The sequence below is a fragment of the Candidatus Methylomirabilota bacterium genome (assembly GCA_028870115.1).
In the GTDB taxonomy this organism is placed as follows: Bacteria; Methylomirabilota; Methylomirabilia; order Methylomirabilales; family Methylomirabilaceae; genus Methylomirabilis.
This window is the reverse complement of sequence record JAGWQH010000036.1, coordinates 1-57,671: the sequence shown is the minus strand read 5'-3', so window position 1 is coordinate 57,671 and position 57,671 is coordinate 1. Positions and strand designations below refer to the sequence as shown.

The window sequence follows — 57,671 nt, the reverse complement described above, 5'->3', positions numbered from 1 at the left end:
GCGAAACACCAAAATGTCCGTTGAGCAGATGCCATCTTCCCGGACGATCACTGACTTGCGCAGGTATGGACGTAACTTTCCAAACAGCACATCGCCGGATCGAAATATGGTCTTGCTGCTTTTAACTTCGGATTCGCTGCCGCGCCCGATAAGGGACGGTTGACCGGATGCTAAATGTTCGAGGCCAAGATATAGCCTCTTTCCGGTTGAAGTTGGACTTGCGGAATCTTGAACTCGCGAGCAGATGTCCTCGAACCGGGCGCTGCGCCACGCCGCACCGGCGTTTGCGGGGGTTGGCGGACCGGAATGTCGGCCCTCCGGTGTTTTGGTCCGTGCCATAGACGCGCTCATAAGATCACCGCCTTGATCCTGGTTCCGCACTTCGGACATGCAAAATGGGTTTCGTCCACCGGACAGAAGCGCAGACCGCAATCCTTCAGATCGACGCTATCTTTCGGATAGGTCACCAGCAGTCCATCGGCCGTCACATCCTCCAGCAATCCACAGTTGGGGCATGCCAGTAATTCGCGGTCGTCGGTAAAGATTCCAAGCGCCCGGGCCTGCGCTTTAACCTGTTCGAGTTGCCGGGCCAACGCAATCAGGCCGTCCATCCCACCCTGCTTCCCAGATTTGTTCGTCCGGCTCATGCCTTGCCCTCTTTCTTCCCCCTGCGGCGGGCAGCTTTGGGCGTATTGGGCGCATGGGTAGCCCGTTTTTCGGCTGGTTTGGCGGCTTTACGGCGGGTTGGTGTTGACGGCGTTTGAGCCGATTGAGCCATTTCTGAGCCAATGGCGGACGAGGTGGATGTCTTGTTTGTCTCGTTTATGTCCTGTTCCGTCGGCGGGAGGGGAGATGTCTTGTTTATCCGGTTTATGTCCGGTTTCTGCACCAACGTGTAGGTCGTGCCACGCCCTGTCTTGGACGACTGCTGAAGCACACCTTTGGCAACCAGATCCTCCAGATCGCGGGAAGCAGTCCTGGCGATGACGCCCGTAAGCTCGCGATATTCGGCATTCGTGATCCGGCGTCTGATTTTCAGGTGAGGGATGACGGCGCTCTGCCGGTCATTTAAGCCCATCCGGGCCACAACGGTCTGGGTCAGCCAATCGCGCCAGAGGGTGGAGGAGAATTCGCCGGGGCGGCTATCGAAGTCGGGCTCTGGCAGGGCGTGGGCTGCGCTTTCCCGAATCATCATGAGAGTACCCGTGCCGAATTTCTCGATGTAGCCGGCGAGATAAAGGGCTTCGCAGAGGCGGGCGTTGCGGGAAATCGACCGGTGTGGCCGGCGCAACTGCGACAAGGTGAGCGGCGGCAGGATTTCACCGGCGTTGCCGATTTCGATCCGATCTTTGAATACCGAAACCTGAATGGCGGAAGGTTGCAGGTAATCGCGGTGGACAACGGCGTTGACAATGGCTTCGCGGATGACATCCGGCGGGACCTCGTAGGCGGTAGGGACCTGCACGGATTCAGCGCGGGTGCCGACGCTGAAATCGATCTTAGAGAGAACGAAATCTACAGCGTGGTCTACCTGGGAGAACAGATTCTCTTTGAAAATCCGGTAGAAGGGCGCAGGTCGCTGGATTTCGGTGCCGTGGAAGTGCATGCACCGGATCTCGGCCGAGGGGAAGAACCGCTGGGGATCGCGGCCAAAAAGTAATAGAGCTGCCTGGGTAGGTCGCCCTTCCCGAAGAAGGTTCAAGTGGGTGAGGATGTTAGCAATCGGCGAGGATTCGGCGAGGGGAAACTGGCGTTCATGCCGCGCCCGCCGGACAAATTGGGCGATGGTCTTTGGGTCGAGATCGTCCAGGGACGCCTCGGGATGCAGGCGTTCGTCGAAGGGCAGAAACTGAAGAACCCCTGTTTCTTCGAGATGCTGCACGAGACTGACATAAACGGCGGCGATCAACTCGGCCACAGTGGTGAACCGGCGGCGAATCAACTGTGCGCCCGCTACGGCCATCAGTGCCCGCATCTTCGGGTGCTTATCCTCATCGGTGGCGCCTTTGACGAAGACAAGGCGGTGTTTGCCAAGCCGGGTCGCTTCGTCGAATTCGCGTTGCGTCGGGGATAGGCCGTCGGCGCCTTGCGCGCCGTATTCGTTGCCCAGCAAGGCCAAATAGAGGTCGCAGCGGCGGACTTCATCAAGATAGGCGGCATCGGCGCGGCGGTCGCTTGCAGGGAGGTCCTCGAACAAGAAGACATCAAAAAAGCGGCTCAGCAGAGCATCGCCAAGGAGATAGGCCTTGAGCGCCTGGCGCTCTTCAGCGAACTCCTTTTGCACGCTACTGATGAAGATCCGCTGCTTCATGGCGATGATTTACCGATTTGGGTCAGAACAGCCCTGAGCGCCTTGTCCGTCGCCCGCGCTTCGTCCTCCAGCGCGTCCAACTCCTCCACGATCTCCGCAATCGGCCGGTATTCATCCGCTTCGCCGGTGTGGATGTAGCGGCTCGGCGAGATGTTGTAGTCGTTCTTGGCGATCTCTTCATGGCTAACGATACGCGAGTATTTCTCCACTTCCTTCCATGCGATGAAGGTGTCGGCAATGCGGCGGATGGCGTCGTCGGGGATGTAGTTCTTCGGGTCTCCCTTAGTGAATTCGCGGCTGGCGTTGAGCAGGAAGAGCTTTTCCTCGCGCTCTTTCGGCTTGGCCCGGTTCAACACGAGGATGATGCCTGGGGCGGTGGTGTTGTAGAACAGATTTTCCGGCAGGTAGATGACGCCCTCGATAAGATCCTGCTCCACGAACCAGCGGCGGACCTCTTTTTCCTTATTGGTGTTGGCATTACCGGAGCCGCGCGAGGCGGCTCCGGTGTCAAGCACCACCGCGGCACGGCCCTCCGGCTTGAGGCTGGCGAGAATGTGCTGCACCCAGCCCCAGTCGGCCTTGCCGCCGGGATAGCCCGCGCCCTTTGGAAAGCGATCGAGTTCGTCGGCGTCGTAGTCCTTTTCCTTGAACTCGGTCTGGTTCCACATCGGATTAGCCACGGCGCGGTCGAAGGTCTGCAGGCGGTTGCCCTGGCGGAATTTGGGGTTGCGGAAGGTGTCGCCGATCTGAATCTCGCCCTCCATGTCGTGGATGATCATATTCATGTTCGCCATGGCCCAGGTGCCGGGCTCCAGTTCCTGGCCATAGAGCTTGAGGGGTGCATAGGTCTTCTTCCCGGCGGCCTTCATCTTCCCGTCCAGCGCCAGCTCGCACTTGATGAGCAGGCCGGCGGAGCCGCAGGTGGGATCGTACATGCCCATGCCGGGCTGCGGGTCCATAATGACCGCCATGATCTCGCCCACCTCGCCGGGGGTGTAGAACTCGCCCGCGCTCTGCCCGCCGCCCTCGGCAAACTTGCGGATGAGGTATTCGTAGCTGCGGCCGATGATGTCGCCCTCGACGTCGGTCAGCCCGAGCCGCTTGGCACTGATGGCCTCGATGAGATTGCTCAGGCGAGCATCGTCAATGTCGCGCTGGCCGTGGGTGGTGGCGTTGAAGTCGATGCGGTCGATGATGCCCTTGAGCAGCGGATTGGCGTCGGCAATAGCGCGGAGGTGGGTGGTGAGCTGCTCGCCGATCTTGTCCGAGAGCGTGCGGATGATGGACCAGACGGCATCGTCGGGGTTCTTCGGCTCCAGCGGGAGGAAAAAACGGACGAGCTTCTTGTCGTGCTTGACGAGCTTGAACCCCTTGGCGCGCGAGCCGACTTCCTGGGCGATGCGGTTGATCTCGTCATCGAAGACGTCGCACAGCCGTTTGGTAAAGATGAGCGGGAGGATGAACTCCTTGTATTTCGGGGCATCCTTGGCGCCGCGGATGGAACAGGCGGCGTCCCAGATCCAGGATTCGAGGGATTTATCGGTGAGGTCGGGCATGTTCGATTCGTTCCTTTATGGTCCTCTATTGAGTGTGCCGATCAGCGTATCCTGCCCTAGAAACCTCCAACAATTGCGGCGATTGTCCTGCCTTCCTAAGGACCTGTCAAGCTTCCACAGCACCAGCCGCAGGTGGCCGATGAAGCCTCCCCGCGGCAAGCCGCGGGGTATCGCCTTCTGTTCTGGCCCGTCATTCCGTGCGTGACACGGAATCCAGTCGGGCCCCTCTGGATACCGGCTTTCGCCGGTATGACGAACTCGCGGCACGCCGCGGGGAATGAATCCTCAGTAGATTCAAGCTAATCGACGAAGCGGCTCGAGGCGCGCGATCTTGATGGCCTCCTTTCCGCGCATCGCATGCCACAGGTCCCAATCCTGCTGCAAACCAAGCCAGAAATCGGCTGACATGCCGAGCACTCGCGCTAAGCGTAATGCCGTATCGGGGGTGATCCCTCTCTTCCCGTGGATGATTTCGTTCAGCCTCGGAAAGGACACACCCAGGCGAGTCGCAAACTCCGACTGACTAATGCCGAGCGGCCTCAGGAACTCCTCCAAGAGCATCTCTCCCGGATGGGTAGGCGCTCGATTGATCGGTAGCCGTCGAGTAATTACAGCACGCCGGCTACGACCATACGGCGCGGCAGATTCCTTGCTAGTGGTAGTCCGTAATTTCAATTTCGTAGGCATGGCCTGATCTCCAACGGAAACAGATGCGGTATCGATCGTTGATCCTGATGCTGAACTGTCCTCTGCGATCTCCCCGGAGGGCCTCCAGGTTATTCCCCGGCGGTACAGCAAGCTCCCGAAGCTCGCGTACCCGATTCAACTGGTCCAATTTCCGCCGCGCAATGGCCCACATCGCCGAGGCACATGTACGGCGCGCCGACGGCGATGCGCGTCCGTCAAATATGTCTTCCGTACCCCGGTCGTGGAATGAGCCTATCATAGGCTACATTATAATGATAGCCGTTATACAGTCAAGTAGCTTCCGAATGAACCTTTCCAGCGCCCAACGTTGTTGGCACATACTGAGCGGCATCATCTTATTCCGGCCTGGGCAAATTAGGCGGTGAACACAAGGTATCTCAGTCTGCATGCTGTGCGGGTAGGGGAAGGCGTAAATCGACGCGGGACTATGCAGTGCTCTTCCGTTATCTGGGTGAGAGCGACACACAGGCCAAGCAACGCAACGGGCACCATTTCTAGCCCAATCAGCGTCGCAGAGGCTCAGGCGCTTCAGCAGGTGGGATCAGGAGCGGTTATTGTGGTGGTGCCGGGGGCGGGAGAGGGCTTACCAGACCGTACAGTTTTCGTCTTGACTTCATCTCCCGCCGCTGATAGCGTCCCTTACTGTGGACAGGATTAGGGCAGTGCCGTGCTGGAGGCGGCCCTGCCCAGGCACCAGTGGGCCACCAGCATCTTGCAGGAGGAGATATCACATGAGAAAATCAATTGCCTCGATTGTCACAGGATTAGCGGTGGTCTTTGTCGCGGGGCTCTCTGTCGGCTGGGCGCAGCAGGCGACGGTCAAGATCTTGTCACCAACGGATGGGGAAACCATAGGGCCCAGCATTTTGGTGACGTGGGAGTTCAAGAAGGCGGGGAATGCCGATCACGTCCACCTGCACCTGGACGGGGTCAACCAGGGGCCTCAGTTCGGGACGTCGCTGGAACTCAAGGGCCTCTCGAACGGGTCGCACACAGTTCGGGTCATCGCTGCTACCAAGAGCCACCAAGAGATCGGACCCGAGGCCAGCGTGAAGGTGAACGTGAAGGAGGGCACGGCGGCGCCGGTAACGCCACCTCCAGCCCCTAAGCGGAGTTGGGGGTACTAGCCGCGGGCCTCGCCGAGGGGAGTGGTGGCTGCCAATTTCCTCTACGCGATAAACCAATTCTTCCATAATGTGCTCGTCGTCGCCTTCGTGGGAGGATCCTTATATGTGGTCCTGCTCATCCGGGAGCGCCGGAGCGGGGAAGGAAAAGACGCGGCAGATGCCGGAACGGAGGCCTTCCTCCTGAAGCAGCCCCGCAGGGAATTCTGGATCCTGGTGGCCTTGATGACGACAGGAGCCAACTTTGGAGTTCTGAGCCTTGCCTTGTACGGCAAGTTGCCTGACCTCACCCTCATCGCCTGGAGCGCCCTCGCGGGCAAGATCCTCCTCGGGCTCATCTGTCTGGGGATCCTTTGGCGTCTCTGGAAGAGAATCGTTCCCGAGTTGGCGCTGCTCTCGCAGCGCGAGGGAAGCGGAGGCCGCCTGAATCCGTCGGATCAGGGGCGCCTCGCGACCCTCCCCCAGCGGTGGGAAAGATCATGGCTCACCCTCCTGTTCCTCGGCTGGCTTATCCTTTTTTGCGCCGCCGTCCTGCGCTACACATCGTAGGGACAGAGAAACGCAGCGCAGTACCCGGTCCGCACAGCTCGTCCAGATGAAGATAGTCACAATAGGTGGCTTTCATAACCGCTACGCCGGGACGAAGTAGACATCGGTCGGTTTGAACTTGGAGAGACGCCGAAACTTTGCCCGAACCTTCATCCCGACCCAGTTCATTGAAGGGTTCAGCGGACCGACACCAAGCAGCCGCGAGAGAAACAGCGTATCGACACCAGGCCACTCCACCAGGATCAGCACAAAGGGGGTCTCCTTCAGGAACTCCTCGCTCCCGAAGTAACAGACGGTGAAGGTGTGGACCGCGCCGACCTGCGGCAGTTCGAACCAGTCGCACTCAATACCGCAATCCATACAGTGCAGCTTGGGCGTCGCATATTTGTAGCCACACTTCGTGCAGACGGTCCCTAGCAACTTCCCATTAGCCAGGCCGGCAAAGAATGGAGAGTCCTGTCCGTAGCTGTGGATGTAATCAATCTGATACGGCTGCTTGAGGATGATAGGGGCCATAGTTTTGAGCTGGGCCAAGTCCTTGGGGAACGGGACATTGAATAGGACAGTCCCGTCGTCGGTCTCCGGCAACGCGACGGGCTCCTCGTCCGTAAGCTTGCGATTAGCTCTCTCACCCTTGGCGTTCGCCATTGTGCCTCCCTCCTAAGCCTGCCTACCAAACCCCCGTTTACCCTTCGACAAGCTCTGGGTTAACGGTATAGGCATTGAAATACCGGCTTTTTCCCGTTCGTGCTGAGCTTGTCGAAGCACGACATAAGGTTTGTCAGACCTTCTCCATGATGCTCACGGTGACGTATGTCCCGGTGCCGGCGTGGCTGTGTATCGCCCCACGTCTGGCACCCTTGACCTGCAGTCGGTCGTTACCAAAATGCTTTTTGATGCTCCCTTGCAGTTGCCACAAGGCGAAGACCGCCTGCATCAGGCCGGTAGCCCCCACCGGATGGCCGCAGGCGATCAGGCCTCCCGAGGGGTTAACCGGAAGCGTCCCGGGCTTTTTGAGCGTCAGACCGTAGTCGAGGTTAGGCAGAAATGGGTTCCCCTCCTCCGTCCATCGGCCGCCCTCCCCGTACTTACAGAGGCCCATGTCCTCGTAGGTCTGAATCTCAGAGGAGGTATAGGCATCGTGCAGTTCGATGAAATCCAGCTCCTTGATCGGATGGGTGATCCCGGCCATTTCGTAGGCCAGCTTGGCAGCCATCCGGCCTGCCCGAAATGAATGGATGCCCGGGTACTTGAGACCCCGGTAGTCGCTGGCCCGCTCATGCGGGAGCAGCAGCACCTGGCGGTGAGGTCGGTCGGCCATCCGCATCGCGTCAGTCCCACGACCGATGCCAACGATCTTGGCCGGCTTGAGCCGCTTACCACTCGCCTTCTCCAGTTTGTTGACCCCCTCCTCGCTGGCGAGGATCGTGGTTGCTGCCCCATCGGACATAACGCAGATATCCAGACGGGTCAGCGGCCAGGCCACCATCGGCGCGCGACGTACATCTTCGATCGTGAGGAGCCTTCGCTTCTGGGCATAGGGGTTATGAAAGGCGTTATTGTGATTCTTGACTGAGACGTGGGCCATCTGCTCGACGGTCGTGCCGAACTCCTGCATGTGCCGGACCACCATCATCGCGTAGTAACCGCTATAGAAACCGCCCACGGGATAGTCAAAGCTCACATCGGAGGCCAGCGCGATGAATTCATTCCCTTTCCAGGTATTCACATGCGACATCGTCTCGAAGCCGTAGGCCACACAAACATCCATGAGGCCCGAGGCCACCGACTTCCATGCCTCTTGAAAGCAGAGCCCTCCCGTGGCGCCTCCGCCTTCGACCCGGTGGCTCGGCTTTGGACAGAGCCCCAGGTAGTCCTGCACCATGATGCCCGACATCAACTGTCGCTGAAAATGGTCAGAGAAGTACGATGCAACCGATCCGTCTACAATCTCGAAGAACTTCCGGTGCTCGAGCCCGAGGTCCTTGAGGGCATAGTCGTACGCCTCCTTCACCATCGGTTGGAAGGTGACGTCCGGCCGAGCCTTCGCGAACTTGCTCACGCCTCCCGAGACTATGTATACCGGCCGCATAAAGCGCTCTACCCCCTCTCCGTCATTGCGAGCAAAGCGAAGCAATCTCGCGGTTCTTACACTGCTTCACCTCCGCTCAAAAATGTCTACCTATGCCGAGGCAAACTCCCTGGCATGAAGAATCTCACCGCTCCCCATCGGGCGTATATCCGCCTCCGTCAACGTGAGGACCGCAACCGTTTTTCCTTCAGCAGTGACGAACTCAACCTCATACGCCCCCTTGTCAACGTACCGATGTACCACTGCCCCGACGTCGCCCTTCTCCAGGCCGCGCTCAGGAACATCATGGGTGAGCACGACTGTCTCCAGCTCTCGAATCATTTCATCCCCTCCCAACCATATCAGATCGGATATGCAGTTACGAAGCGTGGGGGATCCTGACCCTCTTCAATGATCCACACCGTTCGCAACCTGACCTTATCACCATACGGTGTCGCGATCGAACCATCAACGATATACTTGGTACCGTATGCTGAGGCTGCAGTCTCCACGATCTCTTCTGCGCTGGCAATTCCGATCAAGGCTTGCTGAAGGATCGCCAGGTTTGATTCATCAAACCCGACCCCCCGAAAGAACCTCGCCTTCGATCTCCCGATCGGGTGCGATTGAGATACCAGATAATGTTCCAGCTTGTCGCGATCGACTTGCGCTCTCTCAGCATGTGGCAGCCTCATCCGTTCATCTCATCATTTACAATCTTGCGTCTAGCCCAACGTCCTTGAGGGCATAGTCGTACGCCTCCTTCACCATCGGTGGAAGGTGACGTCCAGCCGAGCCTTCGTGAACTTGCTCACGCCTCCCGAGACCATGTACACCGGCCGCATCGAGACCTCCTCTTTTTGGTAGCAGGACTCACATCCAGCCTAGTTTACGCGGCTGGAATTCATCCCACAAGACCGAAAATATACTTAATGTCGAATCTAGATAATACTTCATAACTACTAGCATATTAAGATTCACTTCCTGATGCTATTTTTCACGAACTCGATCGCTTCGGTCGTAGTCGTACCTGGCGTAAAGATAGTGGCGAGCCCGGCCGCTTTGAGTTTCGGGATGTCATCGGAGGGGATTGTGCCACCACCAAAGACGACGATGTCATCGACCCCACGCTCCTTGAGCAGCTCCATGACCCTTGGGAACAGGTACATATGAGCCCCGGACAGACAGGACATGCCGATGGCATCCACGTCTTCCTGGATGGCCGCGCTCACGATCATCTCGGGGGTCTGCCGAAGCCCGGTGTAGATCACCTCCATCCCGGCGTCGCGGAAGGCTCTGGCGATAACCTTGGCGCCCCGATCGTGCCCGTCAAGGCCCGGCTTGGCGATTAACACGCGGATCTTCTTTTCTACCTTCGCTGCCATTACCAACTCCTGCCACTGTCATTGCGAGTCGCAGGCGAAGCAATCCAACCGTTCTTGCCTGAAATCCGACTCCAACTACGGTGAGATTGCCACGCTCCCTTCGGTCGCTCGCAATAACGATACAGGGGACTTCCAAATCAATAGCTAAATAATCGAGGGCTCCTTGTATTCACCCCAGACCTCGCGAAAGACGCCCATGATCTCGCCCAAGGTCGCATAGGCCCGAACCGCGTCAAGAATCCTCGGCATCAACAGATCCTTGTCCCACGGATCATTCCCGGCTGCCGCTCGACCAAGCGCCTCGAGCGACCGCATCACCACATCCTTGTCGCGCGCGCGGCGAAGCCGCTGAAGACTTTCAATCTGCCGTGCCTCGGCCTCACGGTCGATGGAGAGGGTCGGGATCGGTACTTCTTCGTCTGCCGTGAATCGATTCACGCCAACGATGATCTTCTCGCCCCGTTCGATAGCCTGCTGATATGCGTAGGCGGCATCGGCGATCTCGCGCTGGGGGAAACCCTTCTCGATCGCCCGGATCATCCCGCCCAGGTCATCGATACGCCGGAAATATTCCCAGACCCCCTCCTCCATCTGATTTGTCAACGTCTCGACATAGTAGGAGCCGGCCACCGGATCGATCGTGTTGGTGACGCCGCTCTCATGCGCGATGATCTGCTGCGTCCGCAGCGCGATGGTGGCGGCTTCTTCCGTCGGGAGCGCCAACGCCTCGTCCATGGCGTTGGTGTGCAGCGATTGCGTGCCACCCAGGACGGCCGCCAGCGCCTGGATCGCGACCCTGATGATATTGTTGCGCGGCTGCTGGGCGGTGAGGGAACACCCTGCTGTCTGGGCATGCGTCCGCAACAGCCAGGAACGGGGATCTTTCGCCCCGAACCGCTCCCGCATGATCCGAGCCCACAGCCTTCTGGCCGCCCGGAACTTGGCCACTTCCTCGAACAGGTCGTTGTGGCAATCGAAGAAAAAGGAGAGGCGTGGGGCAAACGCGTCGACCCCAAGACCCGCCTTGATGCTCTCCTCCACATAGACCATTCCATCAGCCAGCGTGAAGGCGAGTTCCTGTAATGCGGTGGCCCCCGCCTCCCGGATATGGTAGCCGCTGATACTGACGGTATTCCAGCGCGGCAGGTGCTGCGCACCGAACAGGATGGTGTCGGTCACCAGCCGGACCGACGGTTCGATCGGATAGATATACTCTTTCTGCGCGATGTACTCTTTCAGGATATCGTTTTGGACCGTACCGCCGATCTGATGGTACGGGACGCCCTGCTTCTCGCAGACGGCAATATACATCGCCCACAAGACTGCGGCGGGAGAGCTGATCGTCATGGAGGTGGTGACCTCGCCGAGCGGAATCCCCTCGAACAGCGTCTCCATATCGGCGAGCGAATCGATGGCAACACCGCACTTGCCCACCTCCCCGGCCGAAGAGGGGTGGTCCGAATCATACCCCATCAAGGTCGGCAGATCGAAGGCGGTGGACAGCCCCATCTGGCCCTGCTCGAGCAGATACTTGAACCGTCGGTTGGTTTCGTCGGCGGTCCCGTACCCGGCGAACATCCGCATGGTCCAGAGCTTGCCGCGGTACATCGTCGGCTGAACCCCGCGGGTGTAGGGGTAGTCGCCGGGAAATCCAAGCTCCCGCAGGTAATCCCATTCGGACAGGTCGGCCGGTGTGTAGAGGCGCTCGACCGGGGTCATTGACGCCGTCGTGAAGCGCTCGGCCCGTTCAGGCGTTTGAGCAAGGGCAGGCTTCAGCGTGTCGGCCTCCCACCGCGCCTTCTCTTCCTCGATCCGCTTCAGGTCGTTCTGCTCAGACATGGTAATCGGACTCTCGCGCAGTGTCTTAGAAATAACTCCACACTGAAAACCCGTTCGGGCTGAGCCTGTCGAAGCCCTGTTTACGCACCCTTCGACAAGCTCAGGGTGAACGGAAGGTATAATTCAAGAATCAGTACATTAGCGATCACAGCTCAGCTACGCCACGGATCACAAGCTAAATGCTAACCTCAGGAGGCTGCATTTATTCTACACTTTGCGCCATCAGCTCTGCCACGTCAAGCGGTCTGGTCCGCCCGATCGCATCCTTCACCTTCAGCGCATCCTCGAACATGATCAGGCAAAAGGGACAGGCGCTCGCCAGTACCTGCGGCTGAAGGGCCAGCGCCTCTTCGGTCCGCTCCCAGCTTACCCGTTTGCCGGCCTTCTTCTCAAGCCACATCAACCCGCCCCCCGCGCCGCAGCAGAAGCCGCGTTCCCGGCATCGGTCCATCTCCTTGACCGCGAGCCCTGGGATGGCGCCAAGAAGCTGTCTGGGCGGGTCGTAGACGCCGTTGTGCCGTCCGAGATAGCACGGGTCGTGAAACGACGCCACGCCATCGATCCGCTTCTCCGGCCGCAGGCGTCCCTCTTTCACCAAGTCGGCCAGCAACTGCGTGTGATGAACAACCTCGTAGCTGCCTCCCAGCTTGGGGTATTCGTTCTTAATCGTATTGAAGCCGTGCGGGCAGGTCGTGACGATCTTCTTGATGCCGTAGCGGTTCAGCGTGGCGATGTTCCCCCTGGCCATCGTCTGGAAGAGATACTCGTTTCCGATCCGTCGGGCTGGGTCCCCCGTGCATCGCTCCTCTTCGCCCAAGATCGCAAAATCGATACCGGCGCGTTGCAGGAGCTTGGCGAAGGCCGCTGCCACCTGTTGGTTTCGCTCATCAAAGGCCGCAGTGCAGCCGACCCAGTATAGTATCTCCGGCGGACCGTCCGCGGCTACGATCTTCACGTCGAGCCCCTTTGCCCAGTCGGTCCTGGAGGCACTCGCCCCACGGAACGGATGGCCCCGCTCTTCCAAGCTTCGCAAGGCCGCCTGCATCGTCTCCGGAAAGGCGGCCTCTTCCATCACCAGGTGGCGACGCATCTCGACGATCTTCGGGATCGGTTCAATGAAGATCGGGCATTCCTGATGGCAGGCCCCACAGGTGGTGCAGGCCCACAGGGCATCGTGGGAGATCACCTCACCGACCATCTTTCGGGAATCCTCTCCGTCGTACACCCGGCGCATGTGATCGCGCAGGTCGATAATCACTCCTTTTGGCGTCAGCGGCTTGCCGGTGGTCCAGGCCGGACAGGCAGCCTGGCAGCGGCCACACTCGGTGCACGCCTCGAGGTCGAGGAGATCCTTCCAGGTGAGCTGGTTGATCGCTCCGGCGCCAAATCGCTCTGCTCGGTCCAGATCGATCGGTCGCAGTACCCCTGAGCCTTCCCGGTTCTTCAGCAGGACATTGGCGGCAGCAGACGTAATGTGCATACCCACGCCATAGGGCAGAAGAGCGATGAAGGTGAAAGCCATGGTGGCATGGGACCACCAGAGGACCCGATGGAGGAAAAGCTGCTGGGCGTGATCAGTCCTACGAAACAGGCTGGATGCCAGCCAGCCGCCCGGAGACCAACGACCCCACGGATCGGCCGTGGCCGAAATCCGCAACCCCTCAATCAGAAATCCGGTCACCAGGATGATGAGAAGCAGCCCCAGCAGAATGCCGTAACTCTCGGCCAGACGAGGCGTCAGGAGCCGATCGGGTCGCAGGCCATAACGCCTGGCGAGCACAATCAGCACGCCGACAATGGCCGCCACCCCGAACAGATCGACGGTCAGCGACATAAAATAGAGGTAAAACTGTCCGCGCAGGGTGGGAATGCCGAGATAGTCCTGAAGGGCTACGAGACAGGTCGCGATAAAGAGGATGATAAACCCCCAGGAGATCAAACGGTGCAGCAGCCCCGAGAGGGGATCTTTGGCGATCCGCCGCTGCCACAAGGCATACGTGACAACGCCTTTGAACCGGTCCCATAGGCTGCCCACGACGGCAGCCGGCTCTCCCGCGAGTATCATGCGGGTATGCCGGTAGATACCGTAGGCGTAGACGACAAGGAAGGGAAAGAACAGCAGGTACAGGAACAGGTGCCCCGGGATGTTCCAGTAGATCTCGCGCATGGGGGTCATGGCAGCACTACTGTTTTATCTTTTCGTTAGTTCCCGGCAGTGTTGGGTCAGCGCAGTCGCTACGGCCTTCCAATCTTCGACGATGCCGAGTTGGGCCACCTTGAAGATCGGCGCCGCGGGATCAGTATTCACCGCCACGATACACTTCGAGCCGGAGATTCCGGCGACGTGCTGGGTCGCGCCGGAGATCCCGAAGGCAAGGTACAGTTCCGGATTGACGGTCCTACCGGTCTGGCCTATCTGCCAGGATGGCGGGACCCATCCGGCATCGGTGGCGGCCCGCGACGCGCCGACAGCGCCCCTCAGGACCTGCGCCAGCTCCTCGAGGAGTTTGAACCCGTCCGATCCGTGTATTCCCCGCCCGCCGCTCACCACGATCTTGGCATCCCCCAGATTGATGCCGGTCGCCTCCTCCTGGACCCGCTTGGTAAGGTGCGTCTTGAGCTGCGAGGCTTCTAGGACTACATCGACTCGGATCTCCTCGCCCGTGCGGCCCTCCTCTCGCACGGCCGGCTCCAGTGTCCGGAGCTTGGCCGTTGCGACGACCGAATTCATGCGAGGCTGGACGACCGCCATCGCCTTCCCCCCGTAGGCCGAGCGTGTAAACTGCAACCGACCGGATGCCTGGTCCAGGTCGAAATCGATGAACTCCCCGATAAAGGCGGCCTGAAGCCGATAGGCCAGGCGCGGGCCCAGCTCGCGTCCTGTCACATCGCCGGGCAGCAATACGACGGACGGCTGAGCGCGCTCGCAGATCTGATGCAGGGCGAGTGTATACGCATCACCTTGATACCCTTTAAGCAAGGGATGCTCAGCTCGATAGACCTGATCGGCACCGTGCGCAAACAGCAACGGAACGTATGAACCGACCTCTGTTCCCAAGATGGCTGCGGCCACCGGCTGGGCCAGCTTCTCCTTCAGCCTGCTTGCGCCTGCAAGCAGTTCCAGCGTATCTCGCGAGAGCCTACCGTCTTTCGTCGTCGCCAACACCAATATACCGGGCATCTCCCTCCTCTCATCAAATCAGCTTGAGCTCGCGCAGCCTGGCCGCCAGGTTCGCGGCCTTTTCCTCCGACGTATTCCCCTCGATCATTTCGCACTTAGACTCTTTGACCGGGATATAGACATCGGTGATCGCGACCTTGGCGGTACCCGAGCCGATTCTCTCCTGGTCGAGCCCGAGATCCGCCGCCTTCCAGACGGGAATCGTCTTCTTGGCGGCTGTCATAATATCCCTCAGCTTGGCGTAGCGGGGAGCATTCGTCTCGTCAGAGCTGATGGCTGCTAGAAGAGGGGTCTTGGCTTCGATCAGCTCATACCCATCCTCTACCACTCGACGAACGACCACCTGTCCATCCTTCACCTCGATCCGGGTGACATATCCGACATACCCGATCTCGAGCTCTTCAGCCAGAAAGGCCGGGACGGCCCGATCTGCCCAGTCCCCCGACTCGCAGCCGGTCAGAATCAGGTCATATGCGCCCGCCTTCCGGATCGTGTTCGCCAGCGCATGGGCAATCCCCCGCTGATCAGAGCCCACCAGAAGCGGCTCATTGACCAGGATCGCCTCGTGGGCGCCCATCGACAACGCGCTTCTCAGCGCGGTCATCGCGGTTGCGCCGCCGATACTGATGGCCGTCACCGTGGCGCCCTGCTTCTCCTTGAGCTGAATCGCCACCTCGAGCGCATTAGCGTCATACGGACTGATGACCAGCGGGTTGTTCCCCTGGACCTGTCGCTTGGTCCGGGGATCGATCATGAACTGGCTCATCGGAATCTCGGGATCGATAATCTGCTTGATACACACAACGATATTCAGTGGCATAGCTCCTTCCTGTCGTTGCGAGCGACCAACGGGAGCGTAGCAATCTCACCGCCGTTGTCCTGAAGGACTGTGAGATTGCTTCGGCTTCGCCTCGCAATGACACAGCCTCTTGCATATCTATTCTAATTCAGCAATTGATGCGCGATTACCAGCCGCTGAATCTCAGACGTTCCCTCGTAGATCTCAGTGATGCGGGCGTCGCGGAATAGCCGCTGGGCCGGAAAATCATAGAGATAGCCGTAGCCGCCGTGAATCTGGAGCGCCTTCGTAGCGGCCCGACTGGCGGTCTCCGACGCGAACAGCTTCGCCATCGCCGATTCCTTGGTATGCCGAAGCCCCTTATCCTTCAGCCAGGCCGCCCGATAGGTGAGCAGCCTCGCCGCTTCTATCTGCACCGCCATATCAGCGATCATCCATTGTATCGCCTGAAACGACGCAATCGGCTTGTCGAAGGCGACCCGCTCCTTGGCGTACCTGATCGAGATGTCCAGCGCCGCCTGGGCGATCCCCACCGCCTGCGCCGCGATGCCGATCCGGCCGGCATCAAGAGTAATCATGGCGATCCTGAACCCCTGCCCAAGCTCGCCCAGCAGGTTGTCGGCAGGTACGCGGCACTGTTCGAAGACGACCTGACAGCAACTGGTACCGTGGAGCCCCAATTTTTTCTCCACCTTCGAGATGGTGAAGCCCGGCGTGCCCTTCTCCACCAGGAAGGCACAGACCCCTTTGGCTCGAAGACGGCGATCGATCGTGGCAAAGACCAGCGCCAGATCAGCCTCCAAGGCATTCGTAATGAAGTTCTTCGTCCCGTTCAGGATGAATGTCTCGCCCTCCCTGACGACCATGGTCTGCTGGGCCGACGCATCCGATCCGGCGCCCGGCTCGCTGAGCGCAAAGCAGCCGAGCAGCTTACCGCCGGCCAGCGGGATCAGGTAGCGCTGCTTTTGGGCCTCCGACCCGAACTTATACAGGGCATCGGCAACCAGCGAGTTGTTAACCGACATAATGACGCTGGTTGAGGCGCAGGCTCGAGCGATCTCCTCCATACCGATAGCGTAGCACACATTGTCCGACCCGGCGCCGCCGTATTCCGTGGGGATCGCCACGCCCATCAGCCCGAGCTCTCCCATCTTCTTGACCGTCTCCTGCGGGAAGAGCCCTTCTTCGTCCACCTGCTTGGCCAGCGGCGCGACCTCTCTGGCGGCGAAGTCGCGTACCATCTCCCGAAACAGGCGCTGTTCCTCAGTCAGCTCGAACTTCATTCGGCTACTTTCCTTTGAACGTAGGCGGACGTTTCTCCAGGAAGGCGCTCACGCCCTCGGCCTTGTCCTCAGTCGCAAAGCAGAGCGCAAACAACTGAGCCTCATGGGCAAGCGCTCGCTCCAGCGCCATATCATACCCGTCCTCAATCGCCTCCTTGGCTGCTCTGACCGCCAATGGACCCTTCATGACCAGCTTGTCGGCAAGCTTTCTCACCTCGACCATCAGTTGATCGGCCGGAACGACCTTGTTCAGCAGACCGAGACCCCATGCCTCCTGAGCATCGATCATCTCGCCGGTCAGCACAAGCGCTTTCGCGCGCTGTTTGCCGATCAGCCGCGCCAACCGTTGCGTTCCTCCGGCGCCCGGGATAATCCCGAGGTTGATCTCAGGCTGGCCGATCCTGGCCGCCTCCGACGCATAGACCATGTCACAGGCCATCAACAGCTCGCACCCTCCACCCAGCGCATACCCGTTGACCGCAGCAATGACCGGCTTTGGCAACCGCTCGATCTCCAGAAAGAGCTGCTGGAGGCGCCGGACAAACATCCACGCGTCAATCGGGCTCATCGCCTTGAACTCGGTGATGTCGGCCCCGGCAGCGAACGCCTTGTCCCCTGCGCCCGTGATCACCACCACCCGGACGCCCGGGTCGTCCCGGACCTGGCGTACCGCCTGTTCCAACTCCCCGACCATCGCCAGATTGATCGCATTCAGCGCCTTTGGGCGGTTCAATGTGATGATCGCGAGGCTGCCCTCCATCTGCAATTCAAGCGTCTGGAAGTCCATGGCTCCCTCCGATTCCATTTTATCTTCGACTGCCTCGTCACTTCACGGTGAGGGTGATTTTCTGCGTCATACCGGCACCCGCCAGTGCAATATGTGCCCCGTCAGCGGCCTGTAAACACAGGGTGTGGGTACCGGATGACAAGGCCAGTTCAGCTTCCATCTGCCCCTTACCGTAGTGCAGGTGGGTGGCATCCGCCGGCACTACCTTGCCGGCGGCTACGCAGTCAGTGTCCACCATGATGTGAAGATGACCCGCTCCAGCCTTGACTTTCCCGGCGGGTTCGATGCCAAAGTTCTCTGCACCCATTGTGACCTTCACTGGACTGATAACGGTCGCACCATCGCGCGGCGAGGTAAAGAACACGCGGGCTTGGCCGGCGGCGTGCGCCGCGTAGGTCGAGGGCCCGACCACGAGCAGGAGCAGAGCCAAGGCAAATGCTGATCGAGACGTACGCTTTGAAACGTTCATGATGTACCTCCTGGATGGCTAGTGAGCCACTCCATGTGCTAGCGGATAGCTAATTGACATAGTGCGACTCTTGTCGGTGACTCAAACCAATTTCACAATGAGATACGGCGGGCCGTCTACCGCGGAGTTTCACGTAACCGCCTACACCCATGGCGGCCCACTGGTAGCTCCATCGCGAGTTCAGCACGCCCCATTCCTATTCCTCGGGTGCGGCCCATTCAATTTCATTATCAAGGTTCTCGAAGGCCTTAAATGGGTCCACCTGCGACAGTTTCAGCGTAGCCAGACAACTTTGATATGCCGAGGCCATATTCTCATTCGATTTACTTTCTAGGGACATGAAACGGTCCTTCAATTCACGCTTGACTTTAGAGTGGTAATTATCCAACCAAGAACAGACCTTCTCTCGAAAGAGTTTCTTGCCTCCCCAGAGGGTTGTTCCGAAAGTTATGATGTCGCCGTGCCTCTCCTCCTTTGCCAGGTAGCGTGTGAGCAGCGCCATTGTATAGTAAGTGAGGCTGCTCGGCTTCGGGGCCCCTGGGTTAGGCTCAAGGTCAAGGTTCTTTTTGAGCACCACACCGAGGACATTGTGAAGATTCTGAAGAAAGACACAAAACGCTATAGAACTCACGTGGGATGGCGCGAACGTCTTCGCGTACAACCTATCACTTTCGAAGATGTCATTCGGATGATGGGCTGCGTGGATCTCTCCTGCTACCGCAGCGATGGATCGGGCGAGATCCACGATCGAAACATAGGAGCCAGCCGTCTGGGCATAGATGTCTGCGAGAAGCTCCGGGTTCGTTCGCTCCAGCTGCTCAAAAGCGCCCTCCTGTCGCTGGTAGAATATATTGTGCCTACGAAAGCGTTGCTCCAGTTCGAGTTGTTCCGAGTCGTTCGCCCGGAGTGCAGCGGCGGAAATCGAGTTTTGGCGGTTGTTCGCAACGGTGACCCGCCTCACGAGTTCTTCGCTCTTTGTCGTAATCACGCGAACAGGAATGCGAACACGCTTCCAAAGATCCTCGTTGAGCTTCCCCTTGGCAGATGCGTCCGTTGCGAACATATGGGCTGTCTTTATCGTCTGACAACCATTCAAAACATACGGGTCGCGCACCCTGCAGAGCCCATTGTCGACTTCCGCCTCGCGGGCAAAGATCGTCACCCCATTGTGGTAGAATGCGAACAACTCAGGCGAATCCTCTCCTTGCGTCACAAGGCGCTTGAGTGTCTCTCGAATCTTGCCCGATGGTCCGGTCTCGACATTTGCCTTTCTGCTGATAAAGTAGCGGATGTTCTTAGAGAAAAGCTCGCTACGTCTCTCGTTGTATAACTTGACCAACTCCGCAAGGACCCCTATGCCGTAGAAAAAGGCTGCATCCTGTCCCGAATGAGTCGTCCTGCACGAGACTGCCTCTAGCGTCAAGTTTGACCAGACGGGCGGTGCCTGTACGTCCGCGACATGGAACGCGAAATCGGCGGGTCCCAGAAACGACGTTGTGACGGTGTGCTCGGAGAGGTGCTCCGATGCTGCCTCAAGCAGCATGGCGCGCGCCGGCTCCGTCTTCTTATAGATATACTCCGGATCTTCGCCGGAAAGATGGATAACGACAAAGTCGATGGCGAGCGCACTACGCTCTTCGTGTGAAAGCCGGTTTAGCGTTGCACGTAGATTCACGACCACCTTGTTCTCCAGAAGGGCGATGCTTTCCTCGCCTCGAAGGAGCCTAGCCACCAGTGGGACTCCCTTTCTTGCAACTTCCCGAAAGCTCTCGGCGATCAGGGCATGCTTGATGGTGTACTTGCTCTGGATGATCACAAGGCGATTGCGACCTTCGTTGCGGTGCAGATGAAAGGCATCGATCGCAGAGTCATGCCCCTTGGGGCCTGACTCAAGTGCGGGGTCCGAAGTTTGCGCGATGGCTACCGTCTCGGGAATCTGAAACCTGCGGGTCAGATACCACGCAGGGAAACAATCCTCGGCCTTCCCGCCATAGGCCGTCTTTACGCGAAATGCCTCTACCTGTGTTCGGACAAGGGTCGAGTCCATGTACCCTCCCTGATTGAGCATACTGATTTGTCTATCCCGATTAGGCGATTCATGTAGTTAAGGCGGATTCTATTGTGTTCTTCAGTAGTTAGCAAGGGATATCTTCACGGCCGAGATGGGACAAACACCGGTCAGTCTCGCCACCTCTTGCTTCAGAAACTCCGGGAGGGTCCCCTGGAAACAGGACAGCCCTTTGGGGCTTCCCGTATCCCAAGGGGCTGTGACAGATTCCTCCCGCTGAGCGCTGGTGCGGTTGGCTTATCGGCTCTCTCTGGCTGCTATGACCACCCCACCTCGCGGTGACACCCCTTCGGCAGGCTCAGAGCAGGCTTTTGCTCTGCTCCTCGCCTCCCGCCTGCTGGTAGGCGGGTTGGCTCGGCGCGAGGACTCTTGCTTCGCTCGCTCTGTGTCATGCCTGACACACTCGTATGCCTCGCTGGTCGTTGGCAGCCGGAGGTTGACGGCCATCCGTGTGTAGGCAATGGTTGGCCGATGTTATGCTGCAGGTATCCACTTCATTGCTAATCGACGCCGTGACGCCGCACAATCACGAAGATACATATTGATTAGCGTTTGATACGGGACGCTTACCTCTTCAGCGAGTTTTCTAAAATATTCGATGGTTGCATCGTCTACCCGGATGGTGAGCTGTCTCTTCACGCGCTTGGCGTAAGGATTCCTTGTTGCCTTTGAAAAGTCATATCCCTTTCTCATATTCTCCTCCTTCGCATATATTGTGATGTCTCTGATTTAGTGGCCTTCCAGACAGAGATTATGCGGACTGTATCCGATTCTTCTCGATAACAGTGACATACCACAAGCAGTCGGGCAATCGCGCTGAGGCCCAAAAGAAGAAATCGGTCTTCATCTTCCGAGTGGTCGGGATCATGCATGCATGAACAAGGCATTATCATCGGCGAATACTATCTGGCCTTCTTCGAATGAGACGCCATGCTTTTTCTTGTTGATGGCGTTTTTTCGTTCGTCCCAGACAAAGCAAATTGTACCCGTATGTACGACATACCGACAATGTCACTACACGTCAAGGCTTTGTTGCCTGCTTCAGATGCTCCGGGAGGGTCCCCTGGAAACAGGACAGCCCCTTGGGGCTCACCGTACCCCAAAGGGCTGTGACAGATTCCTCCCGCTGGACGCGGATCGGTTGGCTTATCGTTTTCCAGTGGCCGTTAAGCAGGTCGGCTCCGCAATCACCTGGCGCGAGAACTCTCACCTCGCTTGTTCTGTGTCATACCTGGCACACACGCAGAACTGTGACACACTGCCCGCGACCTATGTCGTCATAGAGAGAAATGTCAATGTTTGAAACTCGGTGCCTTTTTCTTAGCGCGCTCCGTGCTTCTCCAGCAGTTCAGCAACTTTCGGATGATGATTCGAAGACGCATACATCAGGGCCGTCCCGCCATTACTAGCCTTGGCGTTGACATCAGCGCCTTTATTGAGCAGCAACTCCGCAACCTCGGAATGCCCATTCCCAGACGAATATATCAAGGCCGTTAGGCGATTATTATCCCTCGCATTCACATCGGCCCCTTTATTGAGAAGCAGCTCTGCGACCCCGGAATGACCACTCAAGGCTGCACGCATCAGGGCCGTCTCGCCATCATTATCGCTTGCGTTCACATCAGCGCCTTGATTGAGCAGCAACTCCGCAACCTCGACATGACCTTTCTCAGACGCACGCATCAGGGCCGTGTCGCCACCATCATTGCTTGCGTTCACATCAGCGCCTTGATTGAGCAGCAGCCCTACAACTCCGGTTTGTCCATACCAAGACGCCCGCATCGTGGCGGTCCCGCCATCACTAGCCTTGGCATTGACATCAGCGCCTTGATTGAGCAGAAGCCCTGCGACCCCGGAATGCCCTCGCTCAGCCGCCCGCATCAGAGCGGTCCCGCCATCACTAGCCTTGGCGTTGACATCAGCGCCTTTATTGAGCAGCATCTGTGAAATCCCGGAATGCCCGTGCCAGGACGCATGCATCAGGGCAGTCCAGCCATCTTGGTCCCTCGCGTTCACATCAGCGCCTTCAGCTAACAGGCTCTTGACTTTTTCGGTGGATCCAGATTTGGACGCCTCGATGAGCTTTTCAGCAGACTTCCCACCACTCTCAAACAATGAGCCAAAGAAACCCATATAACTTCCTTTCAGATCTTACACCCCAGCCCGTCCACCTCGTCCAGCAAGTGGCTAAGGCCGATCCCCCGCCAGGACGCCACACGAACTCATCATACTGGGCCTTGTACTCCGAAGCGTGAGACGATTCCTTCCCATACTTTTTCGTAGTATGTCTCTCTTAACGTTTCGAATCGCTCAGGGGGAAGCCGTCCAAGCTCCTCGACACCAATCCGCTTCTTGGATTTTCCAAACTGCCCACCAATCATTTCGGGTGAGCCTCACTTCGTCTGTCGCGTTACAAGGCGCTGCAAAAGCTGGTGAACGTATTAGTCGGGCTGACTCCATTAACTATTTTTGTAGTTAGGGCGGATTCTATTGTGTTGTTCAGGAGTTAGCAAGAGATATCTCACGCAAGGCTACGGGAACGGGGAGAGTCTGGCGCTTGACGCCTTAGCGGGCCTGTGCTAGAAGGAACGCACCACAAGCCACGGGGCCGGGCCGGGTCTGTCACAAGTGTGTGGCTTTCTACGAAGTCACGCGAGCGAAAAGAATTACGGAGCCTCTATGGATCATCACGCATTCATCAAAGAGCTCGAAGAGTTACGCGGCTGCGAGTTTATGTATCTGCGCGAAAGCCGGAAGATTGAGGATCTGGTTCAATCGTACCTGGAATCGCCGGAACTTCACAGCCTCGATCGCAATAGGCAGCTTCTCTATCACTTGCTCAACTCTGAGTACGCTCCCCTTCAGCGATTCACACGGACTGGCTTGCAGCCGGACGGATTTTGGGTTCGTACGTTCCCGCGAGTTGGACCTTGGATCATTTACGCCGGGGTCATCACCATCTGGGTGTTGGGTATCATTTATGCGCTCTTCTCGCACGGCTTCAACCGTCAGTCTCTTGGGGCGTGGGCTTTGGTTGTTCTGATGACAGGCTACATAGCGTATTACCTGCGTGGTTGGTTACGGCTCAGAGCGATCACAGATGAAGTGCGGGGACTTTTCGATCGCGAGATCCTGCATGGTCACTTCGATCCAACGACCCTGAGTGATCGTCTTCATGTGCTGAAGCAAAAGGGATTGCGGGTTCACCCAAACGCCTTTGCGCTGCTTCAGTTACAGCAACACCTGCAAGGTCCACCGGCGAACTCCGACACTTAACGGCGTACATGAAAACGTTGGTATCGGGATTTTACCCCTCGTGAGAGGGCCGGCTTCCACAACTGGTTCGACCTGATTGATCACGGCATAGTCAATCGAGAAATTACCTCTCCATACCGAGGGAATTTCTCAATAAGACATTGGCGATTGCCGATCTCGAATAGTTCAAAACGAAACGCCGGCGCACACACGACTGATCCAAATGCATAGGGAACTCCATCGCCGATTTCAGCGGCTTGCCAACAATTCTTCGGAACCGCGATAACCGGGGATTCGCCCGCAGAAACGTCAGGGCCTAATGTGAGCGATCTGAGTCTCCCTCTCGTATCGATGGTATGAAGCGTGATCTTGCCGTAATGAATATACCAGAGCTCTTCATTGTTGAGGACACGATGGAATGCTGAAAACGTTCCCGGAAGCATCAACCAATGGCCCGAGGTGCGATATTCATCGCGATGGGTCTCGACAAATTTCAACCCCTCTGGGTGGTCATACCAATCGTAACGTTTGATGAGTTGATCGAGCATAGTTCAGAAGAAGGGTGGACCTATCAGGTAAGCTGATCAGCCTATCCTGACCAACTGTTCTTGAAGCTGGCCCAAAACTCTATAACCTTTCCAGACACTTAACAAGAAAGTTGTATGGGCCGGGATCAACCCCGTCCCTACGGTGAGAGAGAACAGTGATCTCCTGTAGCAGAGCTCAAGCGCCATATGCTATGGTAAAAGCGGTCATTGGGGGGAGCGGTGAGGCGAACCAATGACGCGGTGGAGTAAGAGATGTCGCAACGGCAGATACACAAATACACACGAAGAGCCACCCGCCTACTGCTGATTGTGGCGGCTGTCGCGATTGCTTTGATCGTCCTGATGATGTTCGCCGCAGGGCGTTGAGAACACGGATGGCGAAGGTTGTCGTATATGTGATCCAAGAATAGAGATTGATCGCGCAACCCATTCATTTGCCTGTCATTGCGAGCACCCGAAGGGTGCGCGGCAATCTCAGCGTGGAACGGTTGGATTGCTTCGCTGCGCTCGCAATGACGCATTCTAATGTTCATTCTTGGGCATGACGAAATGATTTACAAACTCGGTTTCGACCAATTATACTACGGCCGGTCGAGACGAAGCCGCTCTTTACAACGGAGGGGAGAGGTGACGTGATAGGGGTCCAGAAGCCCACACCAGCGGAACTACGCAACATTTACTACTACCTCAAGCTCACCCGCGGCCTGGAACAGCGGGTGATTACGCTCTACCGACAGGGTAAGATCGTCGGCGGCGTCTACCTCGGCACCGGCGAAGAGGCCATCGCAGTGGGTAGCGCCTCCGCACTGGAGCCAGACGATGTCATCGCCCCCACTCATCGGGACCTCGGCGCGAATCTCACGAAGGGAATCACGCCGAAGGAGTATATGGCCCAGTACCTGGCCAAGCAGACCGGACTGACCCGGGGACGGGATGGTAATGTTCATTTCGGCGATATCACACGAGGCATCATCGGATTCATCAGTCCGATGGCCGACCTGCTGCCGGTGGCGGCGGGCGTTGCCCTCACCTTCAAGCTTCGGCGCGAGCGGCGAGTAGTCGCGGCCTTCTTCGGCGATGGCGCGTCAAGTCGCGGTGATTTTCATGAGGCTTTGAACTTCGCGGCGGTGCTGAAACTGCCCGTCGTCTTCGTCTGCCACAACAATCAGTACGCCTACTCCACCCCGCTCTCCCGTCAGATGGCTGTCGAGCATATAGCCGATCGCGCCAAGGCCTATGGGATGCCGGGCATCATCGTGGATGGCAACGATGTGCTCGCTGTCCGCGACTCCGTCTCCGAGGCGGTCGCTCGCGCGAGAGCGGGCGAAGGCCCTGCGCTCGTGGAAGGCAAAACGATGCGGATGCGAGGTCATGCCGAGCATGATGACGCCCTGTATGTTCCACCTGCCCTGCTCGAAGAGTGGCGAAAGCGGGATCCCATCGATCGATTCGCAGCGTATCTGCGGGACTGCAAGCTCCTTGATGACACTTCCGCCAAGGAGATCGACGACCGCATCGCGAAGGAGATCGAGGAGGCGGTCCTATTCGCAGAATCAAGCCCGCTTCCGGATGCAAAGGAGCTTCTCGATGGAGTCTACGCCGCTTAGCTGCCGGCTAACAGCTATTCGCCATATGTGAGGAGAGGATGGAAATCACCTATCTCGAAGCGATCCGCCAAGCCCTGTGGGAAGAAATGGACCGGGACGAGCGCGTCTTCATGCTCGGAGAGGACATCGGAGTCTACGGCGGCGCCTTCAAGGTGACAAAGGGATTCCTCGATAAGTTCGGGCCGGAGCGTGTCATTGACACGCCGTTGTCCGAGTCGGCGTTCGTCGGGGCCGCGATCGGCGCGGCCCTCATGGGAATGCGGCCGGTGGTCGAAATGCAGTTTTCCGACTTCATCGCCTGTGCCTTCGACCAGATCGTCAACATGGCGGCCAAACATCACTACCGCATCGGCGAACCGGTCCCCCTGGTTATTCGGGCCCCCTACGGCGGCGGCATCCACGCGGGGCCGTTTCATTCCCAGTGCCCCGAGGCGTGGTTTTTTCATGTGGCCGGCCTGAAGCTGGTGGCCCCCTCTACTCCTGCTGATGCCAAAGGCCTCCTGAAAGCCGCCATCCGCGATCCCAACCCCGTGATCTACTTTGAGCACAAGTACCTCTATCGTCATATCAAAGGGGAGGTGCCGGAGGGAGATACGATCGTGCCGATCGGCCAGGCGGAGGTGAAAAGAGCAGGCACTACCATCAGCGTGATCACCTACGGCGCCATGCTCCAGCAGTCACTCGCAGCCGCAGAGCGGCTCATACCTGAGGGGATCGACTTAGAGGTGCTGGACCTCCGAACACTTCAGCCCATGGATATGGCCACAATCGCCGCCTCGGTCAAGAAGACCGGACGGGCAATAGTGGTACATGAGGCGTCGAAGACCGGCGGCATCGGAGGCGAGATCGCGGCCCGGATCGGAGAGGAACTCTTCCAGTATCTGGATGCTCCTATCGTCCGCGTGGCAGCCCCCCATACCCCTGTTCCCTTCAGTCCCGTACTGGAGGAGGCATATCTGCCCAATGCCGACACAATCGCCGGCAAGGCGCGAGAGCTGGCCGGCTTCTGAGCGCCGACTATGCTCACTGAAGTCGTCATGCCCCAGATGGGCGAGAGCGTCGCTGAGGGGACGGTTGTCACTTGGCTTAAAAAGGTCGGGGAACTCGTCGCCAAAGACGAGCCGCTGCTGGCCATTTCTACGGATAAGGTAGACGTCGAGATCCCCTCGCCTGCGGTCGGGATCCTCACTGAGGTCGTTGTCCAGGAAGGCAGCACGGCGCCGGTCGGCGCTGTGCTGGCCTATATCACTGAGTCGCTACCCTCCAGCATTGTCTCCTCCGACAGGCCGATTGAGCAACGAGAAGTTGCCGTTCCGGTGACAACGACCGTTACGGAGACCGTCGCTCGGCCAAAGACGTGGTACTCCCCGGCAGTCCTCGAACTGGCAAAGGAATACGGCGTGGATCTCACCCAGGTGAGAGGAACCGGCTCAGAGGGTCGCGTCACCAGGACGGATCTGCTGGATTTCATCGCGCAGCGATCACAGACGACCGCTGCCGCGCCCCAAGTATCCCCTGAACCTCCCACTCCCCTTGTCGAAGACCAGATCCTCCCGATCAGCCCTATGCGAAAGGCCATCGCTGAGCATATGATCCGGAGCCAGCGGACCGCTGCTCACGTCACGCAGATCCATGAGGTCGATATGACGGCCATCGACCGATACCGGCAGGCACACCATGACGCCTTCCTCAAGCAGACCGGAATCACGCTCACCTTTCTTCCCTTTGTAGTGAAGGCCGTCGCGGATGGTCTGCGGGCCTATCCGCTCATGAACGCCTCCTTCACCCGTGAGGGGATCATCGTCAAACACGCGATCAATATCGGGATCGCTGTGGCCCTGGAGGAAGGTCTCATTGTCCCGGTACTGCGGGAGGCAGACAAGAAGGGCTTCCTGACCCTGACAAAACAGTTGGCTGATCTGGCCGCACGGGCTCGCGACAAACGGCTCAGCCTGGAGGAGGTCCACGAAGGCACCTTCACGGTCAACAACTTCGGCGCGTTAGGAACCATGATCGGAACACCGATCATTGTTCAGCCGCAGACGGCCATCCTGGGCCTGGGCAGGGTAGTGAAGCGGCCGGTCGTGATCGACGACACCGTCGTCATCCGTTCAATGGCCTACCTCTGCCTCTCTTATGATCATCGTCTCATCGACGGCGCCTACGCCAGCGCCTTCCTTAATCATGTGCAGGGTACGCTTCAGGGGTTTGATTTCTCCGTCATCCGATAAGACTATCATCTTGGCCGACCGTAGTCTCTTTGGAGCCCGCGCCGTCCTGGGGCCCGCGACTCGGTGGCCTTACGGCCCTGACGGAGAAGTGATGGTCGGCAGACCGATGGTGACGTCATCCCAGTTCACCGGAGGGTAAGGGTCCTTGGAGGGAAACCGGAACTTCCGGTACCACTCCCTATCTACCCGCACCCACCGTTCCTCCATCTCCTGCCAGTTCAGGCCGGCCTGTTTGCCCGGTGGCGCGAATGGCGACGCACCCTGCATTTTTACCCGCACAAATCCTAAATCGCCCTCGATCCGCACCTCCACGATCTGGTAGGCCAGGACGCGGGTCACTCCCATGCTCGGAGCGAAGGTTTGCAATGAGACCGCCCGCCTGAAGGCCGGCTCGTGCGTGGTGTAGGCGGTCATCAGGTCGCCTTTGATCCTGGCGTCCCAGTACTGGCTCGCGCGTTCCCGCAACCGACCAGCCGGATCGACACTGCCTTGAGTCTGCATCACGGCGCAGCCGACAAACAGGGGCGCCAACAACAGCACCCACCAGCCTCGGGCCATCACGACCTGTCGCGTTGTCACATTGTCCTCCTGTCAAGCCCCACTGTACTGCCTGCTGGGCCGCAGGATCGCCAATATGGCGATCCTGCGGCCCTCGGTCGCCTTTCTCTCAGCCGACCCAGGCTGATACTCTACTGTACTGCCGGAAGAGCGGAGAGATCCGGGTTGTTCAGGCAAATAGGGTGCCCGAAGCCGCTAAGACTATTGGCGGCCCCGGTGACGTGACCAGGATCAGCAGGCTGGGAGGGTGCAGAAGCGAACACAATGTCCTGAACCATGTTGTCGGGGCGGGCCGCATCCCCAGAGACTGGGAACAATCCCGCCAGATGGTCCAGCCCCAATGCGTGGCGCAAGTTCCAGGCGACAACGTGGTCGGTGCAGGAGGTATCGCCGCTCACGCCAACCCCTCCGACGAGCGTGCCGTTACTGTTATATAACGCAAGGCCCCCGCCGAAGACATTGACGCCGCCAATTCTCTGACCAACCATCGGATCACCCGACAGGCCAAATGAACTCGCAGGATCTGCGTAAGCAACCGCCGCATCTACGGGATTACTTTCCTGCAACCCGAACAGGCTTCCTCCAGGCTGGACGGCAAAGTAAAGGTTGGCGGTCGCAAGCGCCAAGCCGGACAGACTGAATGCATTAGCGGTATTGGCCTTCTGGGCGGAGATGACCCGGCTGCCAGGCCACTGAGCACCTCGATTCGGACCAGTGAAGGCCACGGCACAGACAATGCCGTCTCGGTTGATCACGGTGGCCCACATGTTGAGCTGCAGACCGCTGCTGTCCGGGGCTACACTTTTAAGCGCGGCGTGCAAGGTGGCCCAATTAGGCAGGGCCGCGCAGGAGCCAACTGAGCCGCCTGCAGCAAAGGCTCCATTCACGGCAATGACAAAACCGGCAACGACACCTGCGAGCCCACACGTAAAGATTTTACGATGCCTTCTCAATCTGTCCATGCCTTCTAGCTCCTTTCACGGTTGTCACAATTGCCTTCACTCACACCGTAGGCGCCATACACGCCCAATGCGCTGTTCCACAGCCAGACCTTACTCGCATTTCCCTTGCTGTTGCGCTCCCTCCTTTCTCGGTCCGCGGTGCGCCACATTCTTGGCCCACTCGCATCCATGGACACTGTATACCTGCTACGATGAAGCGACTCTAGTCTGCGGTCGCGTTGCGGCATACTAGAAGGCATCGTCTATACCTGTCAATACGTCATTTGGCGTATTTGCGACCGCCGAAGTCGAAGCAGTTGCGTGCAAGCAGCCATCGTCATACACTAGTGTAGTGAGTCATACATACCTTTACGGGCCGTTCGCGGTGAGCTTGTCGAACCACGGATGGAACGTATTGATAATACGGCCCTTCGACTGGCTCAGGGCGAACGGTAAATATAAACAAGCGTGAGACTCACTACACTGGTATTGTTAAGGGAGTGTAGAGTGCGAATACTGATCGTTGACGATGATGCGGATATGCGGAGGCTCCTGCTGCACACCCTCCAAAAATGGGGCTACGAGGTCGCTTCTGCATCCGACGGCGCACAAGCGTGGGAGACTCTTCAGAACGAGCCGATCAGTTTTGTGATTACCGACTGGATCATGCCGAACCTGGACGGTTTAGAGCTTTGCCGCCGAATCAGAGAAGGCAGATTCGCGAGATACATCTACATCATCCTCCTGACAGCCAAACACTCAAAAGATGAACTCATCAAGGGGATGGAGGCCGGCGCCGATGATTTCCTGATCAAACCCTTCAACGCCGGGGAACTCAAGGTCCGGATCAGAGCGGGGGAACGGGTCGTCAAGCTGGAAAATGATCTGGAGGAGCAGAATAAGAAGTTGCAGGAGGCCTATTCGAGGATTCGTGAGGACCTCGATGCGGCAGTGACGATGCAGCGAGGTCTCCTGCCCAGCCGCGCACTGGTCGTCCCCGGGTTCAGGTTTGAGTGGATATTTGCTCCCTGTCATTTCGTCGCAGGCGACATCTTTAATGTCTTCCAGCTCAATGAGCACCGGGTAGGCTTTTATATTCTTGATGTTGCCGGTCACGGGATTCCTGCGGCGATGCTGTCAGTCACCCTGAGTAAGCTGCTCTCGCCCACCATCAGTCAGGGAAGTCCCTTGATGCGCTTCGTCCCGGACCCCCCCCATTACGACCTCGCCATGCCGGCGGAGGCTGTTCATACCCTTAACCAACTGTTTCAGTCCAGGGACGATGCAATGCAGTATTTCACTATGGTGTACGGCATCGTCGAGACCCGCAGCGCCCGAACACTGCTGACTCAAGCCGGTCATCCATCGCCGATCTACCAACCCAGGGAGGCGAAAGCCGAGTTGCTGGGAACGGGGGGATTTCCTGTGGGAATGTTGCCCGATGTCAAGTATGGAGAAGAAGAACTGCACCTCCATCCCGGCGATAGGCTCTTCTTCTACTCCGATGGCATTCCTGAATGTACCGCGAAGAATGGAGAGCGTTTTTCCGTAGACCGCCTCATCGCTTTCTTAGAGGCGTGGCGAGAGCGTCCGTTGCGCGACGTAATGGCGGGTGTCAAACAAGCAATAGAGCGCTGGAGGGGCAGCGATGAGTTTGAGGACGACATTACCCTGCTGGCGCTCGAAAGGGAAACGACGTAGCGCTCAGCCTTCAAGCTGATCGCCGGTCGCTTCACGTGCAGGAGGACAGCGATGCAACCGAGTTCACGCCCAGCATCGGCTATTGACGAACTCAACCGGCTGGCCGGCAGTCTGAATGAGTGTGTTGTTAGCAAGTGTCCCGCCGCGCCGCGAGTGGTTGATGAACTCAACCGGCTGGCCGGTAGTCTGCATGACACGCTCAACGCGCTTGCCGAAAGCGAGGCCAAGTTTCGCGGGCTAGTGAATGACGCGCCGGATGCCATGTTACTGGTCAACCAGGCAGGACGCATTGTGCTCGCAAACGACGAAGCAGAAAGGCTGTTCGGCTATACGCAGCAGGAGTTGCTGGGCGCACCCCTTGAGATGCTGGTACCGGAACGCCTCCGCAGCCGGCACGAAGCGGATCGCGCCACCTACCTCATCAACCCCGTGACGCGGCCCATGGGGGTGGGTCTGGAATTATACGGCGTGCGCAAGGACGGGCATGAGTTCCCTGTGGACATCAAGCTGAGCCACTATCCCACCAAGGATGGCGGCATCATCATGAGCGCGATTCGTGATATCACCGCCCGCAAACAGGCAGAGGCCCAACTGTACCTGCGCACCACCGCACTGGAGGCCGCGGCCAACGGCATCGTCATCACTAACCGGGAAGGAACCATCATCTGGGTCAATCCCGCCGTTACCTCTCTTACAGGCTACACGGCCCCGGAGCTGCTCGATCGCAACCCGCGCCTCCTCAAGTCAGGCCATCACGATACTGCGTTCTACCGGCATCTTTGGGAGACGATTCTCTCCGGGCAGGTCTGGCACGGAGAGATGATTAACCGGCGTAAGGACGGGAGCCTCTACACCGAAGAGCAGACCATCTCCCCCGTTCGAGACGGTCAAGATCAGATCACCCATTTCATCGCGGTCAAGCAGGACATCACCGCCCGCAAGCGCGCAGATGCGGACCTGACAGCCGCCCATACCGAACTGGCTCAACTGTATGAGACGACAAAGGACCTCGCCACGCGGTGGGAGGCGCTCTTCACGCTGAGCCGCCTCCTGAACCGATCGCTCGAACTCGATGAGGTCTTCGGTACCTTTGCCCAGGCGGTGGAGTCCTACGTCCCGTATGACCGCTTGGGGATGATTCTCCCGGAAGGGGATCAACTCCGCGTGGCCTACTCCGTCGCTCATCTCCCGCTTGCCTCCCACCAGGGACAGAGCTGGCCGAAGACGAACGACACGGCGGTCGAGTGGATACTGACCCACAGAGAGCCCCGGCTTGTGCGTAATCTCGTCACGGAGCTCGGGTTCCGCGATGAGACCTATCTGGCGCAGGAAGGGATCCGATCCGTTCTTGGACTTCCCCTTCTGGCTGGAGGAGAGGTGTTGGGAGTCTTCTTCCTCGACAGCCTGACGACCGGGGCGTACTCCTCACGAGACATTGAGCGCCTGCTTCCCCTGGCCGATCAGGTGGCCATTGTGATTGAGCACAGCCGGCTCTGGAGTTCCGTGCAACGTCAGGCCGAAGAGCTGAAACGAGAGGTCGAAGAACGTAAGCGGGCGGAAGCCGCAATGCAACAGGCGAAAACTATCGCAGAAACAGCCAACCGAGCCAAGAGCGACTTCCTGGCCAAGATGAGTCACGAAATCCGGACGCCGTTGAATGCCATCATCGGGATGACCGAACTTACCCTCGACACCGTACTCACAGCCGAGCAACAAGAGTTCTTGCAGGTGGTACAGTCCTCCTCGGAGGCGCTGCTGACGGTCATTAACGATATCCTTGACCTCTCCAAACTTGAGGCGGGCCAGATGACGATTGAGGACGTAGATTTTCACCTGCGGGATGTCGTTGAGGGTGTGGCCGAGATTCTGAGCATTCGGGCCCAGAAAAAGGGGCTGGAGTTGACGTGCTATGTGGATCCCGCGCTGCCCTCACGGGTTCGCGGAGACCCTACACGCCTGAGACAGGTGTTGGTCAACCTGGTGGGCAATGCGATCAAGTTCACTGAACGCGGAGAGGTGGCTGTCCAGGTTGAGCAGACAAAGGTTGATACGCCCGGGCGAGTGGGGCTCCATTTTTCGGTAGCCGATACCGGAATCGGTATCCCGAGTCATCTGCACGCCAAAATCTTTGACCCGTTTGCGCAGGCGGACGCCACCACAACGCGACGATTCGGGGGGAGCGGACTGGGCTTGAGTATCTCGAAAGCTCTCGTAGAGCTGATGGGTGGGCGGATATGGGTGGAAAGCGAGGAGGGTAAGGGTTCCACCTTCCATTGTGGTCTTACGGTCTCCGTGGCGGAGCCTGAAGCTGAGGTTGCGAGAGGAGAGGAGGAGACCTATCCCGACCTCCGCCATGTCACGGTGCTGATTGTGGATGACAATTCGACCAATCGCCTCATCCTGCGCCGAATGCTACAGACGTGGGGCATGTCCGTGAGAGAAGCCACCGGCGGGGAGGAGGCTCTGACGCTGTTGCAGGCGCCACAACCGGGCTATCAGATCGTCATCCTCGACTATCAGATGCCGGACATGGACGGAGCGTCCGTCGCGCGGGCGATTCGACAAATCCCACGACTCCAGCAAATCAAGTTAGTGATGCTCTCATCCTGGGAAGGGCTGTCTGCTGCTATGAAAGAGGAACTCGGGATTACAGTGGTCCTGACCAAGCCGGTCAAGCACTCAAAGCTCCTGGATGTATTGTTGGGGCTGCTTCGAAGGACGAAAGAAGTCGAGGTTCCGGTTGAGCCACTCACCCCTGAAGCGGAACGCCCCACCCTCCAGCAGCACATCTTACTTGTCGAGGACAATCCAGACAATCAGTATCTGGTGGAAAGAATTCTCAAGAGCGCCGGGTACTGGGTCGTGACCGCCGAGAATGGGATTGCAGCGGTGGACGCCGTACGGCAGGTCCGCTATGATCTCATCCTGATGGACGTGCAGATGCCGGAAATGGATGGGTTTGAGGCGACTCGAGCGATCAGGTCATGGGAGCGGGAGCACAACGTCGGGCGGACACCCATCATCGCGATGACGGCGTATGTGGGTGCGGAGTATCGGGAGCAGTGCCTCCAGCAGGGGATGGATGATTATCTCACGAAGCCGCTGAAGAAGGATCTCCTGCTTCAGACGATGAAGCACTATCTGGACAATTCGGAGGAAGCCGGTGAGGATGCTGTCTCGGAGGTCCCATAAGGAGGGGCGGAAGATGGGGGAACAGACGACCGTCGTCTATGTTGACGAGGATCTCGCGGATCTGATCCCGGAGTTTTTAGAGAATCGTCGCCGGGATGTCGAACAGATCAAGCGATTGGTCCAGGAAGACAAGTTCGCAGAGCTCGCGCGATTAGGCCACACTATGAAAGGGACAGGAGGCGGCTATGGGTTCACAGAGATCAGCGAAATAGGACAGGGAATCGAGGAGGCCGGCAGGCGCGGCGATCGGGAGACCATGACAAGGCTGTGCGAGCGGCTGGCAGCCTACCTTACGGCAGTAACAGTTCAGGTTCGACAATCCGAATAAGGCAAAGGAGCCCACGCGATGCAGCTTGACCAGCGGAGAGCAGGCGAGGCGCTGATTGTGACGCCACTGGAGGAGCGGCTGGATGCCAGAGTCGCAACTGATTTCAAGGAACGGATGACCGAACTGATCGCTTCAGGTAACACCAAGATTGTCCTGAATCTCTCTGGGGTAGAGTTTATCGACAGCAGTGGCTTGGGAGCGATTGTCTCCAGTCTGAAGCGAATGGGGGGACGAGGAGAGTTGGTCGTGTGCGGGTTGCAGGAAACGACCATGACCTTGTTCAAACTGACGAGGATGGACCGGGTGTTTCAGGTCTTCAGTAACGAGAAACAGGCCATGTCAGCCTTGGGCGGCGACAAAGGATAGGGCGAGTTGAGCGAACGACGGATCACACTGGCCATCACCAGCGATCTCCAGAATGTCCCGCTCATCGGTCAGGCAATACAGCGGCTCTGCTCCCTTGCCCCGCTTTCCGATGTCGAATCACATCAGATCGCGTTGTGCGTTGTCGAGGCGGTCAATAACGCCATCGTGCACGCCTACGATCGCGAGGCAGCGCATGAGATAGAAGTGATCTTTGGCCAGTATTCGGACCGGCTGATCGTTCAGATCTGTGACGCAGGACGGACCATGGACCCGAAGCACCTCGTACCTCAGACCGCTTCACCCTTTGATTTCGATCCCCACTGCCTGGAACGTCTTCCCGAGAGGGGGTTAGGACTCGCGATTATCAGGAAAACCATGGACGAGGTCACATATACGACATCCCATGGGAAAAATATTCTGACTCTGACGAGATTTCTCAAATCGTGTCAATCCAGACAAGAATCACCGAGGGAGTGACCGATGTCGACCAGCAGGCTTGAGCGGGATCCAGAACCGGAATTCGGAGCGCATCGCCATGTGGCCCTCACGGTATCTGCCTTTCAAGACGCAATCCGCTATCATGCCCGATATTCGTTAGGAAAAAAATGGGAGCGCTGTTCCAGCCGCGAGTTGTTCATGGCTGTAGCGTTCGCCGTTCGAGATGCCCTCATCGACCGGATGCTGGATACCGAGGACCGGTATCAACAGGCCGATCCTAAGCGCCTGCATTATCTCTCCATGGAGTTTCTCCTGGGCCAGTCGTTGAGAAATAACCTGAGCAATCTGGGAATGCTCGATCCTTGCCGGGAGGCGCTCCACACGATGGGGGTCGATCTCGATGATGTGCTGGAAGGCGAACCTGAAGCTGCGCTTGGCAATGGCGGCCTTGGTCGCCTGGCGGCCTGTTTTCTGGACTCGCTGGCCACCATGGGTATGCCGGGATACGGATACGGCATTAACTATGAGTACGGCCTGTTCAAGCAGGCCATTGACAGCGGGTATCAGAAAGAAAAACCGGACAACTGGTTGGCCCACGGCAACCCCTGGCAGATTGAGCGTCTCGATGAGGCTTGTATTGTGCCCGTGTACGGTCGCGTCGAACACGGCATTGATCGCGCAGGGGGGTACAACCCCATGTGGATGGATTGGAAGATCATCATCGGCGTCCCGCACGATATGCCGATTGTCGGGTACGGCGGAAACACGGTCAATGTGCTGCGATTGTACTCGGCGCGATCATCCGAAGAGTTCGACATGCAGATCTTCAATGAGGGGGACTATCTGAAGGCGGTTGAGCAACAGATCAGCACGGAGACTATCTCCAAAGTTCTCTACCCTGCCGACTCAATTAAAGCAGGCCGGGAGCTGCGACTGCTTCAAGAGTACCTCCTCGTAGCATGCGCCCTCCGAGACATTGTCCGCCGGTACAGCAGGAGCCATACTGACTTTGACCAGTTCGCCTCCAAGGCCGCCATTCAACTCAACGACACCCATCCGGCCCTGGCCGTTGCAGAATTGATGCGGATGCTGGTTGATGAACTTGCCCAACCATGGGAAACCGCCTGGGAGATTACGCAGGCCACACTGTCGTATACCAATCATACCCTGATGCCGGAAGCGCTGGAAAAATGGTCGGTCTCGCTGCTCGAGGCCGTCCTGCCGCGACACCTGCAGATCATCTACGAGATCAATCGCCGGTTCCTGGCACAGGTGGCCACTATGTGGCCACGCGACCACGAGCGATTGCAACGTATGTCCCTGATTGAGGAGGGGGAGCAGAAGCAGGTACGCATGGTCAACCTCGCACTGGTTGGCAGCCATGCCGTGAACGGAGTCTCGACGCTCCACACCCAACTGGTGAGAACCTCTTTGGCGCCTGATTTCTCTCAACTCTGGCCGGACAAATTCAGCACTAAGACGAATGGCGTGACGCCGCGACGCTGGCTGCTTCAAGCGAATCCGCTGTTGGCCGATCTCATTACCGACACGATTGGGAGCGGTTGGATTACCGACCTTGGGAAGCTGGGGGCCTTGGAACCTCACATTGAGAATGCGAATTTCCGGCAGGCATTTATGGCCATGAAGCGGGTCAACAAAGTGCGATTGGCGCGACTCATCTACGACGTCAGCCGGATAGTTGTCAGTCCGGACGCGTTGTTTGATGTGCACGTCAAACGGATTCACGAGTACAAACGGCAACTGCTCAACATCATGCAGATCGTCCACCAGTATCTATGCATGGTCCAAGATGGGCACGAGCCGCCTGCGCCTCGTGTTTACATCTTTGCGGGTAAGGCGGCGCCGGGGTATTGGACGGCGAAACAGATCATCAAATTGATTACCAGCGTGGGTCAGATCATCAACAACGATCCGCGGGTAAAGGGGCTGATCAAGGTAGTCTTCATCCCCGACTACCGCGTCTCCCTGGCGGAACAGATCATTCCCGCCGCGGATGTCAATCAGCAGATCTCAATGGCCGGCACAGAGGCCTCAGGGACGGGAAGCATGAAGTTCGCGATGAATGGAGCCCTCATCGTCGGCACGTATGATGGAGCCAATATCGAGATCATGCAAGAGGTGGGCGAGGAGAACGTCTTTCTCTTCGGATTACAGGTTGAAGCGATCCGGCAGATGCGGGAGCGAGGCTCGTATCATCCTCGAGAGTATTATCACCGCAACCCCTATATACGACGGGTCATGGAGACATTCGCGTCCAATCTGTTCTGTCCGAACCAGCCTGGTCTATTCCGCTGGATTAGTGAATCGGTTCTGGACCGCGGAGATCCATACTTCCATCTGGCCGATCTGGAGTCGTATATCGAGACCCAGGAACGGGTTGCCCAGGCGTTTACAGACCGACCGGCCTGGTCTCGTAAGGCCATCTTAAACGTTGCCCGCACAGGAACATTCTCGAGCGACCGCGCCATCGCGGAGTACGCCCGGGAGATCTGGAACATTCAGCCCGTCGTCTAGCTATGATGTAAGCTGACCCTGAGGCGTCAAGTGAAAACAGTGGAGTGTGCACTATAGTGATCATAGATGGGCAATACATCCCCCCCTCATTTAATGATCAGCCCGGCATAGCCGACCACGCTGGAATCGTCCTTGGTGACATCGGCAGACGTGGCGTAGCTGATCAGCTCCGCCGAGGTGGCCCCAAGCTCCCGGGCGGCGATCAGCAGTGCGGTCGTTGGATGAAATCCGCACATGGTAATCCTCTCCCGTCCCACGACTCGATGCAATCGTTGAGGGTCGCACGCCAAGATGGCATCGATCGCCAGGTGATCCTTTGCCTTGGCCTGTTCCTGACTCACGTAATGACTCATGTCGGTACTGGCCACCATCAGCACCGATCGATGTGACGCCGCAATGGCCCGAGCCACCGCCAACCCGACATCCTGACAAACTGCATATTCACTGCTGAAGAGGCAGATCGGCACAAAGGAGAAAGGACGATCACGCGCCTGGAGCAGAGGGAGTTGCACCTCGATAGAGTGCTCGCGCTGGTGTCCGAGATCATCCTCCTCGATGGTCTGCGAATTCCGCAGGATGGCCTTGGCCAGATCTGTATCGATAGCTACCTGACCAAGGGGTGTCCCCCATTTCCCATAGGTCATGATCGCGACCCCTGCCCCTAAGCCGGTGTGATTTGGTCCCAGGATTACAAACACATCGGGAAAGGCAAGCCGGGCATACACTGCTCCGGCGACTCTCCCGGAGTAGATATAGCCGGCGTGGGGGACGACAGCCCCGATAGCGCGCACCTTCGGGAGATCTTCTGTGATCATCAGATCGACTGCCTGTGCCCGCAACCGCTCCGGGGTACCCGGATAAAACGAGCCGGCTACGACTGCCTGTCGAATCATCGTCGGTTTCTCACGCCCCTCTTGACATTATAAACCCCACGGACCTGGTTACGAGAAATCGCGGCCTGTTCGACATGCTGGGCCTGTGGCCAACAGAGCGGAGGCGGTTTCCACCACCTGTTCGATCGAGATCGAGCGCATACACAAGCGATCCGCTTCGATCTGACACCGCCGCTTTGAGCAGGGACTGCAAGGAAGAGGGACACGGAGCACAACCCCATCACCCCCGTAGGGACCGATAAGACGCGGATCAGTTGGACCAAAGAGCGCGACGAGAGGGGTTCCCAGCGCAGCCGCCAGGTGCATGGGACCGGAATCCACCGTCACCAGGAGGTCGATCCGCCGGAGGAGCGCGATCAGGACCTTCAGGTCTATCCGGCCGGCCGCCACGAACGGCGCCGGATTCATGCAGCGTGCCAGGCGCCTGGCCAGTGGAAGGTCCGAGGAGGAACCGATCACAAGAATCCTGGCATCATGGCGGCGTGCCACCGCCTCCCCCACGCGTGCGAACTGCTCCTCCCCCCAGAGTTTCGTCGGCCAACGCGCCTGCGGATTGAGGGCGATTACCAACGTATTCGGCCTCACCCCTGCCTCAACCAGGAGCGCTTCAGCCCTCGCCCCGTCGTCGGGCCGGGAAGGAAACACGAACGCTTTCGATAGCGTGTCTGCTCCCAGGAATCTGGCGGCCTCCAAGTACCGGTCCACGGCATGCAGCGGCCCGGGTGGAAGCGGCACCACGTGAGTCAATGCGCGCCCGCTCCCCTCGCGGCCACCCGCCAGACCGACTCGAAATCGCGCGCCGGCGCAGATCACCATGAGAGCGCTCTTCAGCAGTCCCTGCAGATCGACAACAAGGTCATACCGACCCTGGCGGAGTTCGGCGATCAGCGAAGCGGCCTCTCGCAGCGCCGCCGGCCCACGGAAGGGGGTCCGCATTGCTCGTCCCCATCGTCTGCGGCCTGACACGATGACCCGATCCAGCAAGGGATGACCGAGCAGCAACTCCGCCGCCTCCTCCTCCACCAGCCATGCGATGTACCGATCCGGGTACCGCCGCCTGAGCGAGCTGAGGAACGGAAGGGCATTCACCACGTCACCGATCGAACTCGGCTTAATAATGAGAATTCGATGCACCTGTTCCATCGGCACAGGATCATCCCAGGACGGAGCGGTCATGCCAGCCTGCGCTTTTGTACAATCCACTCGGCCGCGGCCAGCAGGTCTCTAGCCGTGTGGGCGGGTATCGGACCCCCCGTCGCATGAAGGCGTTCCAACGACTCGCGCCCATAGCCTGTCAGTACCAGCACCGAAGGGAGACCCATCCGATCTGCCAGCAGCATGTCGCTCACCTTATCCCCTACGACGTAGGATCGCTCCATGTCCACATGCTGCTCATAAGCCGCCTGCTGAATCAGCCCTGGGGCAGGCTTGCGACACAGGCAGTCCCGCCTGTATGGAAAGCGTCCTTCCCGAGGGTGGTGAGGACAGTAGTAGAAGGCATCCGCTCCTCCTCCCTCAGCCTGGAGCAGTTGCAGAAGCCGCTGATGAGTCGCTTCAACCAGCTCTTCGGTTGCGTCCCCTCGGGCCACTCGCGCTTGATTGCTGACCACGATCCGCAGATACCCCGCCTCGCCAAGGCGCTTCAACGCTTCTGCCGCATCCGGGATCGGTCTCATCAGCTCCGGGCGCTGGATCGGCCCCGTCTCCTCATTGATGGTGCCGTCCCGATCCAGAAAGACCGCGGGTGCCCGCCGGACGTTCTCCTCGGCGGTAGAGGTTGGTCGGGTGAAAAGGACCTCCGCCGCGGCCACCACCCTCTCCACATCCAACCCCTGCATGCATCGATGGTCGATAGGGCAGTCGCGGTAGCGACAAGGACTGCAAGGCGGTGGATCGTGAAGAAGCTGATGGCCGGAGCCGAGAGGACCTGTGCGATGGGGATCCGTCGGGCCGAACAAAGCGACGCACGGGATCCCTAAGGCAGACGCCAGATGCATCGCCCCCGTATCGTTCGTGAGCAGCAGCGCGCAGCGACTGAGTAGGCTGGCTAATTCCGGCAGAGTCGTCCGACCACCGAAGTCAACGGCAGCCCCGCGCATCCGCGAGCGGATGGCCCGTGTTAATGATGCTTCCCTCGACGAACCGAACAAAAGGGCGACCGTGCCGAAGCGATCCGCCAGACGATCAGCGACTTCTGCAAATCGTTCGGCCGGCCAGCGCTTTGCCGTCCCGTAGCTCGCCCCAGGAGTAACGCCGATAACCGGTACGTGTGAGGGAAGGCCCGACTCAGTGAGCAGCTTCTCCGCTTCCGCGTCGCTCCCCGGCGGAAGCAGACATCCGGTCGGACGCAACCATGCATCCCACTTCAGCGCTCGGAGCAGGCCAAGGTAGGCGTCCGCCTGATGTCGGGACGTCCCGCTCGAGGAGCTAACCCCTACTGTCAAAAGAGAGCCCCGCCCATCAGCCACATACCCGACCCGGTGCGGAATCCCTGCCAATCGACTGACCAACGCAATCCGGAAGCTGTTCGGCAAAAGCAGAGCCAACTCAAAGTGTCGTTGCCGCAGCACGGTCACGGCCCATGTCAACTCACCCCTGCCTGGCAACTCAATGAGTTCGTCGATAAACGGTAAGGACCGAAAGAGCTGGCTGAGCCACGGGCGCACGAGGAGTGAGATTCTTGCATCAGGAAAGGAGCGGCGAAGGTTGGCGAGCGCGGGAAGCGCGAGAACTGCGTCACCCAACCAATTAGGGCTTGCGACCAGAATCGATCGAAGCTGATCGGGTTCGAACGTCTTCCGAACATGAAGTGTCGCGCGGCTCATAATTCCGGGCTCTGGATTCCGACCTGGAAATCTGACACTTGGCGCTCGGCACGCGGTTGCGTTTTCCATCTGCGGTGAACCCACAGCCACTGGGCCGGCTCCCTCCGGATCAACGCCTCGATGGCCCTGGTGAAGGAGGCGGTATTGGCAACGACGTCCGCCCTCAAACGCCCGGTCCTGATTAATGGGATCTCTTGCTCCACAAGGATGGTGTGGTGGTCCCGCCCGCACCGCACGATGGCGGCAGGAAGGACCGATGCGTCGGTTCTGAGGGCCAGCAGCGCAGGCGCGAAAGCCGTACAGGCCGGCATACCAAAGAAATCGACAAAGACTCCCTCTTTCCAGGTAATGTTTTGATCCATGAGAATCCCCACACTCTCCCCGCGAAGCAGCGCCTGCACCAGCCCCGGCATCACCAGCTTTTTCGCTAGCACCCTCGTTCCCCAGGCGGTCCGCAGCCGGGTGATGACTCTATCGAGATAGGGATTATCCAAGGGGCGCGTCACAATAGACAGCGGTTCCCCCATAAGAGCGGACGCGAGTGGAAGCAGTTCCCACGAACCCAAGTGCGCGGTGATATAAATGATCCCTTTGCCCCGACGTTTAGCCTGTTGGAAGTGCTCATAGCCTTCGATTCGGATAAATTCCCGGAAGTTCTCACGATCGATCTTGAGAATCCGGCAGGTCTCAACAACCGTTCGGCCGAGATTGATGAAGGTCAAGCGCGTAAGCTTGGCGATCTCCCGGGAGGACAGCTCACCATTGAAGGCCCGGCGCAGGTTCTCCTGGGCAATCAATCGATGTTTGTGGTCAACACGGTAGAGGACCGAGCCCAGCCCCTCACCGATAGAGTAGGCCAGCGACGATGGCAGATGAAACAATCCCTTCGCAAGCCCTACCACAAGGAGGTATTCCAGATAGGCGACAACCCCGCCCTGGCTCTTGGGCTTCACGATGCGCTCGGTTTTACCAGGCGACTCAACATACCGTCTAACACCTCCGCCCCTTCTATTAATTCAAGTGAGATCGACAGAGCGTATAGTGGCGCGCCCACTTGAGCACAGTCTAAACCAACTAATTTTACCATATCCTTTTCCGTGGTAACCACCATGGAAGCGCCGATATTCTTGGCAGCTCTGTTGATGATCTCCAGATCAGCGGGTACATAGCGGTGGTGATCGGGGAAAACATGGTGAGCCGCAACAACGGCGCCAAGCCGAACAAGCGTCATTTCAAATCGGCTTGGATTGGCAATCCCGGAGACTGCCAACAGCCGCTGGCCGGTGAGGCGCTCAAGCCCCACGCGTTCTTCGCTTCCGACGTCGATGAGGCTGACAGGCCGGTGGACAGCTCGGGCAATCGGGGCAATAGGCGCGTATTGTCGGATCGCCCGGATGGCCAGGTCTACGTCGCGTCGTGCGTCGGCGTTCGTAACAACCACGATGTCGGCCCGTTCGAGCGCCTCCGGCGGCTCCCGCAACAACCCCGAGGGCAACAGCCGACCGTATCCGAGCGGATTGACCGCGTCAACCAGCACGATGTCCAGATCGCGGTGGAGTCTGAGATGCTGAAACCCGTCATCCAGAATAATGACGCCGCAATCGACCCGCTCAAGAGCAACCTTACCGACTCGGTATCGGTCGGCTCCGGTCAAGACAGCGACGCCCGGCAGATGCCTGGCCAGCAGATAGGCCTCGTCTGCCGCTATCGTCGGCTCACACTTCAGCCCTATGCCATCGCTGACGATGGTTGGCGTCTTCAAACCACCTCGGTACCCTCGTAAAATGATGACCACTCGCTGGCCTCGCTCGCGCAGCCGACCAGCCAGCATCTCAACAAACGGGGTCTTCCCGCTTCCACCGACAGTCAAATTCCCAACGCTCAGGACCGGGACCGGAAGTCGGCGCGTCCTGGCGAGGCCATACGTAAAGAGCGCGGTCCTCAGCGAGATGGCTGTTCCATACGCACGCGAAACCGGACGCAAGCACGTCAGCCAGGCTTGAGCGGTCCATTGCTCCGGAGCAGCCGCCATGCAGTGCAACGTCCAGGTTGAGAGCGCCTCTATGCCTTTCACAGCAGAAACCGCTCCAGGAGGGTTACGGTCCGCTCGCACGCGCCCTGATGGGCCGTCAAAGCCGCCATTGCCGCCTGACCCATCCTCTCTCTGGCGGCGGGATCACGCAGGAGTCGGGCAAGCTGCCGAGTGAGATCCGCTGCATCGCTCACCTGGATAGCTGCCCCCTGTTCGACAAAGTACGTGCTCGCCTCAATGAAATTCTCCATGTGGGGACCGAACAGGACCGGCCGGCCGTGCAGAGCCGGCTCAAGCAGGTTATGGCCGCCTCTGGGTATGAGGCTCCCTCCGACAAAGCTGATACCTCCCACCGCGTACAGCGTCGACAACTCACCGACGGTATCCACGAGAATCACCTCTTTTGCCCCATTTCTTCCTTGAGGCAAGGCGCTCCGCCTCACTACGGCCAGGCCACCGGCGGCGACCGCCGTTTCCACCTGGGCTACCCGCTCCGGATGACGCGGCGCCAGGATCAGCAACAGGTCCGGGAACTCGCCGCGCAGGCCGCGAAAGACCTGGAGCAACATCTCCTCCTCGCCCGCATGAGTGCTTCCCGCCACCAGGACCTGTCGCTGAGCCTCGATCCGAAGCTCCCGACGCCACTGTTCGGCAAGCAAAGAGGTATCGGCGTGGAGGGCTGCATCGAATTTGAGATTACCCACCACATGCACCCGCTCAGGACTGGCGCCCAATGCAAGAATCCGCTTCGCGTCTGCACCGGTTTGCATACAGAACAGATCAACGCACTGAAGGACCCGACGCATAAAGGGTCTGACGAGGCGGTAGCGTGAAAATGAGCGCTCCGACAGCCGACCATTGATGATGGCGACCGGAACCTTCGAGGCCGCACATTTACGGAGAAAATTCGGCCAGATTTCCGTCTCTGTGAGAAGGACGAGGCGAGGTCTCACCGTAGCCAGGGCTCGATGCACGACCATCGGAAGATCGATCGGGAAGTACACCACCGCCGCCGCCTGAGGCAGCGAACGTCTGGCGACCTGTCGTCCGGTTTCAGTAACCGTCGAGACAACGAGCGGAAGCGTCGGCCGGCGAACCGTCCAGAGATTCGCCAGAATGGACGCGGCGCTGACCTCTCCTACCGAGACGGCATGTATCCAGACGGGCTGAACCGCTTGTCGCTGCGAGCGCAGCGCCTCGGGGTAACGACCCAAACGCTCCCGCCACCCTTCCCGGTAGTAGGAGCGTCGAATGATCCTCAAAAGGACGAAAGGTGACCAGGCAATTAGAACGAGAGTCAGCAGGAGGGAGTAGGCAGAATACATCCTGACCTACCGGTCGTCACAGATCCGTCCTGAAGTAATTATCGGCCTTCATCGTGAGCAGATCGAGACGCTCTTCGAGGGCTTCCTGATGCTTTACCACTTCATCTTTGGTCGCCGTCCGAGGCACATACATCGGTTCCCCCCAGACGTATACGGCGCGGGAGAACGGGACCGGGAGAAGGAAGGCATCCCAGCTTTTCAGGAACCGGCGTCGCGACGTGCTGAAGCTTACCGGCACAATAGGGGCCCCCGTCAGTCTTGCCACCTCGATGACACCGGACTTGACCTTTGCTCGCGGTCCCTTTGGGCCATCCGGCGTGATCACCAGATTCAGCCTTCCTTTGATGGCGCGAATCATCTGCTTGAAGGCGCGCATCCCGCCCCGTGTTGCCGAGCCCCGAATTACCTCGAAGCCAAGCAGTGTTGCGATTCGGCTGATATACTCGCCATCCCGATGCTGGCTGATGAGAATCGCTCCGGGTTTCCCAGGATAGACAAACGGCATCATCAGAAGCCGGCCGTGCCAGAAGGCCACAATGATCCGTTCCCCCCTTGCCCAGCAGCGTTCCGGGTACGCGCGGCCCACATGAACAACCCGAAGCAGCCGAAACAGCCACTGCATCAACCTCGCAGCAAGCCATGGGACAACACGCAGAACACGGCGATCTTCCCTGAGCGCTACGACCGCTCGGGACAAGGGTGACTTCCCCATTACCCTCTCTGGACCGCCATCTCCTCCAGGGCGCCGGACTGCAAGCACTCAAGGATCGCATCTACCGTTCGGCCCAGCGCTCCCGGCGGCCCCAATCGATCACGCATGTGCTGGAGATCCTGCCGCGTTTGACGACGTTGCTCCGCCGACAGGAGCAGCCGGCGCGCTTCGTCAGTGATCCGCTCCGGCGTCGCGTGAAATTGAATCAGCTCAGGCGCAACTTGTCGTCCCGCCACCAGATTCACCATGCCGATGTACGGAACCCTGATCAACAAGCGGCCCAGCAGCCATGAGAGAAACGCAAGGCGATACACGATCACCATGGGGGTACCGATAATTGCTGCCTCCAGGGTGGCGGTACCTGAAGCCACAAGGACCAGGTCCGAGGCAGCCATGACCTCATACGTTCGCCCCTGTACAACTCTTGCGGAAACACCCTCTCGATTCAAGTAGGACCCGATGAGGTCGAGGGGAAGCCCGTCAGCCGCGGCGATAATCACGCGCAGATCCGACCGCTCCGTCATCAGTTGCTTAGCCGATCTCAGTAAGAGAGGGAGATGCCGCGTAATCTCACTCACGCGACTGCCCGGCAGAAGCCCCAATACCGGAGCCGCCCCCTCCAGATCCAGACGGCGACGCGCCTCATCCATTGATGGTGGAGACGTTAGTCGATCCAGGAGTGGATGACCGACATACAAGGCCTCGACCCCTCTCTCACGATAGAAACCTTCCTCGAAGGGAAAGATAACCAGAAGCCGTCGGACATACTTCGCGATCGACCGTATCCGGCCCGCACGCCAAGCCCACACCTGCGGACTGATAAAGTAGACCACTGGGATGCCAAGTCGGAATGCCCGGCGGGCCAACCTCAGGTTAAAGTCCGGAAAATCCACAAGGATCACCAGATCCGGGCGCCGATCGCGTAAGCATCGGATCATGTTCCGGTACGCCTGCCAGATGGCGGGAAGCCTGGCGGCTACCTCGACGAGGCCGACTACAGCCAGGTCGCCCGCATGCGCGTGGAGGCGGACACCCGCCTGGCGCATCCGATCTCCTCCAATTCCTTCTATAGTCAGGTACGGGGCGCGCCGTCGCAACTCGGCAACGACACCGGCGGCATGCAGATCTCCTGAGGACTCCCCCGCGACGATCAGGATTCGGCCGTCCCGCATCTGGCCTACAATCGCTCCATAATCTGAGAGGCCACTTTCAGGGCGTCCCGGCCCTCCTCCCCTGATACCAGAGGTCGTTTTCTGGCCCGGACGCACTCGATAAAGCTTTCGATCTCGACGCGAAGCGGCTCCGCCTTATCAATGGGGATCTCTTCCTTCACGATCGTTGGGGTGGCTTCCATAGCCGTCTCGCTCGTCCCCGGGATACGATGGTAGACTGTAATCTCTTGCTGGGAGTAGTCAAGGGAGATGAAGGTGTCACGCTGAAAGATCCGTATCCGCCGGACCCGCTCGATGCTTACCCGGCTGGCAGTCAGATTCGCGACACACCCAGACTCAAACTGGAGCCGAGCATTGGCAATGTCCACCTGATCTGAGATCACCGGAACACCAACAGCCGTTACTGCGGTGACAGGCGACTTGATCAGGTTCAGCACAATGTCAATATCATGGATCATCAGATCGAGAACGACATCAACATCCGTGTTGCGATGGGCGAAGGGGCCAAGACGGTGGCACTCGATGAAGCCGGGACTCCTCACAACGGCCTCGAGTGCCTTGACCGCGCCGTTGAATCGCTCGATATGACCGACCTGGAAGATTCGATCGTCAACCTTCGCAATCTCAACCAGTTCGTCGGCTTGAGCGAGGGACTGCGCAATCGGTTTCTCCACCAGAACGTCCACTCCGCGTTCCAGACATTCCTTCGCGATCTGGTAGTGCAGCAGAGTCGGCACTGCCACGCTGACAGCATCTACTTTTCCCAGAATCTCGCGGTAATCGCGACACAATGCGATCCCGTGTCGCGTCCCCAACTCTTGCAGACGAGTCTCGTCGATATCGACCACGCCGACCAGCTCAACGCCCGGCAGTTCCGAATAGATCCTGGCGTGGTGCTGTCCCACATAGCCGACACCCACCACGCCTACGCGAACCGGCTTTCCGTTATTCATATCTGATCTGTCCCACCTTTAGGGTCAGCAAAACGGCTGTCAGCGGTCTGCAGCCAGAGATGCAGGGACGCCGCTTGCTGCGCCCTATTCGGGCAGGACAAGCCATGCCCCTACGCTGGCAGCTAACGGCCGACCGCCGTCCAGCCGCTAGTCCGCTACAATCGCCAACCCAAGCCGGTCGGCCGTCGCCACCACTTTTTCCCGATCGAGCATCAAGGTATGATCGGCATCAAGGGCGAGCGCCGTCGCACCCGCATCTTCGAGGGCCACCATAGTCTCCGGCCCGATGACCGGAAGATCGAAACGCATATCCTGTTCGGGACGCCCCACCTTGACGACCACTACCTTTCCCTTCCCGAGTTGGCCGCCGCGGCGAATGGCGGCATCGGTTCCTTCAATCGCCTCCACGGCGAGGACAGTTCGGCGTTTGACTACAACTGTTTGACCGATCCGCAACTGCGCCATGGATCGAGCAAGTTCCCTTCCAAAGCTGATATCCTGCTGCTCCGAGGAACTTGGAGCCCTGGCCGTCAGCAGCCCTTTCCGTAAGACGATCGAAGAAAGGAATCGTCGACAATCATGCAGGGTAATCCCTTCCTTTGCCAACAGGTCGCCAACGCTGGCGAGGATCGTATCGCCGCGCCGGTCTTTGAGCTTCATATAGAACAGCAGGCCAGCGAGATCGATCTTCACGCGCGAGAAGAGAAGATCCAGCGGGATCTTCCCGAGCATCACAACGTCCGTCACATTTTCACGCTTCAGCGCCGCAAGCAACCGCCCAAGCTGTCCGGCTCCCACCCAACAGATCGCATCCACTTCACCCGCCAGATCGGCAGAGGCCGCCTCTTCGACGGCTACCGCCACGACATTGAACCCCTGCATGCGCGCATCCCGCGCGGCCACGACCGGAAGCGGGCCGCCGCCGGCTATGATCCCGAGGCGCTCCACTATCAACCTCGCACTCCAAATTCCCCCTGAACCCCTCTTTTGAAAAGGGGGGACGAGGCGGATTTTAACGGGCGATCCCTCTCGCCGATAACTTGATAAAGTGAATCAGGTGATCGATCTCCGGACAGGAATTCACCTCCGATGCAATCCTCTCCAAAGCCTGGGACGTATTAAGGTGGGCAAGGAAGAGTAATCGATAGGCTTGTTTCAGGCGAAGAATCGCGTCCTCGGCGATGCCATGGCGGCGAAGACCTACCGTATTCAAACCGTAGCACTTGGCCCGATTCCCCTGCGCCTTCACGAAGGGCGGGATATCCTGCAGCACCGCGGAGCAGGCGCCGACCATGGCGTATTGTCCGATACGGGCGAACTGATGGATTCCTGCTTGCCCGCCGATCACCGCGCGGTCTTCGACCTCGACGTGGCCGGCCAGTCCGGCTTGACTGGCGACTACTACGTCATCGTGTAAGATACAATCATGTGCGATGTGGGCATAGGCCATGATGTAGTTCCGGCATCCCAGTACCGTGACGCCTCTGCCTTTTGCGGAGCCGCGATGAACCGATGCAAACTCCCGAATTACCGTCTCATCACTGATCACCAGCCTGGTCCGCTCGCTCCTGTCCTGGAAGATCTGGGGCGCGGCGCCGAGAACGACGTGAGAGAAGATCTGGCACCGTTCACCGATCTCTGTGATCCCCTCGATGAGGACATGCGAGCCGATGACGGTCCCGGATCCCACAGTGACATCAGGACCGATAACTGAAAAGGCGCCGATGCTACAGTCCGGCGCCAGCTCGGCCTCCGGCGCCACGACCGCCGACGGATGAATCTGTGTCATTGTTCTCCCATCACCACCGGAACGCCAGGGGGAAGATCCGGCGATTCTCGGTCAACGACAATACACGACAACTCAGCCTCCGCAGCCAACTTGTCCTGCACAAAGGCCATGGCATGCATTCGACAGTTCCGGCTTCTGAGTTGGAGCAGTTCGATCTCGAATCTCACCTGATCTCCCGGCAGCACGGGCCTGCGAAACCTGGCCCGGTCGATGCCGGTAAAATACAGGAGCTTCTTTTCGGCGCTCACGTTCAGCGTCCGCATCAGCAGGACGCCTCCGATCTGCGCCATCGCCTCGATCACCAGCACTCCGGGCATGATCGGCTGCCCAGGAAAGTGACCCTGAAAGAATGCCTCATTGATAGTCACGTTCTTGAGCCCCACTACCCTCTTTCCAGGCTCGATCTCGAGAATCCTATCGACCAGGAGGAAAGGATAACGGTGGGGAAGCATCTCCTGAATCTGCCGAATGTCCATCAATGGGGTCCCCTCTCGGACGTCAACTGAGAAGGCTGCGCCTCTCCCTCCCTCTCTCCAACGGTGCTCTCTAACGATGCCAGACGCGCCTCAATGCGTTTGATGGCTATCAGGAGTTGGGGGATCCGATGCACCGCAGCGGCGCTACGCTTGAATGTGAGATGCGGTACGGCGGGATAGCCCAGGAACACGCCTCCAGGCGGGATACGCTTCGTGACCCCGGATTTCGCTCCCACAATGACATCGTCGCCGATCTCGGCGTGATCGGCGATCCCGACCTGGCCGGCCAGCGTCACCCGATCTCCGATCTTCGCGCTGCCGGAGATACCGCTTAGGGCCGCAATCACCGTATCTGCTCCGACGACAACGTTATGCGCGATCTGGACCAGATTGTCGATCTTGGTCCCACGCTTGATCCGCGTCGTTCCCATAGTCGCCCGGTCGATCGTGACGTTGGCGCCGATCTCCACGTCGTCCTCCAGAATCACCCGTCCCACCTGTGGGATCTTGATACGGACCCCCTGTCCGTCTCTCAGATACCCGAAGCCATCGCTCCCGATCACGGCCCCGCTGTGGATAACCACTCGATTGCCGATCTCGACGCCTTCCCGAATCATAACCTGCGGGTAAAGGCGGCAGTCAGCGCCAATGCGGCTACCCTTGCCGATATAGACCTGGGCACCCACAACGCTCCTCTCGCCAATTGTCACCTCTCCCTCAACGACCGAAAGCGGGCCGATCGCAACGTCCGCTGCCAGGCGCACACCCTCCTGCACGATGCTGGATGGATGGACGCCAAGCGTTGGGCGGTCGGGCGTGTAGAAAAGATGGAGGGCCTGGACAAAGGCCAGGTACGGATCGTTCGTCAGCAACGCCGGCTTCGAACAGGGCGGGCTCCCTTCACGCGCAATCACGGCAGCGGCCTTGTTCGCCTCGAGCTTCGGCAGATCGCGGGCATTCATCACAAACACCAAGTCTCCCTCACCCGCCTCGTGCAGTGGAGCGAGATGATGAACCTCGATCTCACCGTTGCCTACCAACCGGCAGTTCAGCTTTTCAGCCAGTTCCCTCAGTTGCATCACCGCAACTACTTTTTGCTTCGGCGGGTGTTGTAGCGTTCAAGGATCTCCTTGGTAAGGTCAGCCGCATCGTTGCCGTAGATTACTCCGCTCTGTCCCTTCTCAACAATGAGGGAAAACCCTTTTTCTTTACCGTAGTCCCGGATCACAGTCGTGAGATCCCTGAGTAGATCATTCACCATCTCGCCTTCCCGTTTTTGCAAGTCACGGTTAAAATCCTCGGTCACTCGCTTGAGATCACGAAGCTTACGTCGAATCTCTTCCTCTCTGTCCTTCTTTGCTGCCTCACTCAGGGCGGATGCCTGTTTCTGGAAATCCGCGTCCATCTGCTTAATCTCGGCCTCTTTCGCGCTGATCTCTTTCTGTTTCTCGGCAGCCTCCGTCTTGACCGTATTCATCGCGGCCTGCCCCTCTTTCGACTGCGAGATGACGGCCTGAAGGTCTACAAACCCGAGTCTCATTGGGGAATCCGCAGCCCAACTCACGGATGCCATCAACACCCACGCAGCGGCCATACAGAACAGCCACCTTCGCCACCCGCACATCGAATGCACCATACGTCGTTTCCTCCTGATGCTAGAACGTCGATCCCATCGTCACATGCACGGCGCTGCTCGATTCCCCAGGCCGCTTGTCCAGGTTAAGACCCCACTCAAGTCGCACCAGACCAAAGGGAGTGGCAACGCGAACGCCAGCCCCGGCAGTCGGTCGCAAATCTAACGAGAGGCTTTCCCCCTCGGCAAAATTATTGCCCGCATCGAAAAAGACCAAGCCCCTCAAACCTAATGGCTCATAGATGGGAAATATCGCTTCGTTATTGAAATAGATGGCCTTGTTTCCGCCGATCCGTTCCCCGGTTGCGGGGTCGATAGGGCCTAACTGGAAGTCCTTGAATCCTCGAACGCTGTTGGTGCCGCCGAGGAAAAGCCGTTCCTGAACCGGCAGCTTCTTCCCGCCAAACGGCTCCACGACAATCAGGTTCCCCCGGACATGACCGATCAGCTTCCAGACCAGCGGCTGGTAGTAGCCCAACTCAAGGTTGAATCGATTGAACTTGTTTTCACCGCCCAGAAAGGTTTCGGCAAGCTGATACGTTGCGGCCCCTTTAAATCCTATAGTCGGATCGAGGCGGTTGTCCGTGAGGTCTAACGAGAGGCCAAAAGAGACCCGTCCGGTCGTATTCGTCCCTTGCTGATCCTGGAGGAGCTTAGGCGCATTTGCGATGAGATTAAAGATCCGGTTCGATTCGTACCGATAGCCGAGAGTACCGATCAACTCCTTATAGAGCCGCCGACCAAAAGAAATCGCGCCGCCCCTGGTGTCCTGATCAAAGCCGATCTGGTTGTTAAAGAGTAGCCGCTCGCTGAACACTGAGAAGTCCAGCGAGGTCTCAGTATCCATGATGTGAGGATCAAAGAAGTCCAAGACAGCCCGAATTGCTCGAGAGCCGAGCTGTCCTGAGAGCGAGACCCTCTGTCCCAACCCAAGAAAGTTGTTCTGGGAGATAGAGGTCGACCCCAAGATACCGTCCGTCGAGCTGAAGCCGCCTCCGATACTGAAGGAGCCGGTCGGCTTCTCCTTCACCGCTACATCGATGTCCACCTTGTCCTCGGCCGTGCCACGACGAGTGTCGATCTTGACCTCCTCGAAGTAGCCGAGGTTGTTCAGATTCTGGCGACCGCGCGCCAGTAGACGGCTGTTATACAGGTCGCCCTCGTTCAGAGGGATGTCCCGCCGAATGACTTTGTCCCGGGTCTTGGTGTTGCCTGAAATCTCGATACGTTCCACGAAGGCCTGCTTCCCTTCACTGATCTCCATGCCCACATCCACAATATGGCTCTCTCGATCGGTATTAATGGTCGGGGCGATATCCACAAAGAGATAGCCACGCTCCGAATACCGGTCGGTGAGTTTCAGTATATCTCGCTGGAGCACCTCCCGGCTGAAGATGCCCTGCCTGGCGATCTGAAGCGGCTTCAACACCTCCTCGGTAGAAAAGACGGTATTGCCTGTTACCCCTAACTCCCCGACCCGGTACTGTGGGCCCTCTTCCACATGGAGACTGATCTCAAGCTTCTGCTTTGCCTCAACCACCCGAATCTCCGGCTCGCCCACTTTAATGTCGAGATAGCCGTTATCCAGGTAGTACGCCTTAATCCGATCGAGGTCGCGTTGCAATTCATCACGTTTCAGCGTCCCAAAAAAGAAGAACAGGAACAGTTCCCTGGTGGCCATACGCGCCTTGATCTCTTGCTCGCTTAACCCTTTGGCTCCAAGGATCCGAATAACGGAAATCTCAAACTTTCCCCCTTCTTTGATCTCGAAGGTGACCGAGATATCCCCTTCAGGGGTCTTGTCTGCCTGCGATAGAACCTTTGCCTGGTAATACCCCTCTTCTTCGTAAAACTGCCGTACCTTCTCCACATTCGCTGTCACGGCCTGCGGATTAAATACTCCGCCCTCACTCAGCGTAAGTTTCTCTTTGATCTTATCGGTAGCAATCTGCTTGTTACCTCGGATCTTCACTTCCCGGATGGTCGGCTTTTCGGTGAGGATGAAGGTGATTTTCAGGCCCCCTTCAAAGACTTCGGCATCCACAGCGACATCGTCGTAAAAGCCCAATCGGTAGACCGTCTTGACATCCTCTCTGACCTTTTCCAGAGAGAACGGCTCACCAACCCTGGTCTTAAGCTTGAACCGGATGGTAGCCTCGTCGATCTTCCGGCTTCCCTTGATATCGAGCTGTTTGACCTGTGCCTGTTCCTGGCCGTACGCTTTACCGAACGCTAACGCCAAGAAAAGGAAGAGAAAACTGGCGGCGAGAACCTTGACGCTGTTCGCGAAGGATTGCACCAAACGCTCTCCCTCCTCTGGCCAAGATGGGGGTATCTGCGCTCATATTAAATCGTAGAAATGTACCATCTCCGCCACAATGACGCAAGCGAAAACTGGCCGACTGCCCCGCCCGATCAGGGACGCAGCAACCCCTGTTCCACGACCAGCCGCACCGCCTCGGTGCGCGTCCGGACGCCAAGCTTGTCGTAGATGTGCTCCAGGTGCGTGCTCACGGTTCTGGGGCTGAGGCCGATGATCACCTCGATCTCCTTAGGGTAGGGACCGCGCTGAATAGGTCCTTTACGCAGGCGATGCAGCAGATACAAGATCAAATAATCGCCGATAAGGGCAAGTTTTGAACGGTCGTCCGCTTTCCGTCTCACCGCCATGCATTCTTTTGTCCTATACGGGTACGCTGAGTTGAGTGTTGGCAAAACCGCGCTCTATCCTATGTGAAGCTCCTTAGAGTGGATGGACCATTGCAATGTGCGGTGTCAGAAGCTCGTCGAAGGGTCTGGCCTGGGGGATCCGATCGGGTTCATCATGTTTCCGTTTTCTGTTGACGATACTTCACCCCATGGGTAATCTAGTGATGTCACTACATCTGTAGCGAGGTCTGGATGCGGATAGGATTGCGGGAAGCCAATCAACAGTTTTCAAAAGCCATCAAAGCGGTCAAGGCCGGGGAAGAGGTGGTGCTGACCGAACGGGGGAAACCTATCGGCGTCATCAGGCCGTTAGGACAACCGGGGGCTGGTGAGGCGGAGGTCCGACGGCTGGAAGCGGCAGGATTGCTACAGCGGGCATCCAAGCGCCGGCCTCTTCCTCCCTGCGCGCCACGGCCGTTGAAAGGCCCGCCGATCTCCCAGACGCTTCGTGAGGAACGAGACGAATCCTGATGCCGGCGCCGTGGGCGTACTTCGACACCAGCGTCCTGCTCAAACGGTATATCCGCGAAGCGGGTTCTGCGCAAGCACGAGCCTCCCTGCGTCGTCATCGCTTCCTGTCGTCGGCCATTGCCCCGGTGGAGGCGATGTCAGCGCTGTGCCGACGGCGCACATCGGGTGAACTGGCCGAAGAGGATTTCGCGGTGATCCTCTCTCGCATGCGAAGGGATCGCAGTTATTGGGAACTCGTCGCAGTGACCCCGCTGGTCCTCACCGACGCCGAGGAGCTTATCCAGACGACAGGGGTCAAAACACTCGATGCCCTCCATCTGGCCTCAGTTCTGGCCTTCCAGGCGATGTCCGGGATTCGGATTCCTTTTATCACAGCGGATATTCGGCAGCGCGACGCGGCAAGCCAGCTCAATGTTACCGCTGTGTGGATTGGATAAGGCACGCTGGACACCTACATGGAGAATGCGCCAATCCACTAGGGGAGTGGCGACGGTGTTTTTCTGCGGTGTGTCGAAGGCCGGTGGAGAGGATGGCGAAATCGGCAGGAATCCGGAGAATCCGGGAATTCGAGCCCCGGAATACACGATACGGAATATCCACCATCGGGCTTGCGAACGACCGGTGTGACGGCTTGGCAGGAAGGTTACGGCAGTGGCGTTAGGCCCATCGCGGGTGTGTTCCTCGAGTCCGAAGCGACAGAACGTGTGCCGAACCTGATAGAGGTCGGGAAGGCTATTTAGGGGCTTCGAGGAGGCTGACCTCTTCGAATGCCAAGGCATCCCCCTCCAACTTAACCCGAAGAGTGCCCCCTTCTGCAAACCGCCCCCTCAACACCTCTTCGGCTAACCGGTCCTCCACATAGCGCTGGATGGCACGGCGCAGCGGCCTGGCACCAAGGGTCGGGTCAAACCCTCGGTTGATGAGAAAGTCTTTCGCGCTCTCATCGACCGTCAGCGAGATCTTACGCTCCGTGAGCTGAAGCTGCAGGCGGGCGAGCATCAGGTCCACGATCTGACAGAGCTCGTTTTTGCTCAACTGGTGGAAGACGATGACCTCATCGAGTCGGTTGAGCAGTTCGGGATTGAAGACCCGTTTCAGTTCGCCCAGGACGGTGTCCTTCATCTTGTCGTATGTGACCGCCTCGTCACCGCCCTTGGCAAAGCCCATTGTGGCGTGGAGGCCGATCTGACGGGCGCCGACATTACTCGTCATGATCAGGATGGTATTCTTGAAGTCGACAACGCGACCATAGCTGTCGGTCAGGCGACCATCCTCAAAGATCTGGAGGAGCAGGTTGAATACCTCCGGATGGGCCTTTTCGATCTCATCGAGGAGGATGACAGAGAATGGTCGACGCCGAACCTTCTCAGTGAGCTGACCCGAATCGTCGTATCCGATATACCCGGGAGGCGCGCCGATGAGACGGGAAGTGGAGAAGCGCTCCATGTACTCCGACATATCAACGCGGATCAGCGCGTCCTCCGTTCCAAACAGGAACTCCGCCAGCGCCTTGGCCAGCTCGGTCTTTCCCACGCCGGTCGGCCCCAGAAAGATGAACGACCCGACAGGACGGCTCGGGCTCTTGATCCCGGCCCGCGAACGGCGGATCGCGCGACTCACGCTCTCGATGGCTTCGGTCTGCCCCACTACCCGTTTGGCCAGATCCTGTTCCATCCGCATCAGCTTGGCCGATTCCTCCTCCTCAATCTGGTACAGCGGGATGCCTGTCCACTTGGAGACGATGTAGGCGACCTCTTCGGCCGTCACAACGGTCTTTTCCTTCGCCCTGGACTCCTTCCATCGGGCCTTTTTCTCTTCCAACTCAGCCCGGAGCTTACGCTCCGAGTCGCGGAGCCTGGCCGCAACCTCAAAGGCCTGGGTCCGGATCGCGTCTTCCTTCTGGGCCCGGAGCCGCTCGACTTCGTTTTCCATCTCGCGCAGATCCTGCGGCAGCATCAGGGTTTTCAGTCGCGCCCGCGAGCCCGCCTCATCGATGACATCAATGGCCTTATCGGGCAGAAAGCGGTCGGCAATGTAGCGCTGCGACAGACGCGCGGCAGCCGTCACGGCCTCGTCGGTGATGACTGCGCAGTGATGCGTCTCGTAACGATCCTTAATCTCCCGAAGGATCCGGATCGTCTCCTCCACGCTGGGCGGCCCGACCTGGACCGCCTGGAATCGTCGCTCAAGCGCCCGGTCCTTCTCAATGTGGCGGCGATACTCATCGAGGGTGGTCGCGCCAATGCACTGCAGCTCCCCGCGCGCGAGCGCCGGCTTCAACATGCTGGAGGCATCGATCGCGCCCTCCGCGGCGCCGGCGCCCACCAACGTATGCAACTCATCAATAAACAGGATGATACTCTGCGCCTGCTGAATCTCCTTGACGACGGCCTTCAGCCGCTCCTCGAACTGACCGCGATACTTGGTTCCGGCCACCATACCGGCGAGGTCAAGCTGGACGACCCGCTTCCGAAGCAGGGTCTCGGGCACGTTGCTGGCTACGATCCGTTGCGCAAGCCCCTCCACAATGGCGGTCTTCCCGACGCCGGCCTCCCCGATCAGAACCGGATTGTTCTTCGTCCGTCGCGAGAGAATCTGGATAACCCGCTCGATCTCCGTGTCGCGGCCGATCACGGGATCCAGCCGGTCCTGGCGCGCCATCGCGGTCAGGTCTACGCCGAACTCATCGAGCGCCGGTGTCCTGGTCGAAGATGTGGGCTTTGAGGCCTGCTCACCCAGTAATTCCTGGGCCTGCGCCTTGGCTGAGGCCACGCTGACGCCGAAGTCTCTCAGGACCAAAGAGGCGATCCCTTCGCCCTCGCGGATCAATCCGAGCAGCAGGTGCTCGGTG

General features: G+C 58.6%; 55 protein-coding genes and 1 pseudogene (1 of these 56 running past the window's edge). 14 read left to right on the top strand and 42 right to left on the bottom strand.

Going from position 1 to position 57,671, the window contains the following annotated elements:
• The 6 genes from KGL31_03790 to KGL31_03765 all read right to left on the bottom strand — a co-directional run.
• On the bottom strand, positions 1–339 hold the beginning of the coding sequence (locus KGL31_03790) for a restriction endonuclease subunit S (GenBank protein ID MDE2321025.1). 972 nt of this gene lie to the left of the window's left edge; only the first 339 of its 1,311 coding nucleotides appear in the window; the start codon lies at positions 337–339; its stop codon lies beyond the left edge, outside the window.
• An 8-nt stretch (positions 340–347) separates the two neighbouring features.
• Positions 348–647 carry a hypothetical protein gene (locus tag KGL31_03785; GenBank protein MDE2321024.1) on the bottom strand — a complete coding sequence of 100 codons (300 nt, stop codon included), beginning with the start codon at positions 645–647 and terminating at the stop codon, positions 348–350.
• The gene (locus KGL31_03780) at positions 644–2,311 is read right to left on the bottom strand and encodes a DUF4062 domain-containing protein (protein MDE2321023.1); all 1,668 of its coding nucleotides are present in this window, start codon (positions 2,309–2,311) and stop codon (positions 644–646) included. Before KGL31_03780 ends, KGL31_03785 begins: the two co-directional genes overlap by 4 nt.
• Positions 2,308–3,867, bottom strand: a complete 1,560-nt coding sequence (locus tag KGL31_03775; protein ID MDE2321022.1) for an SAM-dependent DNA methyltransferase — start codon at positions 3,865–3,867, stop codon at positions 2,308–2,310. Before KGL31_03775 ends, KGL31_03780 begins: the two co-directional genes overlap by 4 nt.
• 294 nt (positions 3,868–4,161) lie before the next feature.
• A complete protein-coding gene (locus KGL31_03770; protein ID MDE2321021.1) occupies positions 4,162–4,554 on the bottom strand; it encodes a HigA family addiction module antidote protein in 393 nt (130 codons plus the stop codon).
• Positions 4,520–4,813, bottom strand: coding sequence for a type II toxin-antitoxin system RelE/ParE family toxin (locus KGL31_03765; GenBank protein ID MDE2321020.1), 294 nt, complete (start codon positions 4,811–4,813; stop codon positions 4,520–4,522). The genes KGL31_03770 and KGL31_03765 overlap by 35 nt, the downstream gene beginning before the upstream one ends.
• Positions 4,814–5,306: 493 nt before the next feature.
• Here KGL31_03765 and KGL31_03760 point away from each other — a divergent pair, with 493 nt between their 5' ends.
• Positions 5,307–5,702 carry a hypothetical protein gene (locus KGL31_03760; GenBank protein MDE2321019.1) on the top strand — a complete coding sequence of 132 codons (396 nt, stop codon included), beginning with the start codon at positions 5,307–5,309 and terminating at the stop codon, positions 5,700–5,702.
• Between the two features lie 24 nt (positions 5,703–5,726).
• Complete coding sequence (locus KGL31_03755) at positions 5,727–6,248, top strand: hypothetical protein (GenBank protein ID MDE2321018.1); 522 nt, start codon at positions 5,727–5,729, stop codon at positions 6,246–6,248.
• 81 nt (positions 6,249–6,329) lie between these two features.
• Here KGL31_03755 and KGL31_03750 read toward each other — a convergent pair whose 3' ends face one another.
• The 16 genes and pseudogenes from KGL31_03750 to KGL31_03675 form a co-directional block, all read right to left on the bottom strand.
• A complete protein-coding gene (locus KGL31_03750) occupies positions 6,330–6,896 on the bottom strand; it encodes a Zn-ribbon domain-containing OB-fold protein (GenBank protein ID MDE2321017.1) in 567 nt (188 codons plus the stop codon).
• 133 nt (positions 6,897–7,029) lie between these two features.
• Positions 7,030–8,340 carry a thiolase domain-containing protein gene (locus KGL31_03745; GenBank protein MDE2321016.1) on the bottom strand — a complete coding sequence of 437 codons (1,311 nt, stop codon included), beginning with the start codon at positions 8,338–8,340 and terminating at the stop codon, positions 7,030–7,032.
• 90 nt (positions 8,341–8,430) lie between these two features.
• Entirely contained in the window at positions 8,431–8,661 is a 231-nt protein-coding gene (locus tag KGL31_03740; GenBank protein MDE2321015.1) for a DUF4926 domain-containing protein, read from the bottom strand.
• A 20-nt stretch (positions 8,662–8,681) separates the two neighbouring features.
• Positions 8,682–9,014, bottom strand: a complete 333-nt coding sequence (locus tag KGL31_03735) for a hypothetical protein (GenBank protein MDE2321014.1) — start codon at positions 9,012–9,014, stop codon at positions 8,682–8,684.
• Between the two features lie 282 nt (positions 9,015–9,296).
• The gene (locus KGL31_03730) at positions 9,297–9,704 is read right to left on the bottom strand and encodes a cobalamin B12-binding domain-containing protein (GenBank protein MDE2321013.1); all 408 of its coding nucleotides are present in this window, start codon (positions 9,702–9,704) and stop codon (positions 9,297–9,299) included.
• A gap of 144 nt (positions 9,705–9,848) precedes the next feature.
• Complete coding sequence (locus KGL31_03725) at positions 9,849–11,543, bottom strand: methylmalonyl-CoA mutase family protein (protein MDE2321012.1); 1,695 nt, start codon at positions 11,541–11,543, stop codon at positions 9,849–9,851.
• A gap of 202 nt (positions 11,544–11,745) precedes the next feature.
• Complete coding sequence (locus tag KGL31_03720) at positions 11,746–13,719, bottom strand: 4Fe-4S dicluster domain-containing protein (protein ID MDE2321011.1); 1,974 nt, start codon at positions 13,717–13,719, stop codon at positions 11,746–11,748.
• Positions 13,720–13,734: 15 nt separating this feature from the next.
• Complete coding sequence (locus KGL31_03715) at positions 13,735–14,724, bottom strand: electron transfer flavoprotein subunit alpha/FixB family protein (protein MDE2321010.1); 990 nt, start codon at positions 14,722–14,724, stop codon at positions 13,735–13,737.
• A 13-nt stretch (positions 14,725–14,737) separates the two neighbouring features.
• Positions 14,738–15,538: an electron transfer flavoprotein subunit beta/FixA family protein gene (locus tag KGL31_03710; GenBank protein MDE2321009.1), complete on the bottom strand. Its 801-nt coding sequence runs from the start codon at positions 15,536–15,538 to the stop codon at positions 14,738–14,740.
• A gap of 128 nt (positions 15,539–15,666) precedes the next feature.
• Complete coding sequence (locus KGL31_03705; protein MDE2321008.1) at positions 15,667–16,806, bottom strand: acyl-CoA dehydrogenase; 1,140 nt, start codon at positions 16,804–16,806, stop codon at positions 15,667–15,669.
• A gap of 4 nt (positions 16,807–16,810) precedes the next feature.
• Positions 16,811–17,593, bottom strand: a complete 783-nt coding sequence (locus KGL31_03700; GenBank protein ID MDE2321007.1) for an enoyl-CoA hydratase/isomerase family protein — start codon at positions 17,591–17,593, stop codon at positions 16,811–16,813.
• Between the two features lie 37 nt (positions 17,594–17,630).
• Complete coding sequence (locus tag KGL31_03695) at positions 17,631–18,062, bottom strand: DUF4399 domain-containing protein (GenBank protein MDE2321006.1); 432 nt, start codon at positions 18,060–18,062, stop codon at positions 17,631–17,633.
• Between the two features lie 196 nt (positions 18,063–18,258).
• Positions 18,259–20,109: an AIPR family protein gene (locus KGL31_03690; GenBank protein ID MDE2321005.1), complete on the bottom strand. Its 1,851-nt coding sequence runs from the start codon at positions 20,107–20,109 to the stop codon at positions 18,259–18,261.
• Between the two features lie 495 nt (positions 20,110–20,604).
• Positions 20,605–20,823 carry a BrnA antitoxin family protein gene (locus tag KGL31_03685; GenBank protein ID MDE2321004.1) on the bottom strand — a complete coding sequence of 73 codons (219 nt, stop codon included), beginning with the start codon at positions 20,821–20,823 and terminating at the stop codon, positions 20,605–20,607.
• Positions 20,820–21,111 (bottom strand): annotated as a pseudogene (locus tag KGL31_03680) (BrnT family toxin). Before KGL31_03680 ends, KGL31_03685 begins: the two are co-directional and overlap by 4 nt.
• Before the next feature lie 339 nt (positions 21,112–21,450).
• Positions 21,451–22,263: an ankyrin repeat domain-containing protein gene (locus KGL31_03675; GenBank protein ID MDE2321003.1), complete on the bottom strand. Its 813-nt coding sequence runs from the start codon at positions 22,261–22,263 to the stop codon at positions 21,451–21,453.
• Positions 22,264–22,809: 546 nt separating this feature from the next.
• Here KGL31_03675 and KGL31_03670 point away from each other — a divergent pair.
• The gene (locus KGL31_03670; protein MDE2321002.1) at positions 22,810–23,406 is read left to right on the top strand and encodes a hypothetical protein; all 597 of its coding nucleotides are present in this window, start codon (positions 22,810–22,812) and stop codon (positions 23,404–23,406) included.
• 80 nt (positions 23,407–23,486) lie between these two features.
• Here KGL31_03670 and KGL31_03665 read toward each other — a convergent pair whose 3' ends face one another.
• Positions 23,487–23,933, bottom strand: coding sequence for a cupin domain-containing protein (locus KGL31_03665; protein MDE2321001.1), 447 nt, complete (start codon positions 23,931–23,933; stop codon positions 23,487–23,489).
• Positions 23,934–24,568: 635 nt separating this feature from the next.
• Here KGL31_03665 and KGL31_03660 point away from each other — a divergent pair.
• From KGL31_03660 to KGL31_03650, 3 genes are read left to right on the top strand one after another with little or no spacing between them, the layout of a single operon-like run.
• Positions 24,569–25,540: a thiamine pyrophosphate-dependent dehydrogenase E1 component subunit alpha gene (locus tag KGL31_03660; GenBank protein ID MDE2321000.1), complete on the top strand. Its 972-nt coding sequence runs from the start codon at positions 24,569–24,571 to the stop codon at positions 25,538–25,540.
• A gap of 38 nt (positions 25,541–25,578) precedes the next feature.
• Complete coding sequence (locus tag KGL31_03655; protein MDE2320999.1) at positions 25,579–26,550, top strand: alpha-ketoacid dehydrogenase subunit beta; 972 nt, start codon at positions 25,579–25,581, stop codon at positions 26,548–26,550.
• 9 nt (positions 26,551–26,559) lie between these two features.
• On the top strand, positions 26,560–27,771 hold the full coding sequence (locus KGL31_03650; protein ID MDE2320998.1) for a 2-oxo acid dehydrogenase subunit E2: 1,212 nt from the start codon (positions 26,560–26,562) through the stop codon (positions 27,769–27,771).
• A gap of 69 nt (positions 27,772–27,840) precedes the next feature.
• On the opposite strand, the gene KGL31_03645 is transcribed toward KGL31_03650, so the two are convergent.
• Both KGL31_03645 and KGL31_03640 read right to left on the bottom strand, forming a co-directional pair.
• Positions 27,841–28,350: a hypothetical protein gene (locus tag KGL31_03645; protein ID MDE2320997.1), complete on the bottom strand. Its 510-nt coding sequence runs from the start codon at positions 28,348–28,350 to the stop codon at positions 27,841–27,843.
• A gap of 110 nt (positions 28,351–28,460) precedes the next feature.
• A complete protein-coding gene (locus tag KGL31_03640; GenBank protein MDE2320996.1) occupies positions 28,461–29,291 on the bottom strand; it encodes a heme-binding protein in 831 nt (276 codons plus the stop codon).
• A gap of 519 nt (positions 29,292–29,810) precedes the next feature.
• On the opposite strand from KGL31_03640, the gene KGL31_03635 reads away from it, so the two are divergent.
• From KGL31_03635 to KGL31_03610, 6 genes are read left to right on the top strand one after another with little or no spacing between them, the layout of a single operon-like run.
• Complete coding sequence (locus tag KGL31_03635) at positions 29,811–30,971, top strand: SpoIIE family protein phosphatase (protein ID MDE2320995.1); 1,161 nt, start codon at positions 29,811–29,813, stop codon at positions 30,969–30,971.
• A gap of 51 nt (positions 30,972–31,022) precedes the next feature.
• The gene (locus KGL31_03630; protein MDE2320994.1) at positions 31,023–34,163 is read left to right on the top strand and encodes a response regulator; all 3,141 of its coding nucleotides are present in this window, start codon (positions 31,023–31,025) and stop codon (positions 34,161–34,163) included.
• 13 nt (positions 34,164–34,176) lie between these two features.
• Positions 34,177–34,491, top strand: a complete 315-nt coding sequence (locus KGL31_03625) for an Hpt domain-containing protein (GenBank protein MDE2320993.1) — start codon at positions 34,177–34,179, stop codon at positions 34,489–34,491.
• 18 nt (positions 34,492–34,509) lie between these two features.
• Positions 34,510–34,857, top strand: a complete 348-nt coding sequence (locus tag KGL31_03620) for an STAS domain-containing protein (GenBank protein ID MDE2320992.1) — start codon at positions 34,510–34,512, stop codon at positions 34,855–34,857.
• 6 nt (positions 34,858–34,863) lie between these two features.
• Positions 34,864–35,334: an ATP-binding protein gene (locus tag KGL31_03615; GenBank protein ID MDE2320991.1), complete on the top strand. Its 471-nt coding sequence runs from the start codon at positions 34,864–34,866 to the stop codon at positions 35,332–35,334.
• A gap of 3 nt (positions 35,335–35,337) precedes the next feature.
• A complete protein-coding gene (locus KGL31_03610) occupies positions 35,338–37,830 on the top strand; it encodes a glycogen/starch/alpha-glucan phosphorylase (GenBank protein MDE2320990.1) in 2,493 nt (830 codons plus the stop codon).
• An 86-nt stretch (positions 37,831–37,916) separates the two neighbouring features.
• On the opposite strand, the gene amrB is transcribed toward KGL31_03610, so the two are convergent.
• The 16 genes from amrB to KGL31_03530 form a co-directional block, all read right to left on the bottom strand.
• A complete protein-coding gene (gene amrB / locus KGL31_03605) occupies positions 37,917–38,723 on the bottom strand; it encodes an AmmeMemoRadiSam system protein B (protein ID MDE2320989.1) in 807 nt (268 codons plus the stop codon).
• Positions 38,724–38,771: 48 nt separating this feature from the next.
• Positions 38,772–39,899, bottom strand: a complete 1,128-nt coding sequence (locus tag KGL31_03600) for a glycosyltransferase family 9 protein (protein MDE2320988.1) — start codon at positions 39,897–39,899, stop codon at positions 38,772–38,774.
• Positions 39,896–41,548: a lipopolysaccharide heptosyltransferase II gene (gene waaF, locus KGL31_03595; protein MDE2320987.1), complete on the bottom strand. Its 1,653-nt coding sequence runs from the start codon at positions 41,546–41,548 to the stop codon at positions 39,896–39,898. The genes KGL31_03600 and waaF overlap by 4 nt, the downstream gene beginning before the upstream one ends.
• On the bottom strand, positions 41,545–42,501 hold the full coding sequence (locus KGL31_03590; protein MDE2320986.1) for a lysophospholipid acyltransferase family protein: 957 nt from the start codon (positions 42,499–42,501) through the stop codon (positions 41,545–41,547). Before KGL31_03590 ends, waaF begins: the two co-directional genes overlap by 4 nt.
• Positions 42,498–43,622 carry a tetraacyldisaccharide 4'-kinase gene (lpxK, locus tag KGL31_03585; GenBank protein MDE2320985.1) on the bottom strand — a complete coding sequence of 375 codons (1,125 nt, stop codon included), beginning with the start codon at positions 43,620–43,622 and terminating at the stop codon, positions 42,498–42,500. Before lpxK ends, KGL31_03590 begins: the two co-directional genes overlap by 4 nt.
• Positions 43,619–44,905 (bottom strand): 3-deoxy-D-manno-octulosonic acid transferase, encoded by a 1,287-nt coding sequence (locus KGL31_03580; protein MDE2320984.1) that lies wholly within the window; start codon positions 44,903–44,905, stop codon positions 43,619–43,621. The genes lpxK and KGL31_03580 overlap by 4 nt, the downstream gene beginning before the upstream one ends.
• A gap of 16 nt (positions 44,906–44,921) precedes the next feature.
• On the bottom strand, positions 44,922–45,617 hold the full coding sequence (locus tag KGL31_03575; protein ID MDE2320983.1) for a lysophospholipid acyltransferase family protein: 696 nt from the start codon (positions 45,615–45,617) through the stop codon (positions 44,922–44,924).
• On the bottom strand, positions 45,617–46,789 hold the full coding sequence (gene lpxB, locus KGL31_03570) for a lipid-A-disaccharide synthase (protein MDE2320982.1): 1,173 nt from the start codon (positions 46,787–46,789) through the stop codon (positions 45,617–45,619). Before lpxB ends, KGL31_03575 begins: the two co-directional genes overlap by 1 nt.
• Before the next feature lie 5 nt (positions 46,790–46,794).
• Entirely contained in the window at positions 46,795–47,742 is a 948-nt protein-coding gene (locus KGL31_03565) for a Gfo/Idh/MocA family oxidoreductase (protein ID MDE2320981.1), read from the bottom strand.
• A 147-nt stretch (positions 47,743–47,889) separates the two neighbouring features.
• Entirely contained in the window at positions 47,890–48,696 is an 807-nt protein-coding gene (lpxI, locus tag KGL31_03560; protein ID MDE2320980.1) for a UDP-2,3-diacylglucosamine diphosphatase LpxI, read from the bottom strand.
• A 58-nt stretch (positions 48,697–48,754) separates the two neighbouring features.
• Positions 48,755–49,531 carry an acyl-ACP--UDP-N-acetylglucosamine O-acyltransferase gene (gene lpxA, locus KGL31_03555; GenBank protein MDE2320979.1) on the bottom strand — a complete coding sequence of 259 codons (777 nt, stop codon included), beginning with the start codon at positions 49,529–49,531 and terminating at the stop codon, positions 48,755–48,757.
• Complete coding sequence (gene fabZ, locus KGL31_03550) at positions 49,528–50,010, bottom strand: 3-hydroxyacyl-ACP dehydratase FabZ (GenBank protein ID MDE2320978.1); 483 nt, start codon at positions 50,008–50,010, stop codon at positions 49,528–49,530. The genes lpxA and fabZ overlap by 4 nt, the downstream gene beginning before the upstream one ends.
• Positions 50,007–51,089: a UDP-3-O-(3-hydroxymyristoyl)glucosamine N-acyltransferase gene (lpxD, locus tag KGL31_03545; GenBank protein MDE2320977.1), complete on the bottom strand. Its 1,083-nt coding sequence runs from the start codon at positions 51,087–51,089 to the stop codon at positions 50,007–50,009. Before lpxD ends, fabZ begins: the two co-directional genes overlap by 4 nt.
• Before the next feature lie 5 nt (positions 51,090–51,094).
• The gene (locus KGL31_03540; GenBank protein ID MDE2320976.1) at positions 51,095–51,547 is read right to left on the bottom strand and encodes an OmpH family outer membrane protein; all 453 of its coding nucleotides are present in this window, start codon (positions 51,545–51,547) and stop codon (positions 51,095–51,097) included.
• A gap of 115 nt (positions 51,548–51,662) precedes the next feature.
• The gene (bamA, locus tag KGL31_03535) at positions 51,663–53,939 is read right to left on the bottom strand and encodes an outer membrane protein assembly factor BamA (protein MDE2320975.1); all 2,277 of its coding nucleotides are present in this window, start codon (positions 53,937–53,939) and stop codon (positions 51,663–51,665) included.
• A gap of 116 nt (positions 53,940–54,055) precedes the next feature.
• Positions 54,056–54,310: a response regulator transcription factor gene (locus KGL31_03530; protein MDE2320974.1), complete on the bottom strand. Its 255-nt coding sequence runs from the start codon at positions 54,308–54,310 to the stop codon at positions 54,056–54,058.
• A 231-nt stretch (positions 54,311–54,541) separates the two neighbouring features.
• Here KGL31_03530 and KGL31_03525 point away from each other — a divergent pair, with 231 nt between their 5' ends.
• Together KGL31_03525 and KGL31_03520 are read left to right on the top strand one after the other, a co-directional pair.
• The gene (locus KGL31_03525; GenBank protein MDE2320973.1) at positions 54,542–54,820 is read left to right on the top strand and encodes a type II toxin-antitoxin system prevent-host-death family antitoxin; all 279 of its coding nucleotides are present in this window, start codon (positions 54,542–54,544) and stop codon (positions 54,818–54,820) included.
• On the top strand, positions 54,820–55,257 hold the full coding sequence (locus KGL31_03520) for a type II toxin-antitoxin system VapC family toxin (protein ID MDE2320972.1): 438 nt from the start codon (positions 54,820–54,822) through the stop codon (positions 55,255–55,257). Before KGL31_03525 ends, KGL31_03520 begins: the two co-directional genes overlap by 1 nt.
• 295 nt (positions 55,258–55,552) lie before the next feature.
• On the opposite strand, the gene KGL31_03515 is transcribed toward KGL31_03520, so the two are convergent.
• Positions 55,553–57,671 (bottom strand): ATP-dependent Clp protease ATP-binding subunit (locus KGL31_03515; GenBank protein MDE2320971.1); only part of this gene is annotated, 2,119 nt, incomplete at its 5' end.

Bases quoted from the DNA above. Each gene is read 5' to 3' on its own strand.
- KGL31_03740 (MDE2321015.1), bottom strand. From the start codon at position 8,661: ATGATTCGAGAGCTGGAGACAGTCGTGCTCACCCATGATGTTCCTGAG.
- KGL31_03650 (MDE2320998.1), top strand. From the start codon at position 26,560: ATGCTCACTGAAGTCGTCATGCCCCAGATGGGCGAGAGCGTCGCTGAG.
- KGL31_03625 (MDE2320993.1), top strand. From the start codon at position 34,177: ATGGGGGAACAGACGACCGTCGTCTATGTTGACGAGGATCTCGCGGAT.
- KGL31_03745 (MDE2321016.1), bottom strand. From the start codon at position 8,340: ATGCGGCCGGTATACATAGTCTCGGGAGGCGTGAGCAAGTTCGCGAAG.
- KGL31_03675 (MDE2321003.1), bottom strand. From the start codon at position 22,263: ATGGGTTTCTTTGGCTCATTGTTTGAGAGTGGTGGGAAGTCTGCTGAA.
- KGL31_03640 (MDE2320996.1), bottom strand. From the start codon at position 29,291: ATGGACAGATTGAGAAGGCATCGTAAAATCTTTACGTGTGGGCTCGCA.
- KGL31_03565 (MDE2320981.1), bottom strand. From the start codon at position 47,742: ATGAATAACGGAAAGCCGGTTCGCGTAGGCGTGGTGGGTGTCGGCTAT.
- KGL31_03700 (MDE2321007.1), bottom strand. From the start codon at position 17,593: ATGGACTTCCAGACGCTTGAATTGCAGATGGAGGGCAGCCTCGCGATC.
- KGL31_03775 (MDE2321022.1), bottom strand. From the start codon at position 3,867: ATGCCCGACCTCACCGATAAATCCCTCGAATCCTGGATCTGGGACGCC.
- KGL31_03580 (MDE2320984.1), bottom strand. From the start codon at position 44,905: ATGTATTCTGCCTACTCCCTCCTGCTGACTCTCGTTCTAATTGCCTGG.
- KGL31_03575 (MDE2320983.1), bottom strand. From the start codon at position 45,617: ATGGGGAAGTCACCCTTGTCCCGAGCGGTCGTAGCGCTCAGGGAAGAT.
- KGL31_03770 (MDE2321021.1), bottom strand. From the start codon at position 4,554: ATGCCTACGAAATTGAAATTACGGACTACCACTAGCAAGGAATCTGCC.
- KGL31_03705 (MDE2321008.1), bottom strand. From the start codon at position 16,806: ATGAAGTTCGAGCTGACTGAGGAACAGCGCCTGTTTCGGGAGATGGTA.
- KGL31_03720 (MDE2321011.1), bottom strand. From the start codon at position 13,719: ATGACCCCCATGCGCGAGATCTACTGGAACATCCCGGGGCACCTGTTC.
- KGL31_03690 (MDE2321005.1), bottom strand. From the start codon at position 20,109: ATGGACTCGACCCTTGTCCGAACACAGGTAGAGGCATTTCGCGTAAAG.
- KGL31_03750 (MDE2321017.1), bottom strand. From the start codon at position 6,896: ATGGCGAACGCCAAGGGTGAGAGAGCTAATCGCAAGCTTACGGACGAG.
- waaF (MDE2320987.1), bottom strand. From the start codon at position 41,548: ATGAGCCGCGCGACACTTCATGTTCGGAAGACGTTCGAACCCGATCAG.
- KGL31_03725 (MDE2321012.1), bottom strand. From the start codon at position 11,543: ATGTCTGAGCAGAACGACCTGAAGCGGATCGAGGAAGAGAAGGCGCGG.
- KGL31_03735 (MDE2321014.1), bottom strand. From the start codon at position 9,014: ATGAGGCTGCCACATGCTGAGAGAGCGCAAGTCGATCGCGACAAGCTG.
- KGL31_03600 (MDE2320988.1), bottom strand. From the start codon at position 39,899: ATGACCGCTCCGTCCTGGGATGATCCTGTGCCGATGGAACAGGTGCAT.
- lpxB (MDE2320982.1), bottom strand. From the start codon at position 46,789: ATGCGGGACGGCCGAATCCTGATCGTCGCGGGGGAGTCCTCAGGAGAT.
- KGL31_03630 (MDE2320994.1), top strand. From the start codon at position 31,023: ATGCAACCGAGTTCACGCCCAGCATCGGCTATTGACGAACTCAACCGG.
- KGL31_03665 (MDE2321001.1), bottom strand. From the start codon at position 23,933: ATGCTCGATCAACTCATCAAACGTTACGATTGGTATGACCACCCAGAG.
- KGL31_03530 (MDE2320974.1), bottom strand. From the start codon at position 54,310: ATGGCGGTGAGACGGAAAGCGGACGACCGTTCAAAACTTGCCCTTATC.
- KGL31_03785 (MDE2321024.1), bottom strand. From the start codon at position 647: ATGAGCCGGACGAACAAATCTGGGAAGCAGGGTGGGATGGACGGCCTG.
- KGL31_03655 (MDE2320999.1), top strand. From the start codon at position 25,579: ATGGAAATCACCTATCTCGAAGCGATCCGCCAAGCCCTGTGGGAAGAA.
- KGL31_03730 (MDE2321013.1), bottom strand. From the start codon at position 9,704: ATGGCAGCGAAGGTAGAAAAGAAGATCCGCGTGTTAATCGCCAAGCCG.
- KGL31_03685 (MDE2321004.1), bottom strand. From the start codon at position 20,823: ATGAGAAAGGGATATGACTTTTCAAAGGCAACAAGGAATCCTTACGCC.
- KGL31_03760 (MDE2321019.1), top strand. From the start codon at position 5,307: ATGAGAAAATCAATTGCCTCGATTGTCACAGGATTAGCGGTGGTCTTT.
- KGL31_03610 (MDE2320990.1), top strand. From the start codon at position 35,338: ATGTCGACCAGCAGGCTTGAGCGGGATCCAGAACCGGAATTCGGAGCG.
- KGL31_03540 (MDE2320976.1), bottom strand. From the start codon at position 51,547: ATGAGACTCGGGTTTGTAGACCTTCAGGCCGTCATCTCGCAGTCGAAA.
- KGL31_03670 (MDE2321002.1), top strand. From the start codon at position 22,810: ATGGATCATCACGCATTCATCAAAGAGCTCGAAGAGTTACGCGGCTGC.
- KGL31_03765 (MDE2321020.1), bottom strand. From the start codon at position 4,813: ATGATAGGCTCATTCCACGACCGGGGTACGGAAGACATATTTGACGGA.
- KGL31_03635 (MDE2320995.1), top strand. From the start codon at position 29,811: ATGCGGAGGCTCCTGCTGCACACCCTCCAAAAATGGGGCTACGAGGTC.
- KGL31_03715 (MDE2321010.1), bottom strand. From the start codon at position 14,724: ATGCCCGGTATATTGGTGTTGGCGACGACGAAAGACGGTAGGCTCTCG.
- KGL31_03525 (MDE2320973.1), top strand. From the start codon at position 54,542: ATGCGGATAGGATTGCGGGAAGCCAATCAACAGTTTTCAAAAGCCATC.
- KGL31_03520 (MDE2320972.1), top strand. From the start codon at position 54,820: ATGCCGGCGCCGTGGGCGTACTTCGACACCAGCGTCCTGCTCAAACGG.
- lpxA (MDE2320979.1), bottom strand. From the start codon at position 49,531: ATGACACAGATTCATCCGTCGGCGGTCGTGGCGCCGGAGGCCGAGCTG.
- KGL31_03695 (MDE2321006.1), bottom strand. From the start codon at position 18,062: ATGAACGTTTCAAAGCGTACGTCTCGATCAGCATTTGCCTTGGCTCTG.
- amrB (MDE2320989.1), bottom strand. From the start codon at position 38,723: ATGATTCGACAGGCAGTCGTAGCCGGCTCGTTTTATCCGGGTACCCCG.
- KGL31_03780 (MDE2321023.1), bottom strand. From the start codon at position 2,311: ATGAAGCAGCGGATCTTCATCAGTAGCGTGCAAAAGGAGTTCGCTGAA.
- KGL31_03620 (MDE2320992.1), top strand. From the start codon at position 34,510: ATGCAGCTTGACCAGCGGAGAGCAGGCGAGGCGCTGATTGTGACGCCA.